58 protein-coding genes, 1 other RNA gene, 1 pseudogene and 2 riboswitches (1 of these 62 cut by a window edge) are annotated in these 56,871 nt (G+C 39.0%); of the genes and pseudogenes, 43 read left to right on the top strand and 17 right to left on the bottom strand.

The features are described from left to right. Positions 1-108 precede the first annotated feature (108 nt). The 6 genes from AC1DEF_RS09490 (at position 109) to AC1DEF_RS09465 (ending at position 5,584) form a co-directional block, all read left to right on the top strand. Positions 109-261 carry a Fur-regulated basic protein FbpA gene (locus AC1DEF_RS09490; protein WP_097823568.1) on the top strand — a complete coding sequence of 51 codons (153 nt, stop codon included), beginning with the start codon at positions 109-111 and terminating at the stop codon, positions 259-261. A gap of 252 nt (positions 262-513) precedes the next feature. Further along, positions 514-1,578 (top strand): sulfate ABC transporter substrate-binding protein, encoded by a 1,065-nt coding sequence (locus AC1DEF_RS09485; protein WP_097823567.1) that lies wholly within the window; start codon positions 514-516, stop codon positions 1,576-1,578. A 93-nt stretch (positions 1,579-1,671) separates the two neighbouring features. Further along, complete coding sequence (cysT, locus tag AC1DEF_RS09480) at positions 1,672-2,508, top strand: sulfate ABC transporter permease subunit CysT (protein WP_097823566.1); 837 nt, start codon at positions 1,672-1,674, stop codon at positions 2,506-2,508. Between the two features lie 12 nt (positions 2,509-2,520). After that, the gene (gene cysW / locus AC1DEF_RS09475) at positions 2,521-3,387 is read left to right on the top strand and encodes a sulfate ABC transporter permease subunit CysW (RefSeq protein ID WP_097823565.1); all 867 of its coding nucleotides are present in this window, start codon (positions 2,521-2,523) and stop codon (positions 3,385-3,387) included. Positions 3,388-3,406: 19 nt separating this feature from the next. After that, the gene (locus tag AC1DEF_RS09470) at positions 3,407-4,480 is read left to right on the top strand and encodes a sulfate/molybdate ABC transporter ATP-binding protein (protein WP_097823564.1); all 1,074 of its coding nucleotides are present in this window, start codon (positions 3,407-3,409) and stop codon (positions 4,478-4,480) included. A 108-nt stretch (positions 4,481-4,588) separates the two neighbouring features. After that, entirely contained in the window at positions 4,589-5,584 is a 996-nt protein-coding gene (locus tag AC1DEF_RS09465) for a ketoacyl-ACP synthase III (protein WP_097823563.1), read from the top strand. A gap of 149 nt (positions 5,585-5,733) precedes the next feature. On the opposite strand, the gene AC1DEF_RS09460 is transcribed toward AC1DEF_RS09465, so the two are convergent. Further along, positions 5,734-6,573, bottom strand: coding sequence for a YitT family protein (locus AC1DEF_RS09460; RefSeq protein WP_043982155.1), 840 nt, complete (start codon positions 6,571-6,573; stop codon positions 5,734-5,736). Positions 6,574-6,821: 248 nt separating this feature from the next. On the opposite strand from AC1DEF_RS09460, the gene AC1DEF_RS09455 reads away from it, so the two are divergent. The 9 genes from AC1DEF_RS09455 to AC1DEF_RS09415 all read left to right on the top strand — a co-directional run bounded on the left by AC1DEF_RS09455 (position 6,822) and on the right by AC1DEF_RS09415 (position 15,930). Further along, positions 6,822-7,175 (top strand): YolD-like family protein, encoded by a 354-nt coding sequence (locus AC1DEF_RS09455; protein ID WP_026106574.1) that lies wholly within the window; start codon positions 6,822-6,824, stop codon positions 7,173-7,175. A 122-nt stretch (positions 7,176-7,297) separates the two neighbouring features. After that, on the top strand, positions 7,298-7,438 hold the full coding sequence (locus tag AC1DEF_RS09450; RefSeq protein WP_013056833.1) for a hypothetical protein: 141 nt from the start codon (positions 7,298-7,300) through the stop codon (positions 7,436-7,438). Positions 7,439-7,819: 381 nt separating this feature from the next. Next, a complete protein-coding gene (locus AC1DEF_RS09445; protein ID WP_013056834.1) occupies positions 7,820-8,572 on the top strand; it encodes a DeoR/GlpR family DNA-binding transcription regulator in 753 nt (250 codons plus the stop codon). After that, a complete protein-coding gene (gene pfkB / locus AC1DEF_RS09440; RefSeq protein WP_097823562.1) occupies positions 8,569-9,483 on the top strand; it encodes a 1-phosphofructokinase in 915 nt (304 codons plus the stop codon). Before AC1DEF_RS09445 ends, pfkB begins: the two co-directional genes overlap by 4 nt. Before the next feature lie 12 nt (positions 9,484-9,495). Beyond that, complete coding sequence (locus AC1DEF_RS09435; RefSeq protein ID WP_477727353.1) at positions 9,496-11,367, top strand: PTS fructose transporter subunit IIABC; 1,872 nt, start codon at positions 9,496-9,498, stop codon at positions 11,365-11,367. A 195-nt stretch (positions 11,368-11,562) separates the two neighbouring features. Next, positions 11,563-12,945: an aspartate kinase gene (locus tag AC1DEF_RS09430; RefSeq protein WP_043982160.1), complete on the top strand. Its 1,383-nt coding sequence runs from the start codon at positions 11,563-11,565 to the stop codon at positions 12,943-12,945. Positions 12,946-13,061: 116 nt separating this feature from the next. Further along, a complete protein-coding gene (locus AC1DEF_RS09425) occupies positions 13,062-13,547 on the top strand; it encodes a YusW family protein (protein ID WP_477727352.1) in 486 nt (161 codons plus the stop codon). Between the two features lie 188 nt (positions 13,548-13,735). Continuing rightward, complete coding sequence (locus tag AC1DEF_RS09420) at positions 13,736-14,326, top strand: superoxide dismutase family protein (protein WP_025752148.1); 591 nt, start codon at positions 13,736-13,738, stop codon at positions 14,324-14,326. A gap of 116 nt (positions 14,327-14,442) precedes the next feature. Continuing rightward, positions 14,443-15,930, top strand: coding sequence for an FAD-dependent oxidoreductase (locus AC1DEF_RS09415; protein ID WP_318331288.1), 1,488 nt, complete (start codon positions 14,443-14,445; stop codon positions 15,928-15,930). Positions 15,931-16,004: 74 nt separating this feature from the next. Here the strand turns inward: AC1DEF_RS09415 and AC1DEF_RS09410 are convergent, their stop codons facing one another. Further along, positions 16,005-17,237, bottom strand: a complete 1,233-nt coding sequence (locus AC1DEF_RS09410; protein ID WP_097823559.1) for a helix-turn-helix domain-containing protein — start codon at positions 17,235-17,237, stop codon at positions 16,005-16,007. Between the two features lie 308 nt (positions 17,238-17,545). Here AC1DEF_RS09410 and AC1DEF_RS09405 point away from each other — a divergent pair, with 308 nt between their 5' ends. Genes AC1DEF_RS09405 through AC1DEF_RS09395 form a run of 3 tightly spaced genes read left to right on the top strand, consistent with a single transcriptional unit; the run spans position 17,546 to position 20,054 of the window. Continuing rightward, a complete protein-coding gene (locus AC1DEF_RS09405) occupies positions 17,546-18,325 on the top strand; it encodes an SDR family NAD(P)-dependent oxidoreductase (protein WP_097823558.1) in 780 nt (259 codons plus the stop codon). A gap of 12 nt (positions 18,326-18,337) precedes the next feature. Next, positions 18,338-18,640: an ArsR/SmtB family transcription factor gene (locus tag AC1DEF_RS09400; protein WP_025752152.1), complete on the top strand. Its 303-nt coding sequence runs from the start codon at positions 18,338-18,340 to the stop codon at positions 18,638-18,640. 13 nt (positions 18,641-18,653) lie between these two features. Then, positions 18,654-20,054 (top strand): aldehyde dehydrogenase, encoded by a 1,401-nt coding sequence (locus AC1DEF_RS09395; protein ID WP_097823557.1) that lies wholly within the window; start codon positions 18,654-18,656, stop codon positions 20,052-20,054. A gap of 28 nt (positions 20,055-20,082) precedes the next feature. On the opposite strand, the gene tenA is transcribed toward AC1DEF_RS09395, so the two are convergent. Further along, on the bottom strand, positions 20,083-20,772 hold the full coding sequence (tenA, locus tag AC1DEF_RS09390) for a thiaminase II (protein WP_013056845.1): 690 nt from the start codon (positions 20,770-20,772) through the stop codon (positions 20,083-20,085). A gap of 94 nt (positions 20,773-20,866) precedes the next feature. Then, positions 20,867-20,964: riboswitch (TPP riboswitch) on the bottom strand. Between the two features lie 226 nt (positions 20,965-21,190). Between tenA and AC1DEF_RS09385 the strand changes: the two genes are divergently transcribed. The 3 genes from AC1DEF_RS09385 (at position 21,191) to AC1DEF_RS09375 (ending at position 23,934) form a co-directional block, all read left to right on the top strand. After that, a complete protein-coding gene (locus AC1DEF_RS09385; protein WP_097823556.1) occupies positions 21,191-21,937 on the top strand; it encodes a TspO/MBR family protein in 747 nt (248 codons plus the stop codon). Between the two features lie 303 nt (positions 21,938-22,240). Beyond that, positions 22,241-22,423 carry a hypothetical protein gene (locus tag AC1DEF_RS09380; RefSeq protein ID WP_013056847.1) on the top strand — a complete coding sequence of 61 codons (183 nt, stop codon included), beginning with the start codon at positions 22,241-22,243 and terminating at the stop codon, positions 22,421-22,423. Between the two features lie 176 nt (positions 22,424-22,599). Beyond that, a complete protein-coding gene (locus AC1DEF_RS09375) occupies positions 22,600-23,934 on the top strand; it encodes a sodium-dependent transporter (RefSeq protein WP_071274965.1) in 1,335 nt (444 codons plus the stop codon). Between the two features lie 31 nt (positions 23,935-23,965). Here AC1DEF_RS09375 and AC1DEF_RS09370 read toward each other — a convergent pair whose 3' ends face one another. Continuing rightward, a complete protein-coding gene (locus AC1DEF_RS09370; RefSeq protein WP_097823555.1) occupies positions 23,966-24,541 on the bottom strand; it encodes a cell wall hydrolase in 576 nt (191 codons plus the stop codon). 250 nt (positions 24,542-24,791) lie between these two features. Between AC1DEF_RS09370 and AC1DEF_RS09365 the strand changes: the two genes are divergently transcribed. The 5 genes from AC1DEF_RS09365 (at position 24,792) to AC1DEF_RS09345 (ending at position 29,684) form a co-directional block, all read left to right on the top strand. Further along, positions 24,792-25,823: a LacI family DNA-binding transcriptional regulator gene (locus AC1DEF_RS09365; RefSeq protein ID WP_016763945.1), complete on the top strand. Its 1,032-nt coding sequence runs from the start codon at positions 24,792-24,794 to the stop codon at positions 25,821-25,823. Between the two features lie 90 nt (positions 25,824-25,913). Then, positions 25,914-26,639, top strand: a complete 726-nt coding sequence (locus AC1DEF_RS09360; RefSeq protein ID WP_013056851.1) for a ThuA domain-containing protein — start codon at positions 25,914-25,916, stop codon at positions 26,637-26,639. Between the two features lie 32 nt (positions 26,640-26,671). Continuing rightward, on the top strand, positions 26,672-27,697 hold the full coding sequence (locus tag AC1DEF_RS09355) for a Gfo/Idh/MocA family protein (RefSeq protein ID WP_043982175.1): 1,026 nt from the start codon (positions 26,672-26,674) through the stop codon (positions 27,695-27,697). Between the two features lie 12 nt (positions 27,698-27,709). Next, positions 27,710-28,714, top strand: a complete 1,005-nt coding sequence (locus AC1DEF_RS09350) for a Gfo/Idh/MocA family protein (RefSeq protein WP_097823554.1) — start codon at positions 27,710-27,712, stop codon at positions 28,712-28,714. Position 28,715: 1 nt separating this feature from the next. Then, on the top strand, positions 28,716-29,684 hold the full coding sequence (locus AC1DEF_RS09345; RefSeq protein WP_013082974.1) for a sugar phosphate isomerase/epimerase family protein: 969 nt from the start codon (positions 28,716-28,718) through the stop codon (positions 29,682-29,684). A gap of 68 nt (positions 29,685-29,752) precedes the next feature. Here AC1DEF_RS09345 and AC1DEF_RS09340 read toward each other — a convergent pair whose 3' ends face one another. After that, positions 29,753-30,361 (bottom strand): DNA-3-methyladenine glycosylase, encoded by a 609-nt coding sequence (locus tag AC1DEF_RS09340; RefSeq protein WP_477727351.1) that lies wholly within the window; start codon positions 30,359-30,361, stop codon positions 29,753-29,755. A 462-nt stretch (positions 30,362-30,823) separates the two neighbouring features. Between AC1DEF_RS09340 and AC1DEF_RS09335 the strand changes: the two genes are divergently transcribed. Further along, positions 30,824-32,323, top strand: a complete 1,500-nt coding sequence (locus AC1DEF_RS09335; RefSeq protein WP_097823551.1) for a UDP-N-acetylmuramoyl-L-alanyl-D-glutamate--2,6-diaminopimelate ligase — start codon at positions 30,824-30,826, stop codon at positions 32,321-32,323. A 97-nt stretch (positions 32,324-32,420) separates the two neighbouring features. Here AC1DEF_RS09335 and AC1DEF_RS09330 read toward each other — a convergent pair whose 3' ends face one another. Continuing rightward, on the bottom strand, positions 32,421-32,927 hold the full coding sequence (locus tag AC1DEF_RS09330; protein WP_013082979.1) for a hypothetical protein: 507 nt from the start codon (positions 32,925-32,927) through the stop codon (positions 32,421-32,423). Between the two features lie 170 nt (positions 32,928-33,097). On the opposite strand from AC1DEF_RS09330, the gene AC1DEF_RS09325 reads away from it, so the two are divergent. From AC1DEF_RS09325 to AC1DEF_RS09310, 4 genes are all read left to right on the top strand, one after another. Continuing rightward, positions 33,098-33,562 carry a GNAT family N-acetyltransferase gene (locus AC1DEF_RS09325; protein WP_477727350.1) on the top strand — a complete coding sequence of 155 codons (465 nt, stop codon included), beginning with the start codon at positions 33,098-33,100 and terminating at the stop codon, positions 33,560-33,562. Next, complete coding sequence (locus AC1DEF_RS09320; RefSeq protein ID WP_477727349.1) at positions 33,555-33,713, top strand: hypothetical protein; 159 nt, start codon at positions 33,555-33,557, stop codon at positions 33,711-33,713. Before AC1DEF_RS09325 ends, AC1DEF_RS09320 begins: the two co-directional genes overlap by 8 nt. A gap of 171 nt (positions 33,714-33,884) precedes the next feature. Continuing rightward, positions 33,885-34,484, top strand: a complete 600-nt coding sequence (locus AC1DEF_RS09315) for a TetR/AcrR family transcriptional regulator (protein ID WP_013056860.1) — start codon at positions 33,885-33,887, stop codon at positions 34,482-34,484. A gap of 96 nt (positions 34,485-34,580) precedes the next feature. Next, entirely contained in the window at positions 34,581-35,798 is a 1,218-nt protein-coding gene (locus AC1DEF_RS09310) for an MFS transporter (RefSeq protein ID WP_097823550.1), read from the top strand. 82 nt (positions 35,799-35,880) lie between these two features. On the opposite strand, the pseudogene AC1DEF_RS09305 reads toward AC1DEF_RS09310, so the two are convergent. Then, positions 35,881-36,774: pseudogene (locus AC1DEF_RS09305) on the bottom strand (exosporium glycoprotein BclB-related protein); the annotation flags it as partial. A gap of 199 nt (positions 36,775-36,973) precedes the next feature. Continuing rightward, a complete protein-coding gene (locus AC1DEF_RS09300) occupies positions 36,974-37,357 on the bottom strand; it encodes an S-Ena type endospore appendage (RefSeq protein WP_097823548.1) in 384 nt (127 codons plus the stop codon). A gap of 137 nt (positions 37,358-37,494) precedes the next feature. Here AC1DEF_RS09300 and AC1DEF_RS09295 point away from each other — a divergent pair, with 137 nt between their 5' ends. The 3 genes from AC1DEF_RS09295 (at position 37,495) to thiE (ending at position 40,076) form a co-directional block, all read left to right on the top strand. Next, positions 37,495-38,337 carry an S-Ena type endospore appendage gene (locus tag AC1DEF_RS09295; protein WP_097823547.1) on the top strand — a complete coding sequence of 281 codons (843 nt, stop codon included), beginning with the start codon at positions 37,495-37,497 and terminating at the stop codon, positions 38,335-38,337. 92 nt (positions 38,338-38,429) lie between these two features. Then, a riboswitch (TPP riboswitch) is annotated at positions 38,430-38,538 on the top strand. Positions 38,539-38,611: 73 nt separating this feature from the next. Continuing rightward, a complete protein-coding gene (gene thiM, locus AC1DEF_RS09290; protein ID WP_097823546.1) occupies positions 38,612-39,418 on the top strand; it encodes a hydroxyethylthiazole kinase in 807 nt (268 codons plus the stop codon). 13 nt (positions 39,419-39,431) lie between these two features. Then, entirely contained in the window at positions 39,432-40,076 is a 645-nt protein-coding gene (thiE, locus tag AC1DEF_RS09285; protein WP_050688722.1) for a thiamine phosphate synthase, read from the top strand. Positions 40,077-40,103: 27 nt separating this feature from the next. Here thiE and AC1DEF_RS09280 read toward each other — a convergent pair whose 3' ends face one another. The 3 genes from AC1DEF_RS09280 to AC1DEF_RS09270 all read right to left on the bottom strand — a co-directional run bounded on the left by AC1DEF_RS09280 (position 40,104) and on the right by AC1DEF_RS09270 (position 41,587). Further along, entirely contained in the window at positions 40,104-40,532 is a 429-nt protein-coding gene (locus AC1DEF_RS09280) for a pyridoxamine 5'-phosphate oxidase family protein (protein WP_013082985.1), read from the bottom strand. 147 nt (positions 40,533-40,679) lie between these two features. Continuing rightward, a non-coding RNA gene (ssrS, locus tag AC1DEF_RS09275) (6S RNA) lies at positions 40,680-40,857 on the bottom strand. Positions 40,858-40,966: 109 nt separating this feature from the next. Further along, the gene (locus AC1DEF_RS09270) at positions 40,967-41,587 is read right to left on the bottom strand and encodes a hypothetical protein (protein WP_097823544.1); all 621 of its coding nucleotides are present in this window, start codon (positions 41,585-41,587) and stop codon (positions 40,967-40,969) included. Positions 41,588-41,740: 153 nt separating this feature from the next. Here AC1DEF_RS09270 and AC1DEF_RS09265 point away from each other — a divergent pair, with 153 nt between their 5' ends. Beyond that, complete coding sequence (locus AC1DEF_RS09265; protein ID WP_176521229.1) at positions 41,741-42,193, top strand: helix-turn-helix transcriptional regulator; 453 nt, start codon at positions 41,741-41,743, stop codon at positions 42,191-42,193. 149 nt (positions 42,194-42,342) lie between these two features. On the opposite strand, the gene AC1DEF_RS09260 is transcribed toward AC1DEF_RS09265, so the two are convergent. Together AC1DEF_RS09260 and AC1DEF_RS09255 are read right to left on the bottom strand one after the other, a co-directional pair. Continuing rightward, complete coding sequence (locus AC1DEF_RS09260; protein ID WP_043982187.1) at positions 42,343-43,533, bottom strand: anti-sigma factor; 1,191 nt, start codon at positions 43,531-43,533, stop codon at positions 42,343-42,345. Further along, positions 43,530-44,024, bottom strand: a complete 495-nt coding sequence (locus AC1DEF_RS09255) for an RNA polymerase sigma factor (RefSeq protein ID WP_016763958.1) — start codon at positions 44,022-44,024, stop codon at positions 43,530-43,532. Before AC1DEF_RS09255 ends, AC1DEF_RS09260 begins: the two co-directional genes overlap by 4 nt. Before the next feature lie 421 nt (positions 44,025-44,445). On the opposite strand from AC1DEF_RS09255, the gene AC1DEF_RS09250 reads away from it, so the two are divergent. The 4 genes from AC1DEF_RS09250 to AC1DEF_RS09235 all read left to right on the top strand — a co-directional run bounded on the left by AC1DEF_RS09250 (position 44,446) and on the right by AC1DEF_RS09235 (position 48,660). After that, entirely contained in the window at positions 44,446-44,676 is a 231-nt protein-coding gene (locus tag AC1DEF_RS09250) for a YkvS family protein (protein ID WP_013056869.1), read from the top strand. A gap of 131 nt (positions 44,677-44,807) precedes the next feature. Further along, positions 44,808-45,722 carry an AAA family ATPase gene (locus tag AC1DEF_RS09245; protein WP_097823542.1) on the top strand — a complete coding sequence of 305 codons (915 nt, stop codon included), beginning with the start codon at positions 44,808-44,810 and terminating at the stop codon, positions 45,720-45,722. 11 nt (positions 45,723-45,733) lie between these two features. Beyond that, entirely contained in the window at positions 45,734-47,650 is a 1,917-nt protein-coding gene (locus AC1DEF_RS09240; RefSeq protein ID WP_043982191.1) for a vWA domain-containing protein, read from the top strand. Positions 47,651-47,748: 98 nt separating this feature from the next. Next, positions 47,749-48,660: an EamA family transporter gene (locus AC1DEF_RS09235; protein ID WP_097823541.1), complete on the top strand. Its 912-nt coding sequence runs from the start codon at positions 47,749-47,751 to the stop codon at positions 48,658-48,660. Positions 48,661-48,696: 36 nt separating this feature from the next. Here the strand turns inward: AC1DEF_RS09235 and lacZ are convergent, their stop codons facing one another. Beyond that, a complete protein-coding gene (lacZ, locus tag AC1DEF_RS09230) occupies positions 48,697-51,801 on the bottom strand; it encodes a beta-galactosidase, LacZ type (RefSeq protein ID WP_097823540.1) in 3,105 nt (1,034 codons plus the stop codon). A gap of 138 nt (positions 51,802-51,939) precedes the next feature. On the opposite strand from lacZ, the gene AC1DEF_RS09225 reads away from it, so the two are divergent. From AC1DEF_RS09225 to AC1DEF_RS09210, 4 genes are all read left to right on the top strand, one after another. Then, positions 51,940-52,758: an AraC family transcriptional regulator gene (locus AC1DEF_RS09225; RefSeq protein WP_255255755.1), complete on the top strand. Its 819-nt coding sequence runs from the start codon at positions 51,940-51,942 to the stop codon at positions 52,756-52,758. Between the two features lie 146 nt (positions 52,759-52,904). After that, the gene (locus AC1DEF_RS09220; protein WP_013082995.1) at positions 52,905-53,381 is read left to right on the top strand and encodes a site-2 protease family protein; all 477 of its coding nucleotides are present in this window, start codon (positions 52,905-52,907) and stop codon (positions 53,379-53,381) included. Positions 53,382-53,539: 158 nt separating this feature from the next. Continuing rightward, positions 53,540-54,022 carry a GNAT family N-acetyltransferase gene (locus tag AC1DEF_RS09215; protein WP_097823538.1) on the top strand — a complete coding sequence of 161 codons (483 nt, stop codon included), beginning with the start codon at positions 53,540-53,542 and terminating at the stop codon, positions 54,020-54,022. An 18-nt stretch (positions 54,023-54,040) separates the two neighbouring features. Beyond that, positions 54,041-54,832 carry an ABC transporter ATP-binding protein gene (locus AC1DEF_RS09210; RefSeq protein ID WP_097823537.1) on the top strand — a complete coding sequence of 264 codons (792 nt, stop codon included), beginning with the start codon at positions 54,041-54,043 and terminating at the stop codon, positions 54,830-54,832. A 1-nt stretch (position 54,833) separates the two neighbouring features. Here AC1DEF_RS09210 and AC1DEF_RS09205 read toward each other — a convergent pair whose 3' ends face one another. The 3 genes from AC1DEF_RS09205 to AC1DEF_RS09195 form a co-directional block, all read right to left on the bottom strand. Next, positions 54,834-55,028, bottom strand: a complete 195-nt coding sequence (locus AC1DEF_RS09205; RefSeq protein WP_034652505.1) for a hypothetical protein — start codon at positions 55,026-55,028, stop codon at positions 54,834-54,836. A gap of 101 nt (positions 55,029-55,129) precedes the next feature. Then, entirely contained in the window at positions 55,130-55,672 is a 543-nt protein-coding gene (locus AC1DEF_RS09200; protein ID WP_016763968.1) for a GNAT family N-acetyltransferase, read from the bottom strand. Positions 55,673-56,003: 331 nt separating this feature from the next. After that, on the bottom strand, positions 56,004-56,871 hold the final stretch of the coding sequence (locus tag AC1DEF_RS09195) for a terpene cyclase/mutase family protein (protein WP_097823536.1). Its footprint extends 1,010 nt past the window's final position; 868 of the gene's 1,878 nt are visible here — the last part of the coding sequence; the start codon falls outside the window, past its right edge — the gene reads right to left on this strand; the stop codon is at positions 56,004-56,006.

The raw sequence follows: 56,871 nt of genomic DNA, 5'->3' as shown, positions 1-56,871 counted from the left end.
TGAAAATCTGACAGTTTCATTCCTGTGCTGACCGGATTACCGAAGGCTTCTGACCTGTGTTAGGAGTCTTTTTTTTATTCTTAAATTAATATAATAGGAGGAGAAAAGATGGAAAATTTATTACGAGCAGCGGTGCGGCAAAGAAAACAATACCTCATTGAAAAGTTACTGAAAAAAGGGATTTACAAAAAAGAAAACCATCATCTTTTTGAACTTACACTCTCTGACTTAGAAAAAGAGTATCAGGCACGCAGTAAGTAAGGAAAGCACGTAAAAAGAACTAAAATAAGTGTAAAAAAGATTAAAAACCTAGTTGACTAATAGGTAAAGTGTGTTTATTATAAAAACAAGAATAAATTGTCTTTTCAGAAAGTATCTTCTTTTTATTCTTACGAATAAATTTAATAAGAATAATTTAAGAGCATATACGCTGATCAGACTAACTGAAGGCTGCTTCTCTTTTCAAAGAGATAGCGGCCTTTTTGTATTTTTTTATAAAAAGGGGAGTAAAACATGAAGAAAAAAGCAGTTCAGTTTTTAATGGTGCTAACAGCACTGCTCGTCGTGCTAGCAGGTTGCGGCAATGGGAAATCTACTGAAACAGCAGGGAAAGATAGTTCTGCGAGTAAAAACGATTCAAAAAAAACAGTAGAGCTTTTAAACGTTTCATATGATCCTACACGTGAGCTTTATCAGGAGTTCAATAAGAGCTTTGCATCTTATTGGAAAGATAAAACAGGGCAAGACGTTACTATCAAGCAATCACACGGTGGCTCTGGTAAGCAAGGCCGGGCAGTTATTGACGGTTTGGAAGCGGATGTAGTAACGCTGGCGCTTGCTTACGATATTGATGAAATCGCTCAAACTCGCCAATTATTAAACAAAGACTGGGAAAAAGAATTGGCTCATAATTCTACACCATACACATCAACAATTGTTTTTTTAGTTCGTAAAGGAAATCCAAAGGGAATTAAAGATTGGAATGATTTAACGAAAAAAGGTACATCCGTTATTACACCAAATCCAAAAACGTCTGGAGGCGCACGCTGGAATTATTTAGCAGCTTGGGCATACGCGAAGAATAAATATAACGGAGATAACAAAAAGATTGAAGACTTCATGAGTAAACTTTATGGAAATGTCGAAGTGTTAGACTCAGGCGCACGCGGAGCGACAACTACGTTTGTAGAACGGGGTATTGGAGACGTGTTAATTGCATGGGAAAATGAAGCTTACTTATCGTTAAATGAGCTAGGAAAAGATAAATTTGAAATTGTAACACCGTCATTAAGTATTTTAGCAGAACCGCCTGTTGCTGTAGTAGATAAAGTAGCTGAAAAGAAAGGCACAACAAAGGTAGCAAAAGCATACTTGAAATATCTATATACAGAAAAAGGTCAGGAAATCGCAGCGGAAAACTACTATCGTCCTCGAAATGAAAAAATATTAGAGAAACACAAAGATCAATTTCCTTCTCTTAACCTAGTCACCATTAAAGATTTTGGCGGCTGGAAAAAAGCTCAAGAAACTCATTTTAACGATGGAGGAACATTCGATCAGATTTATCAGCCAAAGTAATATGATGCATTAAAAAAGTAAATGAGGAAGATACGAATGGTAATTCGTATCTTCTGTGTACATGTATCTTGAAAGCAGAGAGAGGTGTAAGACGTGAGCGTGTTACAACGACAGAAGAAAAAGAAAAGCATCTTACCTGGATTTGGGCTTTCTTTAGGTTTTACGATGTTTTATGCAAGTATCCTTGTGCTTTTTCCGTTAGCTATGATTTTTCTAAATACGGCATCTATGGGATGGAGTGAGTTTATTAAAACTGTTACAGACTCTAGAGTAGTAGCATCATATAAATTAAGTTTTGGAGCAGCATTTGCAGCAGGGATTATTAATGTTATTTTTGGAACTATTATTGCATGGGTATTAGTGAGATATCATTTTCCAGGAAAGAGGTTTATTGATGGACTTGTAGATTTGCCGTTTGCTTTACCAACGGCTGTTGCCGGCATTGCCTTGACCACTCTTTACGTTCCGAAAGGATGGATTGGTCAATTATTTACGTTTAAAATCGCATTTACGCCTATCGGAATTATTATCGCTCTGACGTTTATTGGTCTGCCGTTTGTTGTCCGAATGGTGCAGCCAGTATTGCAAAACTTTAATGCAGAGATCGAAGAAGCATCGGCTAGTTTAGGAGCCAGTCGAATGCAAACGTTTAGAAAAGTTGTTTTTCCAGAGCTGGTGCCTGCTATTTTAACAGGCTTTTCTCTTTCATTCGCAAGAGCGCTTGGAGAATACGGGTCAGTTGTTTTTATTGCTGGAAATATGCCGATGAAAACTGAAATTACGCCGCTTATTATTATGACAAAACTCGAGCAGTACGATTATGCGGGCGCTACTGCTATTGCATCAGTCATGCTCGTTGTATCATTTTTTCTGTTATTACTTATTAATATTATTCAATGGTGGACAAATCGTAAATTTGTACATAGTTAAGGAGGGATGACATTGGCAGGACATGTTCCAATGCAGCATGCAAAAACGACTGTTAAACTTAATCATTCTAGTTTAAAAGAGCCCAAAGTCGTCCAATGGCTGCTTACATTTATTGCACTGGCTTTTTTAGCTCTATTCTTAGTGCTCCCACTCATCACCATTTTTATGACAGCTTTTCAAAAAGGGCTGGAAACGTATCTCGCTGCGATTACGAATCCGGATGCTTTGGCTGCTATTAAACTAACGCTAATTGTGGTGCTTATTACTGTTCCTTTAAATGCCGTTTTCGGCGTGGTAGCTGCATGGTTAATTACAAAGTTTGATTTTAAAGGAAAGAATATTTTAATTACGCTTATTGATTTGCCGTTTGCTGTTTCGCCTGTTATTGCTGGATTGGTTTTTATTTTATTATTTGGTGCACAAGGGTTATTCGGAGAATGGCTGTTTAATCAAGATATTAAAATTGTATTTGCTATTCCGGGTATTATATTAGCTACTCTTTTTGTAACGCTTCCGTTTGTTGCCAAAGAATTGATTCCACTCATGCAAGCTCAAGGGTCAGCCGAAGAAGAAGCGTCGTTAACGTTAGGAGCTAGCGGTTTCAAAACTTTTTTTCTAGTGACGTTACCTAATATTAAATGGGGCTTATTATATGGCATTATCTTATGTAATGCGCGCGCAATTGGAGAGTTTGGAGCTGTATCCGTTGTGTCTGGGCACATTCGAGGAATGACAAATACGATGCCTCTTCATATTGAAATTCTCTACAATGAATATCAATTTGCAGCAGCGTTTGCGGTAGCATCTTTAATGTCAGTTTTGGCTATTTTTACATTAATTATAAAAAATATTATTGAGTGGAAGGCCAAACATATTTAAAAAGGAAGGAGCTTATGAGATGAGTATCCATATTAAGCACGTATCAAAGAACTTTGGTGATTTTAAAGCGCTGGATTCTATTAACATTGATATTCAAACGGGTGAATTAGTAGCTTTACTCGGTCCGTCCGGTTCTGGAAAAACATCTTTGCTTCGTATCATTGCCGGTCTTGAACATCTTGATCAAGGAGCTATTTTATTTGATGGAAAGGAAATTACGCACATAAATCCAAAAGAGCGAAATGTAGGGTTTGTTTTTCAACACTATGCTTTGTTCAGGCATATGACTGTGTTTGATAACATTGCGTATGGTTTAAAAGTACGACCTAAAAAAACAAGGCCTTCTAAAACAGACATTACCAAGAAAGTAACCGAGCTGCTGCAGCTTGTTAAACTAGAGCCGCTTGCAAATCGCTATCCCTCTCAATTATCGGGCGGACAGCGCCAGCGAGTAGCGCTTGCTCGAGCGTTAGCAGTAGAACCGAAAGTACTGCTACTAGATGAACCTTTTGGCGCTCTGGATGCAAAAGTTCGCAAAGATTTGCGCAGATGGCTACGTAAATTGCACAATGATTTTCATATTACGAGTATTTTCGTTACGCATGATCAAGAAGAAGCTTTAGATGTGGCCGATCGTATTGTTGTGATGAACAACGGGAAAATTGAGCAGGTTGGAAGTCCTGAAGAAGTATATGATCATCCTAATAGTCCATTTGTGTACGATTTTTTAGGGAACGTCAATTTATTCAAGGGCCGCATTCATAAAGGCAGACTAAAACAAGGAAGCTTTGAAATGGATGTTCCAGAATTTAACGGAAGAAATGAAGAAGCAGCTGTTGGGTATGTACGACCTCATGATATTCACCTTGAAAAGGTAAGAACAAGCGCAGATGCTGTTTCTGCAACCGTTAGCCATATTCATGTGATAGGGCCTATCGTGCAAGTTGAATTAAAAAGAGAAGATGCAGAAGAATTTTTAGAAGCTGAATTGAGCAAAGAGCACTATAAAGTCCTCAGTCTTCAAGTGGGAGAGAACGTGTATGTAAAGCCTAAGCAGCTAAAAGTATTTATTCCAGAAGATTATTCTATTTAATAAAAAGCGTAAAGGGTATGCCTTTGCGCTTTTTATCTAACAATAAATTAGTACCAGATATTAAAAGTAGGTGTTATAATTAAGTATCAACTGATTTGAGGTGGAGAAATGATGCAATCAAAAGCTAGAATCACAGGAATGGGGATATATACACCAAAGCAAAAATTAACGAACGACCATTTAAAAGAAATGGTTGATACAAGTGACGAATGGATTGTACAGCGTACCGGAATGAAAGAACGACGAATTGCTGGTGAAGGCGAATACACGTCTACGCTTGCCATTCGAGCCGTTGAAAATTTGCTTAACCGATATGCTGTAGAAATAGAAGATGTAGATGCAATTATTGTTTCGACAACAACGCCAGATCACTTTTTTCCTAGCGTAGCATGTCAGATTCAAGATTACTTTCATATTGATCAAGCTGCTGCATTTGATCTAAGTGCCGCATGCGCCGGTTTTACATATGGCCTTCATGTGGCGAACGGCTTAGTGACGTCGGGATTGCATAAAAAGATTTTAGTTATTGGTGCTGAAGTCATGTCGAAAATTACAGATTATACGGACCGGGCCACATGCGTGCTGTTTGGTGACGGAGCGGGAGCTATGCTTATAGAGTACGATGAACATAATCCGAGTTTCTTAGGATGTCACTACGGAACGGACGGAAGCGGAGGGGTGAATTTATATCGTTCTAACTTATCTAATACTCTTTCAGGAAAAGAAATTAATTCGAGCGGGAATTTAGTTCAAAACGGGCGTGAAGTATACCGCTTTGCTGTCCGAACGATTCCAAAAGGAGTAGAAGCATTATTAAAGAATACTTCCATTTCTCTTTCTGATGTAAATTGGTTTATTCCGCACAGTGCAAACCTTCGAATGATTGAAGCTATTTGTGCTAAAACAGGTGTTACAATGGATAAAACGTTAACGAGTGTGCAATACTGCGGAAATACATCTTCAGCTTCTATTCCGCTTGCTTTAAACGAAGGAATAATGACAGGAAAAGTACAGGGTAATGACCTCCTTATTCTTTATGGGTTTGGAGGAGGATTAACGCACTGCGGCTTGTTAATTAAATGGACGTGTAAAGAAAAAAGCTAAAAGGCGTCGCCTTTTAGCTTTTTTCTTTTTCATTACAGAGCTTTTTATTGTCGTTCCAAGAAAGTTTATTCTTTTTATAACAGCAGGTTTGCAGTATTTTCAGCGCAAACATATATAATAGAAAAAACCCGCTTTTTTACAGCGGGTTTTCAACTGGCTTTTGGAATGGTAAAACCTAATCCAAAGACGTCGCGTACATCGTGTACGACCACAAAAGCTTGTTCGTCGACTTTATGAATAATGCGCTTTAATTCTAGCAGTTCTTGTTTGTTCACAACTACGTACAATACGTCTTTTGCTTCTTTTGTATAGCTTCCATGAGCAGAAAAGACAGTGACGCCGCGCTGCATCTTTTTATTGACTTGTTCGGCTACTTCAACTGAACGGTGTGAAATAATAGTGATTGCTTTGCGAGGGTTGAGTCCTTCAATAATATAATCAAGCACCTTCGTTCCGATGTAAAGAGAAATAACCGTATACATTGTCTTTTCTCCACCGATGACAAAATAAGCGCTTGCTACAACTAATAAATCAATTGCCAGCATCGTTTTGCTAATATTCCAGTCTAGATATTGATTAGCTAAGCGGGCAATAACTGCAGAGCCTCCGGAAGTTCCGCCGCCTCTAAACACAAGTCCGAGTCCTACACCAGCTAAAATACCAGCAAAAATAGCCCCCAGTAGCGTATCGTCAAGAGGATTTCCCAGTCCTTCAGTTATATGTAGGAATAGAGAAGTGAAAATAATACATATAATTGTGTAAACAATCACACGTTTATGAAGCAATTTGTATCCGATCAGTACCAGCAAACCGTTTAATATAAAGTTTGTGATACCCGGAGACCAGCCTAGTACATAATAGGTAATCATTGTTACACCGGTTACGCCGCCTTCTGCTAATTCATTTGGAATAGCAAAGTAATTAATGGCCAGTGCGAAAATGAGGCTCCCTAGAATAATGAGGATAATTTCTTTTATTTTATTAATCATGAACGTTACCTCCAATCATCAAAAGCTCCGAAAACACAGTCATGACAATGTATTATACCAACTCTAGAGACCGAATTAAAGATGGGATATTATTATTTTTTTAAAAATCAGTTTCTGCTATTAACATAAAATCTTTTGACAGTTTTTATGGAGTATGAAAAAATGAATTGTTTGCTTTTATTTTGATTAAAAAGTTTTGCAATGAGAATGTTCGTTCGGTAAAATAGAAGCAAGAGTCAAGGGGGAGAATGAACGTGTATCAAGATGAATTAAAACAGTACGCGAAGTTAGTAATGCCCGAGCATTTAGAGAAAATGAAGAAAATGTACAGTCCCGATGCGCATAAGCAGCCTTTAGGGTTAAAAAAAGAAAAGATTGAGCATATTGAAAATGTCATTATGAACAGTTACTCGGAGCATCATCCAGTAACGCTTCACGTCTATGAAGCAGGACATATTCAAAGGTATGAACGAGTGACGATTGATAAAGTCTCGCTGCAGTCGAATACGCTGATGGTTACAGGCCCTTGCTATACATATTCGATTCGAGCGGATGCAGTAATTGAAGCAGATGTATGGAAAGATGAAAGCTACTCTAGCTAAGAGTAGCTTTTTTGTTCGTTTTGTATCTTTTTTTTAACGCATGCATACAATACATAAAAGCATATTCTGCGAGTAGCAACTTCTAGCTACTAGGAAATTTTAATTAAAGAAGGGATTATTGTATGCAAAATGAAAAAACTCAAGTAAGAGAAATCGAATTAACGCAGTTCATTAAAAAAAGACTCGTTCGTTTTATCTCAAGTTTAGCTATTTCTTCTGCCCTTGCTTCCATATTATATATGCTTCTGTTTTTATTTAAATGATGGGTCACTTTGAGTTGTCCAAAAAGGTGGACAACTTTTTTGGTGTGTAGGCTTTTATGAAATCAGGACAAGCTATTGCTGATTCAGTCAGAAAAATTCAATCGGTCAAGAAATAGTCAAAAACAGTCATAACTAATTGAGTGGAAGAAAACCTTTACATATAATGAGAAAAGTAGACAAATTCTTGAATTACCAGCATATTTCCTTTTGTATGAACTATTATTAAACCAAATGCAAATCTAATTGTTCATTCAAAAAACTTCATTTTGTAATTAAAAAAATGAATGTTTTTGATTTTTTATGATTGATTTTGAATGTAAACCGTGATAAAGTAAGTACATGAAATAAATGAAAACGCTTTTTTGAAAAAGGAGCTAGAACATGTTAACGCCGGAAAGACATCAACTAATCTTAAAACTTTTAAAAGAGAAAGAACTTGTAAAAGTGCAAGAGTTTATCGAAGTTACAGGCGCTTCGGAATCAACCATTAGAAGAGACTTAAGTCAACTAGAAGAAGAGCAAATGCTCAAACGTGTTCATGGTGGCGCTTCGCTTATTCGCAGTAAACGAATCGAACTGAGCGTTATCGAAAAATCTGCTAAAAATGTTCAAGATAAACGAAACATTGCAGAGTATGCGGCTTCCATTATAAATGAAGGTGACTGTATTTTTTTAGATGCAGGAACTACAACGTATGAAATGATTCCTTTTTTAAAGCAAAAAGATGTAGTTGTCGTGACAAATGGTTTAATGCATTTAAACCCGATGCTAGAACAAGGTATCACCCTCTATTTAATTGGAGGATCTGTTAAACATAAAACGGGCGCTTTAATTGGCAATGGAGCTCTTTTAAGTCTTGAGCAATATCGTTTTGACAAGTGCTTTATGGGAGCGAATGGGATTCATCATCAATATGGATATACAACTCCTGATCCAGAAGAAGCATTGATCAAGCAAACGGCAATGAAGCTGTCTAGAGAATCTTATATTTTATCAGATTCCACTAAGTTTTTTGAAACAAGCTTTGCGAAAATAGCCGATTTACATGAAGCAAAAATTATAACAAATGACGTACCTAGCGATGTACTTATACAGTATGCAAACAAAACAGACATAAAGGTTGTGAAATCATGATTTATACATGTACGTTGAACCCATCCGTTGATTACGTAGTACATGTTTCAGCATTCGAAGAAGGCGGGCTTAACCGCACAACGAATGAAGCCAAGTTTCCAGGAGGAAAAGGCATTAACGTCTCTCGCGTTTTAAAACGATTAGGTGTTGATAATAAAGCCCTCGGTTTTGTAGCCGGCTTTACAGGAACCTATATCGAAGACTACTTAAAAGCGGAGAATATCGAAACAGCTTTTACAAGAGTTGAGGGAGATACCCGTATTAACGTAAAGTTAAAAACAGAAAAAGAAACAGAAATTAACGGTCAAGGACCTGCTATTACAGACGAAGCGCTTCAGTCTTTATTGACTCAAGTAAAGCAAATGACTGAAGGCGATATCTTCGTATTAGCAGGGAGTATACCGAAAACGCTTCCAAGTTCTGTGTATGAAACGTTAACTGAACTAGCAGCAGCGAACGGAGTAAAAGTTGTAGTAGATGCAAGTGGAAAAACTTTGCTAGACGTCGTGTCCCACAAGCCGTTTTTTATCAAACCGAATCATCATGAACTTGCAGAATTGTTTGATGTAGAAGTAAACAGTGCAGAAGATGCGCTAGTATACGGTAAGAAGCTCGTGGAACAAGGAGCGCAAAACGTCGTTGTGTCTATGGCAGGTGATGGAGCACTGCTTATTAACGAAAGCGGTGTCTACAGTGCCACAGTCCCTAAAGGAACGGTAAAAAATTCTGTTGGAGCTGGCGATTCACTTGTAGCTGGATTTATTGCTTCTTATGTAAAACAAGGGGATTTATTAGAAGCTTTTCAAACAGGAGTAGCTTCAGGAAGTGCCACAGCATTCTCACTTGAATTATGTACAGCAGAAGATGTAGAGACGCTTCGTGAACAAGTGTCAATCACAAAGGTAGAGTAGGGGGAAACGAGAATGAGAATTACTGAATTATTAAAAAAAGATACAATCATTCTTGATTTAAAAAGCACGTCAAAAGCTGATGTTATTGATGAATTAGTTGGAAAATTAGACGAAGCTGGTCGCTTAAGCGACCGAGCTGGCTATAAAGAAGCAATTTTAAATCGTGAATCTCAAAGTACAACGGGAATTGGAGAAGGCATTGCCATTCCGCATGCGAAAACAAGCTCGGTAAAAACACCGGCCATTGCATTTGGACGCTCAACAGAAGGTATCGATTATGAATCATTAGACGGACAGCCTGCACACTTATTCTTTATGATTGCAGCCAGTGAAGGAGCGAATAATGCTCACTTAGAAACATTATCTCGTTTGTCTACGTTGTTAATGGACGAATCGTTCCGAAAAACGTTGCTAACAGCATCATCAATTGATGAAGTCATTAAAGCAATTGATGATAAGGAAACTGAAAATGAAGCGCCGGAAGAGGAAATAGATACAGCTTCAGATCAATTAGTGCTTGCTGTAACGGCTTGTCCAACGGGAATTGCCCACACATATATGGCAGCGGACAGCTTAAAAGCAAAAGCGAAAGACATGAATGTCACGCTAAAAGTTGAAACAAACGGTTCCAGCGGGGTTAAAAACGCGTTGACGAAGGAAGAAATTGAAAACGCTACCGCTATTATCGTTGCAGCGGACAAGCAAGTAGAAATGGAACGTTTTGCAGGTAAAAAAGTCATTCAAGTTCCAGTAGCTGAAGGAATTCGCAAGCCTGAAGAATTAATTAACCGCGCGTTAAAAGGAGACGCTCCTGTATACAGCGGCGGCGGTGGCAGCAAAGAAGGCGGAGAAAGTAAAGGATCAGAGCGTACAGGGTTTTACAAGCACCTAATGAGCGGTGTATCCGCAATGCTTCCGTTTGTTGTAGGGGGCGGGATCTTAATTGCTATTTCATTTATGTTTGGCATTCACTCAGCAGAACCGAAAGATCCGACGTACAATGCATTTGCAGCAGCATTAAAAACAATTGGCGGAGATAATGCATTCTTCTTACTAGTACCAGTACTAGCAGGGTTTATTGCAATGAGTATTGCTGATCGTCCTGGTTTAGCTCCCGGTATGGTTGCAGGTCTTTTAGCAGCTTCTGGCGGAGGCGGTTTCTTAGGTGGTTTAATCGCTGGTTTCTTAGCAGGTTATGTAGTAGTGGGGTTAAAGAAATTATTCAGCGGTTTACCGCAAGCGCTTGATGGGATTAAGCCAGTTCTTCTTTATCCGCTATTTGGGATCTTTATCTCAGGATTGATTATGCTTTATGTTGTAAATGAGCCAGTTAGTGCGATTAACAAAGGATTAACGCACTGGTTAAGTGGATTTGGTACAGGTAACTTAGTATTATTAGGTATTATCTTAGGCGGTATGATGGCGATTGATATGGGTGGTCCTATTAATAAAGCAGCCTTTACATTTGGTATTGCAATGATTGATGCTGGAAACTATGCACCACACGCAGCGATTATGGCAGGCGGTATGGTTCCACCATTAGGTATGGCCATTGCGACAACTTTGTTCAAAAATAAATTTACTCGCCAAGAGCGTGAAACAGGTAAAACGTGTTATGTAATGGGTCTTTCATTTATCACAGAAGGTGCGATTCCATTCGCAGCAGCTGACCCAGGCCGTGTGATTCCCGCATCGGTTATCGGTGCTGCAGTAGCAGGTGCTTTAACAATGATGTTCCACATCGGTTTACCAGCACCACACGGCGGCGTATTCGTTATCGGAATTGTACAAGGAAATCCTCTTTTATATGCACTAGCAATTTTAATTGGTGCAATTGTAACAGCGGTCCTTGTAGGTGTATTAAAAAAGCCAAAAGCAGAATAACAAATAAAGACTGATTTTACATGATGTAAAATCAGTCTTTTTGTGTTTTTCTGGTAGACATTTGTTCTTTATGAGAGTACAATTACGGTAGTATTCCTTTAATTTTTAGAAAAGTTAGATAGATAAGCTTTTCTACTTGATAAAATATGGTACAATAATCGAATATTAAAAACAAAGTAAGGAAGTGTCTCAAACATGAAGGTTGCGAAGTTTGGCGGGAGTTCAGTTGCAAGCGCAGAGAAATTTAAACAGGTTGCGCATATTGTAACGTCTGATAAAGAGAGAAAGCTGGTGGTTGTATCAGCTCCGGGCAAGCGATACGGAGAAGATACAAAAATGACAGATTTGCTAATCGCACTTTCTGCCAAAATACAGCTTGGAGAAGATTACGTCGATGAGTTTGGGCAAGTAATTGATCGCTATCGTGAAATCGTTGTGGACTTGTCTATGCCAGAAACGATTATTACTGACATTATTACGAATTTACAATCACTTATTGATTTACATAAAAACGATCCATTTCGCTTATTAGACTGCCTAAAAGCAAGTGGAGAAGATAATAACGCAAAGGTAATGGCTGCTTATTTAAACCATTTAGGTTTTGAAGCTCATTATGTAAATCCAAAAGAAGCAGGTATTTTTGTTTCTGATGAACCCGGAAGAGCAAGAGTGCTTCCACTGTCTTATGAAAAATTACCGCAGCTAAGAGAGCGTTCGGGCATTTTGGTGATTCCAGGATTCTTTGGCTACTCTGAAGAAGGAAACATGGTTACGTTCTCGCGCGGTGGGTCCGATATCACAGGCTCAATTGTAGCAGCGGGAGTAAAAGCTGATTTGTATGAGAACTTTACCGACGTAGATGCTATTTATAGCGTAGATCCAAGACTTGTGGAAAAGCCTCATGAAATGAAAGAAGTAACATACAGAGAAATGCGTGAACTATCCTATGCAGGTTTTTCTGTCTTCCATGATGAAGCGCTAGAGCCGGTTTATAAACTAGGCATTCCTGTATGTGTAAAGAATACAAATAATCCTGAAGCAAAGGGTACATTCATTGTAGCTGAGCGTCCTCACGGCGATACGCCGGTAGTTGGAATCGCTGGGGATAAAGGTTTTTGCAACATCCACGTGAGCAAATACTTATTAAACCGTGAAATTGGTTTTGGCAGAAGATTGCTTGAAATTTTAGAGGATGAAGGTATTTCATACGAGCATACCCCTTCAGGAATTGATAATATCTCTGTCATCATGCGCGAGCATCAGCTTACGCCAGATGTGGAAAAGCGTGTATTTACTCGAATTGAAAAAGAACTTGAAGTGGATGAAATCTTTATTGAACGTGATCTTGCTATGGTTATGGTAGTAGGAGAAGGAATGAATAGCACAGTAGGAATTGCTGCAAAAGCTACAGAAGCTTTTGCTCGTGCTGAAGTGAATCTTGAAATGATCAACCAAGGTTCTTCTGAGGTGAGCATGATGTTTGGTGTGAAAGCAGATGCTTTAGACCGTGCTGTTCAAGCTCTTTACAATACGTATTTTAACAGCATGTACAGTATTTCTTATTCGAATGTAAAATAAACAAGACGAAAAACCCCGCTTTCTTTTTAGAGAGCGGGGTTTTCTAGTGAAGGCGTATAAAAATCAGATTTGTGGACATAAAGGGAAGGAAGAGTGAAGTCAAAGGAGGAAATACAGTGAAGAAACGACCCTTTTTCATATTCTTTTCCCTTATAGGTATTAGCGTACTTTCAGCATGCCACAATGATGATGCAGCACCGGCAAAAGAAGCTCAAAATAAACAAGGCGTGACGAATGGCGGAACGCCGATGAGCTATGATAATCAAAGCGAAAACACATCTTTCAACTTTTCAAAATTTGATTTAGAAGTAGACTATAAGGGGCTCAACAATGATTATGAAGCCGACTACGAAAATGAAAATGATGAGATAGAAGCCAAAGTGGATAATAATATTAACGATGAGCACTTGAACGGAGACAAAGCTTTTAATAAATTATCTTCAAAATTTAAAAAGTTAAATTTTGATCAGCACACGCCCGATGAAGATGTAAAAAAGGAAGTAATCGATGCGTTTGGTCTAAAAAAAGATTTTCAGTCGTTTGAATTAGAAGTTCGTTTTTCAAACGGAACGGAAAAAGAATACAACTTTAAACAGAAGTAAGACGTTAAAACAAAGTATTTTAGTTGAAGAAAAATCCGAACGATGAATTGAGGTTCTTCATTAAGAATCCAACTCGTTCGGATTTTTTCATTGGTAAGGTGAACGTATGTCTCAATCTTATTTTTGATGTCTAAAAAAAGGAAAATAGTGAAAGGATGGTGATAAATAAGAAAAAGGAGGAATCACGGATGCAAAAGTTGATAATGAACGGATGCGTAGTCTTTGTTCTGTTATTGTTAGGAGCATGCAGCATGGTAAAAGAGCAAAATAACGCTCATGAAAACCACCTGAAAACAGAGGAAGCGAAAGAAACAAGCGAAGTATCGGTAGAACCTGTTAAAGTGGATTTAACAAATACATCGGGCAAAAAAGTAGGAGAGGCTACCCTGTCAGAAGCAAAGAACGGCGTGCACATTAAATTAACTGCTCAAGGTCTTTCACCGGGAAGACATGGATTTCATATTCATGAAATAGGAAAATGTGAGGTGCCAGATTTTAAAACAGCGGGTGCCCATTTTAATCCTTTTAAACGTGAACACGGCTTTAAAAATACAAAAGGCCCGCATGCAGGTGATTTGCCCAATCTAGAAGTTGCTCCAAATGGCAAAGTAGATACAGAAATTTTTGCTTCTCTTGTCACGCTGCAAGAAGGAAAGCCGAATTCTCTTTTGGATATGGATGGATCGGCATTAGTGATACATGATAAAGTCGACGATTACACAACGGATCCTTCAGGAAACTCAGGAGATCGGATTGTTTGTGGAGTGATTACAAAATAAGCCAAAAAGCTGTGAGATCATTCACGGCTTTTTTATTTCAGTAACGAGCCGCTTCTAAATTGCGGTAAGCTTCTTTTTTTTGCACAATAAAAGAAAGAACGAAAGAAGGTGAAAACATGCATAAGCAAGTTGTTGTAATAGGCGGAGGAATAGGTGGGTTAACAGCGGGAGCGCTTTTAGCTAAACATGATTATGAAGTGACGGTTTTAGAAGCTTCTCGAGAATGGGGAGGCTGTGCAGGGAAATTTCAGCGCCATTTGTATACGTTTCCTGTTGGGGCGACGCTTGGAATGGGATTTGAGCACGGAGGGATACATGAGCGAATCGGCACGTACCTTAGCCTAGAAATTGAAAAGGTTTCTCTTGAAAAAATCATGAAAGTTCATCTTCCTCATCGTACACTGATTTATTATCAAGACCGGTATCAGCATATTTCCTATCTTCAAAAACAATTTCCTCATAAAGCAAAAAATATTAGGAGCTTTTATGAAAATGTTTTTAGAATTGCAAAAGAAATTCGCAAGCTCATGCAGCCTCTGCCGGTTCTTCCTCCTCTGACAGTCGGTGAGTGGAGCAGGCTAGTAAGTTCGTTGAATGTTGGTTCTGTGAAGCTGTTGCCTTATTTTCATCAATCGTTTAGTTATTTACTAAAAAAACACAGCTTGCTAGACGAAGCGGACTTTCTTCATTTTGTTGATGGTCAATTAATAGACAGCATGCAGACAACGAGCGAGAACTGTTCAATGCTTATTGGGTGTTTGGCGTTAGATATTTATCACGAAGGAGCTTTTTATGTGAATGGCGGCTTATACAAAGTCGCAGAAGCGCTGCAAAAATCGATTAAAGCCAGCGGAGGAAAAACGACTCTAGGAAGGAAAGTAGTAAAGATAGAGCGTGATAATGACGGGTGGATCGTGCATGATCATAGAGGTAACCGTTACCGTGCATCAGACGTTGTATGCAACGCGCCGGTTCAAAGCTTAAAGTCTTTGCTGCATGATGAAGATTACCAACATATTCATAAGCGGGCAAAAGAAAAAAGCGAGCTTCCGCAGTGGGGAACGTTTTCGATGTATTTTGCGATTGATGAAAGAGATCTGCCGCAAAATGTAGAGTTGTTTCAGCAAGTACTTCAATCCGAACAAGGGGAAATGACAGAAGGAAATCATTTATTTATCTCAGTCTCTCATCCTGATGATCGTTTTCGAGCCCCTGAAGGCAAGCGTACAATTACAGTGTCTACTCACATTGATCTTAGCAAGTGGAGCAACAAAGAAGCCTATGACCTTCAAAAACAAGTTCTTGAGAAAAAAATGGTAGCAGGCATTAAAACCATTATCCCTGGCATTGGAAAAGCAGAGCATCAAATTTCGGGAGCTCCTAAAGCATGGGAAAGGTTCACTTCTCGCCCAAACGGGGGAGTGGGAGGCTTTCCGCAAACGTTAGATCATGCCTTGTTCAAGAGCATTTCGCATCGATCTGGCTTACAAGGACTATGGTTATGCGGAGATACAGTGTTTCCGGGATCGGGAACTATAGGCGTATCGGTAAGCGGCTATCATGTTTTTCAAAGTATAACGTCTCATCGCCATACGTTACCTTAACATTTTTTACATACAAACTACTATTGTTCATACCATTAAAAAACACCGGCCCTATTACCATAGGGCCGGTGTTTTCAGGAGAGGAACAGCTTCCACCACTTCCGTTTTCGCTTCATATCAGCAGCGGCGGTTTGTCTAAAGGTTTGGACAAAATCACTAAACATCTCTTCGCGTTCAGCTACGCTTTGACGATGAAGCTTACGTTCTTTCTCCATTTCTTTTAAATAATAGACTCGTTCCTCATTCATTGAATCAATTAAATCACGAAGCTCTTCTGTGGTATTAGTTGAAGAATTGTTTAATTTTTCAACCATAAATTTTACTTGATTCATCGCAACGGTGGAATTACTGGAGAATCGGTCTAATAAATACTGCATTTCTTTAGAGGATTCATCCGCATTCTCCATGACATCTTTCATGAACAGGCGCATATCCTCGGTTTTCTCTTCAGCAATTGTTGAATAATCTTCAATCAAAGAAGTGACTTCATCAAATGATTTTTCGTTAGAACGGATAATTTTTTTAGACATATTTTCTACATCTCTTGCACTGCGTTCTGAAGATTCAGAGATGTATGCCCCGACCGACTCCACCATTTCTACAGTTTGGGTAGCACTTTTTTCAAGCTCTCTTTTTACTTCTCCGACAATTTCTTCGCGAACTTCATTTCGCATACCTTCTCGCATTTCTTTTAACAAATCAGCTTTAAATGTATCAAGTACCTCAAACACATCTTCATAGCGGCGAACAGCTTCTACTAATTCCCCTTGAAGCAGTTCTTTTTCATTCACAACAAGGTCGTTTGGTTTTGGCTCTTCAATAGAAGCAGAAATAGCCTGCTTTTCTTCTTCAGTAGCTAATCGTGCTTCAGGTATAGGAGGGGTCTTCTCCTGCTTATTTTCTGAAATGCTTTCCTGCTTTTCAGCAGCTTTTTTCTTTTCTTGCTTCATTTGTTTATTGGAATGTTCTTGAAAATCAATGACGTTTTCTTTTTTAGCAGTTTTCAACTGTGCCGGTTCTTCTTCTTTTGAAACCGCTGCCTCTGATTCCATCACTAAATGCTCCTGTGCTTCTTGTTCTTTTATCAGCAGCTGAACGTATTCTTTGACTTCATCTAACGTACATTGTTCATCAAACAGCTGTTTAATATCATTAAATAATTCAATTTGTTCCTCTGTATAGACACGGGCTCCATCTACTCGTTCAATTGTTAAATAGCTGCCCAATAATTTTTCCCATTGTTTTAGCGTTTTCTTTTCTACCTCTAATTGATCACTTACTTTTTTAATTGTATATGTCTCCATCATTTTTCATTTCCTCCCTTATCTATTTTCATCCAACTATGTAATGGATTATTTGTTGTATGTTGTATTCACCATATCTTCACTTGTTTTCCTGCTAGGTGACAAAGGTTGTCAAAACTAGACGACATTAGCCTTCTATGTAAAGAAAACGCATATTTTGTAAAAAAATGTACAGAAACGCGTAAATGGAAAAAATGGAAAACACAAAAGAAAAGAAGAGTATAGAAAACAGTTGACGGGAAAAAATGAATCCTATAAGATAAGTTTAAGTGTTTAAGTTCTTGAACATATAAACGTAAGGAGTGAACACTATGTCACAGCATTATGCGCTCATCACCGGTGCGTCGGGAGGAATAGGTAAAGAGTTAGCTTATCAATTCGCAAAGGATGGGCATCCTGTAATTTTAGTTGCCAGAAGCGCTGATAAACTAGCAGCTATTGGAGAGAATTTAAAATCTACTTATAATATTGAAGTCATAACGGTTGTTAAGGATTTATCAAGAGAAGAAGAGATACAGTCATTATATGAAGAACTTAAAAATAAAAAAATGCACGTTGACTATTTAGTGAACAATGCTGGTTTTGGACTATACGGCAAATTTATTGAAACAGCTTTAGATGAAGAGTTAAACATGATTGATTTAAATATTCGAGCATTAACTCATTTAACAAAATTATTTTTACCGGATATGGTCAAAAGAAATCGCGGAAAAATTTTAAACATTGCATCTGTTGCTGCATTTATGCCAGGTCCACTTATGACGGTATATTACGCAACGAAAGCGTACGTATTATCTTTCACAGAGGCCCTTGAAAATGAATTAAAAGGTACCAATGTAACGGTAAGTGCTCTATGCCCGGGTCCAACTAAAACGGGTTTTAGCGACCGAGCCCTGCTAAGCAACTCCAAGCTTTTTCAAAGCGGTGCAATGGATGTAGAAACAGTAACGAAAGTTGGCTATAAAAAATTTATGAAAGGGCAGACGGTTATCGTACCAGGAGTACAGTTTCGTCTCGCTACGTTCATCCCGCGCTTCGTGCCAAGAAAGTGGCTTACATCCGTTGTCCGCAGAACACAAGAAATTAAATAAAGGAGAATCTATATGAGTCAAAAAGCAGTCGAGTTATTTCGTGCCAGCATTCCTATTTTTCAGGCGCTAAGTGATTCAGCAAGACAAGATATTATTTTGCTGCTCGCGGAAAAAGAGCCTTTAACCGTAAATGAAATTGCAAATGAGTCTACGCTATCACGACCGGCAATTTCTCATCATTTAAAAATTCTACGCGATCAAAAGCTTGTGCAAATTGAGCAAAAAGGAACGCAGAGATATTATTCATTAGCTTTAAATGAGGCAGTCGAGCTATTAAAAAACTTGCTTGCTACAGTTGAAAGCGAATGTTTATAAGGAGATGAAAGAGATGAACCACGAGCGATTTTATATCACAGATGAAACGGTCATTGAACATATTGTTTCTACACAAAAGCAGTATTTCTATGCGCAAAAGACAAAGAGTATCAGCAGCCGTATTCAAGCGCTGAATAAGCTAAGAGACGCAGTCAAACAAAACGAGCAGAGAATTATGGATGCTTTAAAACAAGATTTAAATAAATCTGAAGTAGAGGCGTACACGTCGGAAATTGGGATTTTACTAGAGGAGATTCGGTTTACGCTTAAGCATTTAGCAAAATGGATGAAGCCTAAAAAAGTAAAAACCGCTTTAACACATGTGGGCTCTAAAGGGGAAATTGTTCCTGAACCGTATGGAGTCGCGTTAATTATTGCTCCGTGGAACTATCCGTTTCAATTAGCATTGTCTCCTTTAGTAGGAGCGATTGCCGCTGGAAACACGGCGATTATAAAACCTTCTGAATTAACGCCTAGCGTATCTCGCGTTATACAAGAATTACTGGCTGAAGCTTTTGACCCAGCATTTGTGACGGTGATTGAAGGCGCTGTAGACACGACGAGCCTGCTTTTAAAACAGCCGCTTGATTATATTTTCTTTACGGGAAGTGTAAATGTAGGGAAAATTATTATGCAAGAAGCAGGGAAGCAGCTTATTCCAGTCACGCTTGAGCTAGGCGGAAAAAGTCCGTGCATTGTACATGAAGACGCAAACCTAGATCTTGCAGCGAAGCGAATTATGTTTGGTAAAGGGATGAATGCAGGCCAAACGTGCGTTGCTCCTGATTATTTGCTCGTGCATAAAAAAGTGAAAGCGCAGCTTGTAGAGAAACTTCGCGAAGCAATTTCTCAATTTTACGGTAGTAATCCACTTGAAAGCGACCGCTACGGCCGTATTGTCAGTGAGCGTCATTTTACTCGGCTAGTTGAGTTTTTAAAAGACGGAAATGCTATAGTTGGAGGCGGGTACAATAAAAACACGCTAACAATAGAACCTACGGTGTTAAGTGAAGTAAGCTGGACATCAGATGTTATGCAAGAAGAAATCTTTGGGCCTATTCTTCCTATGATTGAATATGAAACACTAGACGAAGTCATTCATAAAGTTCAAGAAAAAGCTAAGCCGTTAGCTCTTTACTTATTTACAGAAAGTGAAGATGTGCAAAACGTGATAACGGAGCGCCTTTCATTTGGAGGAGGCTGTATAAACGATACGCTTATGCATATCGCTACGCCATATTTGCCGTTTGGCGGAGTGGGAGAAAGCGGCACGGGTCAATATCATGGAAAAGACAGCTTTCAGACATTCACTCATTTTAAAAGCATGCTGTCTCAAACAACCAAGTTTGATTTGTCATTCCGCTATCCTTCGGAAAAACAAAGCTTGAAAATGATCAAAAAACTATTGAAATAAAAGAGCCTCCTGATAGGAGGCTTTTTCGTTATTTTGAAAGTGAAAGCTGAGAAAGCGGCCATTTTTCTTGGGTATATGCCATTTCCCAAAATAAATACTCCAGTTCACAGCTTTTGATGAAGTGATCTTTCATACGGTTACGTTCTTCTTCAGTAGCTTGTTCGGCGAGTTCATCAAGCTTGTTACAAAACCATTGTGTTGTGCCATTCATTTCTTCATTATTATAAAACTGAATCCATTCATAAAAAGGATGAGAAGGAGATGGATTTACTTGTTCTGTAATGCGCTGGCCAATTTCAACGTACGTCCATGGACATGGAAGAAGCACTGCAATGATTTCTGCTAAGCTGCCTGTATGCGCAACACTTGTCATATGGTTAATGTAGTGGCTGGCCGTCGGTGAAAGCGTCTCAGTGTGAAGGTCTTCATAACGTACGCCTGCTACTTCACAAAAATTATTGTGAGGGTGTACTTCACTATGTAATACCGTAGAAATGCCGGCATTAAAGGCTTCCATTTCGGTACGCGTGCGGCATTTTGTTAAAGCAGCGCCGTAAATGCGAACAAATGCTGTTAAGTATTCGTAATCTTGAGAAACGTAGTGAATAAGCGCTTCTTTTGGCACGTTTCCTTCAGCAATTCCTTTAATAAAAGGATGGTTAAAAATGGCTTCGTAAATATAGTTTGCTTCTTGTCTTAATTGAGATGAAAATGACATCAAAATCCTCCTTTAATATGAGGAAGTCACAAACAAGCACATAAAGGAAATAAAAAACACTCCGTTTATAAACGGAGTGGCAAAGGACAGTAAAAACTGAACATTGCCACTTTCCTACGCTGGTATGAGCCAGATCAGGTTCAAAGGGATCAAGAAAACTTGTCTCAGCCGGTGGCACCCCTAGTGGACTTCCTATTAATCTAAGTTTAACTTACCATATATTCTGAAAAATAGAAAGCGTTATGGGAAATTGTGTGCTAACCGCTTTTCTTTCTTAAAGAGGAAATTTCTTAAAGCTATTTTTAATCATTTTTGTTTAAAAATGCATATTTTTAGGGAAGAAGAGGTATTAATGAAGGGAAGAGCCGTTTTCGTCTCCGAAACACTCCCATATAAATAGAAGAAAGGAGAGAACAAAATGGCGAAATTTCGTTTGTATGCTGTATTAAATACAGTAGGCTTGGCTATTACACTGCTTGTGAATTATTTAGCAAATGCCATTCCAATAGGAGGCAAAACAACGGGAGAAGCTTCTGCGCAAGTTCCTACGTTGTTTACACCAGCGGGTTATGCTTTTGCTATCTGGGGCGTTATTTATTTATTATTAACCATTTGGGTTATACGCCAATTTTTTGCAAGAGAAGATCAAAAGGAAATATATGCACGTATCGGCATTTGGTTTTTTCTAAACTGTTTGTTAAATAGTGCGTGGATCTTTATTTTCCAAAACGATTACTATAAGTTATCTCTTTTAGTTATGCTCTTTATTCTAGGCACATTAATGATTGTGTATTCCATTATTCAGCATTCTCGAATGACAACATGGTTTATGCGTCTGCCGATTTCGCTTTATCTTGGATGGATTTCTGTTGCGACTATTGTCAATGTGTTTGTCGTATTTCAAGCAAATGGAATACAGCACTTGCTTGGCTTAAACGAGTTAGCATGGACGATTATTATGCTGCTGGTAGGAGCTGTGCTGGGCATCATGTTTACATTAAAAAACCGAGACGCTGTTTATCCGCTTGTTTTTATTTGGGCTTATATTGCCATTGCAGTGAAGCAAAGTGGAAATCAGCCAATTGTCATTACTGTCATCATTTCAGTTGTTTTATTAGCAATTACCATTATTGTGGGATTGATTAAACGCTATAGACGTTTTTAAAAAGAAGCTCTAGCTTTTGTAAGCTAGAGCTTTTTATGATGCTCTTTTGATTGTAAAAAAGCAGCTGTAAAAGCAATTAAGCTAATTAAAATACCAAAAGGAACAACAATTGGTACGAATGATAAAATAAATGTCATAAGTGTAACCTCCATGTTGCATCGGTGCATAATGAAAAATTCAACTTTTTTAAATTGAAGTTCCGCTATTATAGTATGCTAGGCTTTATGTTTGGAGCCTATATGTTTAGAAATAAACGAAAAAGGCAACATACGTTACATACAGGTTATATTAGGAGGAGTTAAAATGGAAACATATTTAGTCGCTTACACGGATAAAGATGATATGGAATATAAACAAGTGACGTGCGAGAGTTATGAAGATGCAGAGCGTACGGTCCTTCGTTTAGAGAGAGAAGGGCATATGCATATTGAAGAAATTTCAAATCAAGAAGCCTACCGTGGAGATGAATCCTCGTACAGAGAATAAATTTTGAATAGAAACACCAACCTTAAAATGAAGAAGCAGCTGCTTCTTCATTTTTTCTATTCTATATAGATATCGTTTTATAGAAAAAAGTAAAACGGGAATGATTTTCTTCTGCATTTATGGTACAGTACTAATCAGGTGAGTTTTGAGTTTAGAAGAGGAGAGAGTAACATTATATGAGTAAAGGAAATCAGTGGTCTTCACGCCTCGGTTTTATTTTAGCATCTGCTGGGGCAGCAATTGGTCTAGGAGCGATATGGAAGTTTCCATACGTAACGGGAACCAGTGGCGGTGGAGCGTTTTTTGCGTTGTTTATTTTATTTACGATTTTTATTGGATTGCCGCTTCTGTTGGCAGAATTTATCATTGGAAGACATACGGGGAAAGAAGCGATTAGTGCTTATAAGGCAATTGCTCCAAAATCCGCTTGGGTATGGATTGGCAGGCTGGGAGTACTAAGCTGTGTCGTTTTGCTTTCCTTTTACAGCGTCGTTGGCGGCTGGGTGATTTTATATACGATTATGAGCGTAACCGGTATGCTAAGCGGAAAAGAGTACGGTCCGTTGTTCAATGCCGTCATTAGCCAACCTTATGTAGTATTAGGTGCACAGGCGCTGTTTTTATTAATTACAGTGTTTGTTATTTCAAAAGGTGTACAAAAAGGAATAGAGCGTGCTAATAAATACATGATGCCGCTGTTATTTATTTGTTTTATCATTATCGTGGTGCGTTCTTTAACATTAGACGGAGCAATGGACGGAGTAAAGTTCTTTTTGAAACCGGATTTTTCAGCCATTACAGGGTCATCTGTTCTCTATGCGCTCGGTCAGTCGTTTTTCTCGCTTTGCGTGGGATTATCCTGCATGGTGACATATAGCTCTTATTTAGGGAAAAAAGTAAGCTTGACGCGTTCAGCTGGGACTATTGCTATTTTGAACTTGTTTGTTTCGCTGCTGGCGGGCTTGGCTATTTTCCCAGCCGTTTTTTCATTTGGATTAAAGCCAACTGAAGGACCTGGACTTTTGTTTGTGGTCTTGCCAACAGTATTTGAGAAAATGCCGTTTGGTACCGTCTTTTTAGCACTGTTTTTAATTTTATTTCTATTTGCTACGCTTACGTCTGCTTTCTCACTGCTGGAAATTATCGTAGCTGCTTTAACCAAAGACGATCAGACAAAACGAACTCGCTACGCTTCTTTATCAGGGATTCTTGTGTTTGTGGTAGGTATCCCATCAGCGCTTTCGTTTGGTGTACTAAAACATGTCTCACTTTTTGGCAGAAGTATATTTGACGTAGCTGACTTTTTTGTGAGCAACTTAATGCTGCCTCTGGGAAGTTTAGCCATTGCGATTTTTGTGACATTTAAAATGAAAAAAGAAGCCGTGTATGAAGAGTTTATTTCAGGAAGTACAAAAGGCGCTAAATTATTCAACGCATGGTTCTTTCTAGTTAAATACGTATTGCCTATTATTATTATAGCTGTTTTATTAAGCTTACTTGTTGCATATTAAAAAAAAGCACTCATCTGAGTGCTTTTTTTGTTTATTTTGCAAAAACGTGATTTCCGATTGTGATCGTAACCTGTTTTTGACGAAGCCATTGGTCGCTTGTTTTATCTGGATTAAAGAAGAATAATGAACCTTTTCCTTGACCTCTAAAAGCTAGTGCTTCATTTACAGCTTTTTTTGCTTCAGCATCAGCTGCTTTATTAATTTCACCGTTTTGTACAGGTGTAAACTGTGTACCTTGATAAATGACATCATGAATAGAGTTTGGGAAAGAATCGCTATCCACGCGATTTAAGACAACTGTTGCTACAGCCACTTTGCCAGCGTAAGGTTCGCCTTTTGCTTCAGCTTGTACAAGGCGAGCTAACAATTCTTTATCACTTTCGCTAATAGAGTTAGGGATTGTTAGTGTTTCATTTGCATTAATAGAGTCCGTAGATTTGTGATTCGCTTCTTTTAACTGTTTAACCGTAACGCCGTATTCAGTGCCAATCTTGTAAAGAGTCTCTCCGGTTTTTACGCGATGAGTTGTTTCAGCGGCATTTGCCCCGTGACTCATGCCGAACATAGGAACTGCCAGTGCTCCAATAATTGCTAGTTTCTTAAACATAAAGTAAGTACCTCCTGAAATCCTTTTGAACGCCCCTTTTATCACGGATCGGTGCGTGCTGTGCACCGAACTTTATATGTACGTTTCAAAGATTAACAGGTGTCAATACATCTTGTCACTGCTTAAAACATACCAATCTAGGAAGATATTATAATAGTTAACAGATAATTTGAAAAATACGTTGACTGATAATAAAGGAGTGAATTATAATGAACGAGTAAATAGTTAACCGTTTAACTGGAGAGATTTTATGGGAGAAAAGATAACGATTCGTGATGTAGCGAAGCATGCAGGGGTATCTGCAGCTTCAGTATCTTACGTCTTAAACGGAATTAACAAAGTATCCGATGAAACAAAAGAGCGAATTTTAACAGCGGTAAAAGAATTAAACTACGAACCAAATTTAACCGCCGTTAGTCTTTCAAAACAAAAGTCAAATATGATTGGCGTTATGTTCCCGCTTACAGATGATTCACTTTCTACTATATTTAAAGATAACCATTATTACAGTGAAATGATTAGTGGAATTGAATATGTAATCCGTAAGCATGGTTATGATCTAGTCATATCTGGAGCGAGTAGCCCAGCTGATTGTCTAAAATGGATTCGAACGAGAAATATTGATGGTCTTCTGTTTTTAGGAGCCTTCCCGCATCGATTGTATGAGAAAATGAAAGCGTTATCGAATCCGATTGTGCTAGTAGATACATATGAAAGGTACGAACGTGATTATCATCATATTTCTGTAGACGATGAGTATGGAGGATATCTAGCTACAACACATTTAGTGAATTTGGGGCACAAAGAAATTGCCTTTGTTGCTCATCACCTCGTCAATAGTCCAGTGGATAAAAAGAGGTATATAGGCTATGAGAAAGCATTAAAAGAAGCAGGCATTACGCCATCAAAGACGTTTGTTTTTGAAGTGAACGAAAGTTCGTTTGATAACGGTTATAATTTAGGGAACAAGCTGCTGAAAGATCATAAGGATATTCGGGCGGTTTTTGCTTCCTCTGATACGCTGGCGCTTGGAATTATGAAAGCACTGCAAGAAAAGGGGAAAAAAATTCCGCAGGACTACTCAATCGTAGGGTTTGATGACATAACGTTTAGTAGCTATGCATCTCCCAGTTTAACAACCATTCGTCAAGATGTATTTAACAAAGGAGTCGTAGCTGCGACGTCGGTTATTCAAGCAATTGAACACCGTTTCAGCACGCTGCAGCATGTGAAATTATCGGTTGAACTTATTATTCGGGATTCGACTGCTAAGCGCGGGTGAACCGCAGTAAGTTAACCGGTTAACCAAAGTTTAGCATTTATGAAAAAAGGGGATATAAGTTAGCATTCACAAAAAAAAGGGGATATGAAAATGATTAATGTTACAGTATGGAATGAAAATCGTCATGAACAGAAAAATCCGGTTGTAAGAGAAATTTACCCTGAAGGCATTCACGGTGCCATCGCTTCTTTTTTAGAAGAAGGAGGGTTTCGTACACACACCGCAACATTAGACGAAGTAGAACACGGGTTGACTGAAGAAGTATTAAATCAAACGGATGTTTTAGTATGGTGGGGTCATTTAGCACATGACGAAGTGAAAGATGACATCGTTGAGAAAGTAAAGCAGCGCGTGCTAGACGGTATGGGGCTTATTGTCTTGCACTCAGGTCACTTTTCTAAAATTTTTAAAACGTTAATGGGCACAAGCTGCGACTTAAAATGGCGTGAAGCAGATGAAAAAGAGCGCTTGTGGGTAGTAGAACCGAGCCATCCGATTGTGGAAGGTATTGGTGAATTTATCGAGCTTGAGCGCGAAGAAATGTATGGAGAGCACTTTGATATTCCAGCACCTGATGAACTGATTTTCACGAGCTGGTTTGAAGGCGGAGAAATTTTCAGAAGCGGCTGCACGTACAAACGCGGAAACGGAAAAGTATTTTATTTCAGACCTGGACATGAAACATATCCAACATACCATAACAAAGACATTCAGCGTGTCATTATGAATGCTATTAAATGGGCGAAGCCAGCAGAGAGAAAACGTCCTGTTTACGGCAATGCGCAACCGCTTGAATCAATCGCTGTTAAAAACTAATTAATAATGCTTAAGCAAAGGGGATAGGAAAGATGGCAAAAGTAAAAATTGGCGTTATTGGGTGCGGAAGCATTGCGCAACACCGTCACTTACCAGAATATAAGATGAATGAACAAGTAGAATTAGTAGCCGTTTGCGATATAAACACAGAACGTGCAAACAGCGTAGCGCAGCAGTACGGTGTAAAAGCTTACACAAACTACGAAGAACTTTTAGCAAGCGGTACAGTGGAAGCAGTGAGCGTATGTACGCCCAACTATCTTCATGCGCCTATTTCGGTTGCAGCGTTAAACAGCGGAGTTCATGTCCTGTGTGAAAAGCCGATGGCAACATCAGAAGAAGAAGCGAAAGCAATGATTGAAGCAGCAAAAACAAACGGTAAAAAACTAATGATCGGACATAATCAGCGTTTTGTAGCTTCTCATCAAAAAGCTCGTGAACTTATTGAAAAAGGGGAAATCGGTAAAATTTACAGTTTCCGTACGGCATTTGGCCACGGCGGTCCTGAAGGTTGGAGCGTGGACGGAAAAGACAGCTGGTTCTTCAAAAAAGACGAAGCGTTTATTGGGGCTATGGGGGATTTAGGCGTTCACAAAACCGATATGCTCCGCTACATATTGAATGAAGAAATTGTAGAAGTCGGTGCATTTGTAGAAAGCAATGCAAAAGACTTTGCAAATGTAGACGACAATGCTGTATGCGTATTAAAAACGCAAAGCGGGATTATCGGGACGCTTGCGGCAAGCTGGGCTTACAATGGAAAAGAAGATAACTCCACGATTGTTTACGGAGAGAAAGGGATTCTTCGTTTAGAGGACGATCCGACGTATTCATTAGTTGCACAATATGCAACGGGTGAAGTGGTGAACTATGAATTAGGAAAAATCCAGTCGAACGATGAAGGCGGACAAAGTAATTCTCACGTCATTGAACAATTTGTAGATGCAGTTGCAGAAGATAAAGAATCTCCTGTTCCTGGTGAAGAAGGATTAAAATCACTTGCTGTTATTTTAGCAGCTTTAAAATCAAGTCAAACGAAACAAATTACACGCGTGTAAGAGGTGAAAAACGTGAGAATTGGCATAATCGGAGCAGGAGGGATTGCTGTAAGCAGGCATATCCCAGCATTCAAACAACTGGGTGATGAATGTGTGATTTGGGGGCTTAGCGATATTAATAGTGAAAGAGCCACAGAGGTAGCCAATGAGCATAATATCCCTCACGTATTTGTTGATTACAAAGATATGTTTAAAGAAGTGGATGCTGTATGTATTTGTACACCGAATAAATTTCACGCCGAGTTTGCAGTAGAAGCGCTAAAAGCAGGCGTTCACGTCATATGTGAAAAGCCAATGGCGATGTCTAAAGAGCAAGGTGAAGAAATGCTTGCTGCTGCTAGAGAATCAGGTAAGCAGTTAGCGATTGCGTATCATTACCGATTCATGAAAGAAGCGCAGGCAGCGAAAAAAATGATGACAGAGGTAGGGCGCCCATTAGTTGCACGTGTCAGAGCAATGCGTCGCCGAAAGGTTCCCGGTTGGGGGGTATTTACGAACAAAGATCTTCAAGGAGGAGGCAGCTTAATTGATTACGGCTGCCATTTGCTTGATTTAACGCTTTGGCTGATGGGAAACCCAAAGCATACTGAAGTGCTGGGAAGTACATATAATGACCTGAGTAAAACGCCTAACCAATTAAATCAATGGGGAGCATTTGATCATGAAACATTCAGCGTGGATGATCATGTAACGGCCTATATTAAATTTGAAAATGGAGCGTCGCTTCTTTTAGAAACTTCTTGGGCTGCTAATATCGAAGATGATGAAGAGCACGTAAGCATATCAGGGGTAGATGGCGGTTTAAGCGTGTTTCCGTTTGAACTATACACGTCTAAAAACGGTATGCTCATGAACAGTACGTCACCTTGGATAGATGGAGAAGATGATTACAGCCTGAGTCAGGCTAAAAATTTCGTTGAAGCGTGTAAAGGAAATACTGAATTAGTGGTAAAGCCACAAGAAGCGCTTCAAGTCTCAGCTATTATTGACGAAATATATCGCACAGGGGGAAATTAAAATGAAACTTGGAGTATTTACGGTCTTATTTGCGGATCTTTCTTTTGAAGAGATGTTAGATAAAGTAAAAGCAGCAGGTCTTCATGCTGTTGAAATCGGAACGGGCGGCTATCCGGGAAACAGCCATTGTCCGCTAGATGAGCTGCTTGAAGATGAAGAAAAAAGAGAAGCCTATATGAAGCAGATAAAAGACCGCGGACTTACAATCAGCGCATTTAGCTGCCACGGCAATCCTATTTCACCTGAGGCAAGTTTTGCAAAAGAATCTGACGAAACGCTTCGCAAGACCATCCAACTAGCATCATTAGTAGATGTTCCAGTGGTTAACTGCTTTTCTGGAACAGCAGGAGATCACGAAGAAGCGAAGTACCCAAACTGGCCTGTTACTCCCTGGCCTAACGAATATGGAGACGTATTGAATTGGCAATGGGAAAATAAGCTTGTTCCTTATTGGAAAGAAATTGGAGAACTAGCGGAGGAGCATAATGTGAAAATTGGTTTAGAACTTCACGGCGGATTTTTAGTTCATACTCCGTATACGCTCCTAAAGCTTCGCGAAAAAACAAGTCCAGCGATTGGCGCTAACCTTGATCCAAGTCATTTATGGTGGCAAGGAATTGATCCGGTAGGAGCTATTAAAATTTTAGCAAAAGAAAATGCGATTCATCATTTCCATGCAAAGGATACGTACTTGGACCAGGATAATATTAATATGTATGGCCTGACGGATATGCAGCCATACGGAGAAGTCCAAACGCGTGCATGGACGTTTAGATCCGTAGGGTGCGGACATGATGTAAAAGAGTGGTCTGATATGATGAGTGCACTTCGCACATACGGATACGATTATGTAGTCAGCATTGAGCATGAAGATCCAATCATGTCGATTGAAGAAGGATTTAAACGCGCGGTTACAAACTTACAAAGTGTATTAATTGAAGAAACTCCCTCACAAATGTGGTGGGCGTAAGCAAAAAGAAGCACCTCTAAAAAGAGGTGCTTCTTTTATTTTCGTTAATAAATCAATTCGCCTTTTGTTCACCTGAATTTCGATACAAACGGGTGATTGGCAATCCAAAAGCGCCAAGGGTAATCCTTCGCTTCACCAGAATTATCAATGCCAACGCGAGGTCCGGCGGAAATCTCTGAAGGAGTGAAGCCACGAGCAATATAAAGAGGAGGGCTGGTTAAATCATGACCGTACAAATCCATTGAAACCCCTAGTGCTTTTGTTAGTTTCCCAGGACCGTTTGTCCAATTTGTTTCGTTTTCCATCCCTCGACGTCTATTTTTCATCAAATTTTTTCCGCTAAATGGCTCAATAGCTCGAATGAGGACGCCTTCTGGACAATTGATGTCGCTGCTTACAACATTGAGTAAACAATGTGTATGCATTGTATGCGTATAGGCATGACCAGGAGGACCGAACATTACCTCCGTTCTTTTTGTGCGCAGGTTATTAAAGCTATGAGCTGCTCGGTCGAAAGGCCCTTTATAAGCCTCAGTTTCTACAATAAAACCAGATGCAGTTCCTTCTGCCGTTTCGTGAACAAGAAGACATCCTAACAGCGACTGAGCTAATTCAAGTGTAGGCTGTTGATAAAATAGAAGAGGAAGTGGTTCAATCGCTAAAAGAGAACGCGTCATTTGCTGTAGTCCATCCTTTCAAAACAGAGTCATTCACGCTGTTATGCGCATGTTTTATTATGATCTTTTCTTTGTTATTTTGCAAAGGAAGGCACTGATTAATACAGTAATCTTTCTTACTCCACGTTCAAGTATTTATCATGATTCAACTTACTCTATGAAATTATTTTATTTTAAAGAATGGTTTCGTTTTGCACGTATAGGGGGAATATTTTACTACAATACTTCGCATTTGTTGCTGGTATGATATACACAGTTCATCCATATTTTACATGCTTTTAGTTTTAAAAATTAGTGATCCGTCTTTTCTTTATTTTCGTTCTACACATGAAAGCAAAATAAAAAGATTGAATTGTAGAAAGTTCTTTATAAATGGAAATAAAGAAAAAATATCCTTCAAAGAGTATTTAAGGGATTTTAGAACATATTAAAAATAAAATTTATACACTGTGAGGAATAGCTATGAACATCCACTTTGATACATTAATGAACTTATCAATTAAACATATTTTTGGGCCTGCATCTCAAACGATCAACCATCTGACATATCATTCAAAGCAGGTTCACGACGGATCAGTATTTTTTAGTATAAAAGGTGAAAATGAAGATGGACATCAATATATTAAAGAAGCTATAGCTAGAGGAGCCGTAGCAGTCTTTGGGACAAGCATTGAGGAGCTGCATCTTTTAAGCACTCAGTATTCTCACTGTACGTTTTTAGCTGTTGACGACGTTCGCAAAGTAATGGCGTCTTTTTCTAAAATGTATTTTGATTATACGGATGAAAAGATTGAGACAATTGGCGTTACAGGTACAAATGGTAAAACAACCGTAGCAGCTTACGTAAGGTCGCTTTTAACTCTTTTAAAATTGCCGACAGGATCGATTGGCACGACCGGCATTTGGTCATCAAAGAAGAAGTTAGTTTATAAAAAAAGTACCCCTACAACACCTGAATCGATAGACTTGCATAAAATTTTTTATGATTTGTATACAAGAGGCGATGAAGCGGCAGTGATGGAAGTATCTTCAATTGCGATTGATCAGCAGCGAGTAGAAAATATTTATTTTGATGTAGCCATTCACACAAATCTTTCAGAAGAGCATTTAGAGTATCATAAAACGTTTGAACACTATAAAAAGTGCAAGATGAAATTATTTCAGCAGGCAAAACATGCCGTTATTAATATAGATGATCAGGACATGGGTAAAGACTTAAGCAGGCTATTTAAAGGACCTAAAGTCACGTATAGCTTATTAAATAATGCGGAGGCCACTCTGCAAGCAAAAAATATTAGTGTCAAAGAAGGGGGCTCTTTCTTTGATTTACTGTATAAAGGACAGTCATACAAAGTAGCAGTGCCTGTATATGGCGATTACAACATTGCTAACGTGCTAGCAGCCATTGGTACAGCTCTTCACTTTGAATACCACATTGAGGATATTATTAGCGTGCTTCCTCAATTGGAAAGTCCAGAAGGGCGCTTTCAAGTGATAGAAGGTCCTAATAACCAAAAAGTGATTTTAGACTATGCCCATACGCCTGTTGCCCTTACGCGTCTAGTAGAAGCAGTAAAAAAGATGGAGTATAACCAGCTAATTGTCATGATTGCAGGCATTGGCATTCGAGATTTTAATAAAATGCCTAAAATGGCGCGTGTCATTGAAGGAAAAGCTGATGAAATTGTCGTAACTGTTGATCATCCAGGTCATCATGATCCGAACGTAATTGTAGATCAAGTAATGACAGGCTTTTCAAATCCAAGCGCAAGTAATATTCACCGTGCCCCTACTCGAACAGAAGGAGTATTAAAGTCGCTTTCTTTAGGAAAGCCGAATGACATTATTTTACTTACAAGCGGCTGTATTAACGGCGCTCAGCTTGTAAAAGGCAACGAAATTCCGCATTCAGATGAAGAGATTATTGCCTCTTATTATGCATCGTTAAGCAATATTTCTTAATACTCTTCTTCATTTATCGCACGAACGTGGAGAAATTGAAACAGCATACGAAAGAAGGTCTCTTACTATTTTTAGAGACCTTCTTTTTGCATTAAAACTATAGGCTGTTTTCTCGCTGTGTTTTTGGTTCTTCAATTTTTACATCATGTTCTTTAGCCAGCTTTTTAATAGCTGCATTGTAATCGCGTATGCCTTTTCGTGCCTCATCAAGCATAGCATTTGCCTCAGCAATAAGGTTGCGGTCCTGCTTTTCTAAAGCGCTGACAATTTTAATGAAAGCGTTATACTGGGTATTGGCAGCCTTTATATAGCCTTCATGAACCTTTCGAAGATCGTCGGTTTCTACATCGATGTTTTCCAGTTCGTCAACAAATTTACGATAAGTAGGAATGACTTCACTCGTCATCGTATCATACATCACTGCGTCACTTGTGTAGTTAGCGCCTGTAACAGAATCGTATGCGTCAATCGCTTCTTTTTCAAGCTGAGCGGCTTTTTTTAAATCTTGGTTGTTATAGTCGATTAAATCATCTTGAACAGGATCACTAAAGCAGGCGGATAATAAAAACAAAAGAGGGACAAGACAAAATAAAACCTTCTTCAACGAATTTCACCTCCGTTTAACAATGTATGAAAAATCTGCTTGGCAAAGTCGGTTTTAATAACTGGAGAAAAAGAAGGGAGTGTATAAAAGGATTTTTAAAGGTCGGCAGTGAATTTATTCATAAGTCGGCTTGCAGTTGACCACCCCTTAGTAGCAGGAAGGAAGAGAAAATGATTAAAATAAAAAGAGACCACTTAACGAACAATGAAGTTATTGAACTAGTAAGTTCTCACCTTCAAGGAATGAACTTACATTCACCCCCTGAAAGTATTCATGCTCTAAACGTTGAAAGCTTAAAACACCGTGATATTACGTTTTGGAGCGTGTGGGAAGACAGCCAGCTAGCAGGATGCGGGGCTATAAAAGAGTTAGATGAGCACCACGGAGAAATTAAATCGATGCGAACAGCCGCAGCTCATTTGCGAAAAGGAATTGCTAGAGAGCTGCTGCAGTACATAATAAATGAAGCGCAAAAACGAGGGTACCGACGCTTAAGCTTAGAAACAGGATCCGCGTCTGCTTTTGAACCGGCTAGAAAGCTGTACGCTAGTTTTGGATTTTACGAGGGCGAACCGTTTTCTACTTACAAAGAAGATCCATACAGTGTATTTATGACAAAGAAATTGAATGATTAAAAGAGGATGGGACAAACGTATTTTAGTTAAAGAAGATCCGAACGATGAATCAAGATTCTTGATGAAGAATCTTGATTCATCGTTCGGATTTTTTATGGTGATGGTGAACGTGAACGTAGGTTTCATATATGTAGTGGCTTCTAGCGGTTGATTTAGTTATGTCTCAACCTCTTTGTTTTTTGTTTTGTCATAATTCATATAAAAAGGTATAAACTAGGTTTTTTCACTAGACAAAAAGGATTTTCCTATGTAGTATAGGTGTCAGATAATACAAAACGAATGTTCAGTATAAATAATAAATGTGCGGGGCGGTGGAAATAGCTTGAATAAAAAAAAGCTTCAAAGTGAACAAACCAAAAGAAAAGTGGCAGATGCCGCTAAAGCATTGTTTTCTCAAAAAGGCTATAAAGCTACATCTATTGAGGAAATTGTAGAAGCTACGGGAAGCAGTAAAGGGAATATTTATTATCACTTTAAAAGTAAAGAAGGGCTTTTTCTCTATTTAATAGACGAATGGGATCTCGAGTGGGAACGAAACTGGAAAGAAAGAGAGTCTCTTTACAAAACAACAAGAGATAAGCTTTTTGGAATTGCGGAGCAAATCATTTTAGATGATTTAAATCATCCTCTTACGAAAGCCGCCGATGAGTTTTTTAACAACGAGGAAAAGGGCAGCGACATCGAAGAGCGAATTGATGAGATGGTGAAACGACACGTGGAGTTTAACCGGGAGCTTTTGCAAAAAGGGATTGATGAAGGAGAGTTTTCTCCTAAAAATGCAGAACAGCTTGCAGTGATTTTAGAAGGGCTGTTTGTTGGAATGAGCCGCATGTCTCGAAAAACGAACACGGAAAATGCCCTGCAGCTTTACCATTCAGCAATCGATGTATTTTTAAACGGAATTATAGCAAGGTCTTCTTAAATAATCGGGGATGCTTATTGCGGTAATGAGTAATCCCTCATTATTTTGTATTTTTATAGACCGAACGTTCAGTATTTTTGTAATCAGGAGGTTTATATGTCATTATTGTTAAGAAATCGAGCGGCGATTTTGCTGCTCATGCTAAACATTTTTATTATTTTTACAGGAATCGGTCTCGTTATTCCAATTATGCCAACATATATGACGGAGCTTCATATCAACGGCAGCGTGATGGGGCTTTTAGTAGCGGTGTTTTCACTGACTCAATTTCTGTTTTCACCTTTAGCGGGACGGTTATCAGATTCGTTAGGGAGAAAGAAAATTATTGTAGCGGGAATGATTGTTTTTGCCTTGTCTGAATGGTTCTTCGGTTCAGTAAGTACACCTCTTTTATTATTTGTATCGAGAATGTTAGGCGGGGTCGGGGCCGCGCTTATTATGCCTGCTGTTATGGCCTATACAGCGGACGTGACGTCTGCTAAAGAACGTGCTAAAGGAATGGGCTATGTGACGGCGGCGATTACAACAGGATTTATTATTGGACCTGGTATTGGCGGCTTTTTAGCTGAATACGGCATGCGTGTACCATTTTATATGGCCGCAGTAGCAGGCGGCTTGGCTGCAGTGATTACGCTTTTTGTTTTGCCAGAGTCTCGTCCTGTACAAAATCATGCTGTTTCAAACAATGAGAATCCAAAAGAAGATCGGCTGCTACTCCAGCTTATGAATTCCTATAAAGAACCTTATTTTTTAAGTTTAATTATTGTTTTTGTGACATCGTTTGGATTATCCAATTATGAAACGATTTTTTCGCTATTTGTTGATCATAAATTTAGCTTTACGCCCAAAGATATTGCGTTTGTTATTACGTTTGGCTCTATTGCGGGGGCCGTAGTGCAGGTTACGATTTTTGGCTGGATTTTAAATAAGTTTGGTGAAAAAAGAGTGATTTCGTTTTGCTTGATGATGACGGGACTTTTTATTTTACTTACGCTGTTTGTGCACACGTACTGGCTTATTATTGTTGTGACATTCATCGTCTTTTTAGCAACAGATATTTTACGTCCGGCAATCAGCACGCAAATGTCGATGATGGCACAAGACGACCAAGGGTATGTAGCCGGACTAAATTCTGCTTATACAAGTCTTGGGAATATTATTGGACCCGTTGTAGCAGGCTTTCTTTTTGATATAAACATTAATTATCCGTACGTATCGGCTGCACTTGTTCTGCTGCTTTGTTTTCTTTTATCTTTAGGGGCAGGGAAAGATCGAAAAACAGCTGTGAGAAATCAAACCGTTCAAGAGAAATAATAGGTAACGAAAAGCTAGTAACATATAAAAAACGAAAACCCACTGTTAATTTCAGCAGTGGGTTTTCGTGGTTTTCTTATGATCAGGCAATCGTTATCCCCGCACTGGCATAACCTGTAATAGTGTTAACTAAGGAAAGACCTGTAGCAGTTGCTGAATACACCATTAATAATCGATTTTGGGATGTAACAGGTATATTTAAATTTTGAGTGATTCCGTTTATAGTAGTTCCGATGGCAATTGTTCCTGAAAGCGTTAAGTTTACTGATGCTCCGGGAACAGGTGAAAAGATATTATTCGGAGTTGTTGAACGGTATAGCTGGGCAGTAATCGTTACTGTAGTACCCAATAAGCTTAAACCTAATGTTGTACTAAAATAAGCTGCGATGGCTGTAAGAGTGCCATCTCTAGGAACTGAAAATGCAAAGTTAAGAAGTGTCCCGCTTGCCCCGGTAAGATCAATTGTTCCTCCAACGATAGAAACTCCTGAAACAGAGTTTCCAAATCCTATAAGTCCATTGGTCCCAACTAGCCCCCCTACAATAGTAGTAACGGTTATAGTTGTACCTGATGCATAGGGAATCATCGCACCTCCAATGGCAATTCCCGTAGCTCCAGTGACGCCGGTAGCCCCAGTAACACCGGTAGCCCCAGTGACGCCGGTAGCCCCAGTAACACCGGTAGCCCCAGTGACACCGGTAGCTCCGGTAACACCGGTAGCCCCAGTGACACCGGTAGCCCCAGTGACACCGGTAGCCCCAGTAACGCCGGTAGCTCCGGTAACGCCGGTAGCCCCAGTAACACCGGTAGCTCCGGTAACGCCGGTAGCCCCGGTAGCCCCAGTAACACCGGTAGCCCCAGTGACACCGGTAGCCCCAGTAACACCGGTAGCCCCAGTGACACCGGTAGCCCCAGTGACACCGGTAGCTCCGGTAACGCCGGTAGCTCCGGTTATTCCGTTGCAAAAACAGCTACCGATTGGTCTAGAATTGCAGCATTTGTCGTCCATTTTGATTACCTCTTTTAATTTATATTGAAAGAAAGGTTATTTATTATAACGTATTCAGTAAGTTTATTTATATTAAGAGCATAGGTTTATTTAAATGGGCTTTATGTAATTGCAGATAAGGTGGTAGTCACTGCAAAATTAATATTCTGCAGTGATTTTAAACAACTTAATTTAATGTATATCTTACTACAATATCTAGGTTAGCTTTTGCTGATGCGGTTTCAGGTGGGATTGGACCTGTAATAGAAATAGATCCTAAATTATCAACAGTTCTTAGTAAAGATTCACCTGGAGCAATTTCAAGATCAGGACCTATAATGTCTGTTCCTGCTGCATTTGTAACAGTTACTGTAAAAGCGACTGTTCCAGTGTTGCGTAGAACAAAAGAAGCGACCACTGACTCGTTTATGGCTTGGTAAACAACAACTGTATTATCAGGAGCAGCGGCAGGAGCAATTGTAAACTGAGTACATAATTGATCCTTCACGTATTCCGTTTGGTTAAAACAATTTCCCAAAATCGCTGAGTTACTATCTGAGTTACATCCCATTTATTTCACACCTTCTTTTATTTTTTATAGTTTATAAAATGAGAAAACTATTTTTTGGTGCATGTTCACGGGACTTTATTCATATTTAAATTAAAATAAACATAATGTAAATATAAAAATATAAATGAGGTGGGAGTATGGCTGAATCCCCACTTAATCATAGGCATATTGCGATTTCAACACCTGTCGTACAAGATTGGATCCAAACATCATCGGAGATCAAATTTCAAGAAGAATTTCAAGAAGGGGTTCCTGCAGAAGATATAATTTGTAGTGATTTTTACGTTAATCGATTCCAAAATTCTAACTATATACTTTGGAGAGCAGACAACATATCTGGAATTAGTTGTACACTTAATCTTACCATAGATAAGTTAAATACAAACAAGCTGCTATTGGATATTAATGAAGGAGAAAGATTTATTATTCTTCGCAAAGGAGCTCATACTTTAACGCTTAGTAACGTCTTTAGTATTTCAATTCAAAAGCAAAAAGGAGATATGTACAAAGGTAAATGTAGTATTCAATTAAATTATCTTCTTCCCGCTAGTGAAATTGATTTTTCACATAAACCAGTATGCCACCTAGTAAAAGACAAAATAAAGTATACAGAAGTTTCGGCTGTTAACAACCGTAAAAGTCGCATGGTACAAATTGATGATAAAACTGTCACGTTAAAAAATGTTCATATTCTTATTGAAGGCTTTATAGAAGTAAAACTAAAAAAACAAAACGGTACTTTTTTTTCAACACATGTATATTTTGACGAGATTCTTTCAGTATGGTTGTGTTTGTCTGAAAATAGTAAAGTTGAGTGTGAATTGGCAAGTTCTCATTGCGAATGTTTTGTGTTTAAAAAGCAACAAAAAAGAAACTACAGTTTTTTTGCTATTGTATCGCTTTGTTTGAATGTTATCGCAACAGAGGATGCCGTGATCTGTATTAACAGTAAAGATCTTCAAAGTAGAGATGAAATTTAATCCATATGTAAGATGTTGAATAGTCTCATTAACGCTCAAAAACAGTAAAACGGTTGCAAATAAAAAAGGTTAATAGTAAACTTTAAACGTAACAAGAATAGTATGGGAGCTTGCGCGGGGCAGGCTGAGAGTACAGGGACGCCTGTTGACCATTTGAACCTGTTGGATAATGCCAGCGCAGGGAATGTGAGTACATACCAAAGCACTTTGCGCATGCAAGGTGCTTTTTTGTCTTTTTTGCAGTGTTAAAACTAAATGAAAAGAGTGAAAAAACATGGATATTAGTAAAATTTCAGCTCAATTAGAGAAAGTAAGAGACATAAGTCCGCTTGTTCATAATATTACGAATGTTGTGGTAACCAACTTTACAGCAAATGGACTGCTTGCACTAGGAGCTTCACCTGTTATGGCTTATGCGAAAGAAGAAGTGGCTGACATGGCACGAATCGCCGGAGCGCTTGTCTTAAATATGGGTACACTGACGGCTCAGGAAGTAGAAGCGATGAGAATAGCAGGAAAATCAGCAAATGAAAATGGCGTGCCGGTTATTTTCGATCCTGTAGGAGCCGGAGCGACACCGTTTCGTACAGAAGTAGCACGTCAGCTTGTAGAAGAATTAAATATGGCAGTTATTCGTGGTAACGCTGCTGAAGTTGCGAATGTAGTAGGCGAGTCATGGCTCATTAAAGGCGTTGATTCATTAGAAGGGCAAGGAGACGTCATTGAACTTGCTGAGAAAGCAGCGAACAAATTAGATACGGTGATTGTTATCACGGGTAAACAAGATGTAATCACAGATGGAAACAAAACGTATACAGTAGACAACGGTCACCCGTTATTTACGAAAGTGACGGGGACTGGATGTCTGCTGACATCAATTATAGGAGCTTTCGCTGCTGTAGAAAAAGAATATGTCGAGGCAAGCGTTGCTGCTTTAAGTTTTTACGGAGTGGCGGGTGAAATCGCCGCAGAGAAAAAAGGTGAAGAAGGGCCGGGAAGCTTTCAAATTGAGCTGTTAAATCAGCTTCATCTTTTATCTGGGCAGGATATTGAATCATATGCAAGAGTACATCAACGTTAAAAGGAGCCGGAAAATGACAAATGAAGAAATCAAAAAGTTGCTGCAAGTTTATTTTATAATGGGCAGCAATAACTGTACAAAAGATCCGAGAGAAGTGTTGAAAGAAGCAATTGAAGGCGGAGTTACTGTGTTTCAATTCCGTGAAAAAGGCGAAGGTGCCCTAACAGGAGAAGCGAAATATCAGCTGGCGAAGGAACTTCAGCAAATTTGTCAGCAGCACAGCGTTCCTTTTGTTGTGAATGATGATCTTGACTTAGCGATCCGCTTACAAGCAGATGGCGTTCATATTGGACAAGAAGATGAAAAAGCTCATATTGTTCGAGAGAAAATAGGAAAAGGAATTGTAGGCGTCTCTGTTCATAATGTACAAGAGCTGCAGCAAGCGATAAAAGACGGGGCAGATTATGTAGGAATGGGACCTGTTTTTCCTACTTCTACAAAAAAAGACGCAAAAGCAGTGCAAGGTACAAAGTTAATTGAAGAAGTGCGAAACCAGAATATTGACTTTCCAATTGTAGGAATCGGCGGGATCACGCCTGAAAATGCCAAACAAGTAGTAGAAGCAGGTGCAGATGGCGTTTCTATTATTACCGCGATTAGCTTAGCAGCGTCTCCAAAAGAAAAAGCAGCTCAATTGAAAGAAGCGGTAGGAAAATAAAAAAAGCGCACAGTGTGCGCTTTTTTATTATAGCTGAACAGTTTGAGGAGTTTCTTCGCCTTCATTCATAAAGCGAATTTCGTTCGGCGTAATTTCAAGAACAACATACTCAGGGTCATTTGGACCGTCAAACCATTCTTTCATGTGATCATTCCATATACGCCCTTTTAATTGATCACCAGTACGAAGAACAGCTGTACCAGATAATTCTAAGTATTGATCGCCATATCCTTCGCCGCTGTAGCCCAATAGTACGTGCACGTTCGGATTGGCTTCGATTTCCTCTGCCTTATGTGTATTGATATTTGTTGGTGTGTAAAGAGCGATACCATCTTCATCGCTAAAGAATGTCATATAGCGAGAGTGGGGTTTGTTGTTTACAACTGTGGCTAATGTTCCTACACGATTTCCTTCTAATACTTCGTTTACTTTTTTAGCAATTTTTTGTTCATTCATTTTATCCATCTCCTTTATTACTTTTTATGTTCCTCAATCGAAGATAAATAAAACATACATGTCTAAAAAAAATATAAGTTAACAATAAAATAATTATGTAAACTATTAAAATGAAAAATAAAAAAAGCTAGCTACAGCTAACTAAAAAATAAGCCCGCACTGCCGTAACCCTAAGTGTCTTAAATACCCAGATCTACTAGGTGGGTGCCCTCATAGCCGGGTTTAGCGTCCCAAGAAGGGCGTGCTATCTGCAGCTAAATTTTGAGCTCCCTTTTAACACTCAAAGGTTTAAGACAACATGAGTATACGCACAGCGCAGGTATGTATAACAAATGTAAATAAAATGCCGATATATAAATGTTTTCTAATTAATCAACTTTCATCGTACAAGAAATGATTATAACGGAATAATGAATGGAACGCAAGACTTTTATTTAAAGTTTTTCTTCTCTAACATCTTGGCGGGGAAACAGCAACAAAATAAGAAAAGGGCCCGCAACTGGAATGAAACATAAAAGAAGGTAAGGGCGGGATGCTATCCTTTCTTTTGTCATAACGGAGTAAGAAAGCCACGTTAAAACAAAAAAATCAGCGGTCATCACGCTAACAAGCTGTGACTGCATAAAAGCATCTCCATAAGCTTTTATTGAACCTAAGGATAGTCCGTATGCGTAACCTGCAATCGTGAGCGCTAAGCATAATCCAATCCATAGACGAGAAGAAATGATAGCAATGAAACGTGAAGGAATACGCGAACATGTTCGAACTTTTTGTCCTTTCCAATGATAATAGAACAAAAGAGAAAAAGCTCCAAGCGCAAATGATAGAAGAGAAAATGGCCATCCAGGCAGTTTGTATGTATCTTTTTTACAGATCATTACCATAAACAATACTGGGAAAAGTCCTAAAAAAGAGAATACCATAACCACGAGCGGATCTACCTGTTGAAAATTTCCTGTGATAAGATTTTTAAACAGCAAATCATTACCGGCGCTTGCTCCTGGAGCTAGCAGCAAGGCGTATAGTACAAGCATAGCCCATACAATGATATACATATTCTCAACTCCTTTTACTTGTTTTAGTGTACAAAAACCATTTCAGTATATTTCCCCGTCTTGTGACGAAGGGAAACGCTTGAAACTCTTCTTTAATTAGGTGTAATATTACACTAAAGAAATGTACGTGTATAGAAAGAAAGGGCTGTGAAAATGAATAAACAAGAAGTAATTAAATCAGTATCGGATAAAATACGATTAATTCGTTTAGAAAGAAACTATTCACAAGACAGAATGGCTGAAGTCATTGGTATTTCTAAAAAAACATTGGTTCAAATTGAAAAAGGGCGCACAGAAGCAGGGTGGACGACCACTGTTGCAGTATGCGGTTTGTTTGGTGACAGTGAAATCCTTCAATCGGTTTTAGGAGACGTTCCTTTAGAAGTAGTAGAAATCATTGCTCATAACGGCGTATCTTCTCCAAAAGATAAAACGCTCGGAGGAAGAGTATGGTGGAAAGAAATTCAAAAAGAAGGCTTTTTTCGTCTGCAGCAAAATATGATTAGTCAGCACTATCGCATTTTAGATGACCAAGACTATCGATGGTTTAGTTCATTTGATAAAAGCGAAGCGGTAAAAAGGTTTGAACAATTAACGAATGAATAAAAAGAGGCCGGGACATAACAAAATCACTGCATATATGAAACCTACGTTCACTCTATCCATAAAAAAATCCGAACGAATTTGATTCTCCATCAAGAGTCTTGATTTATCGTTCGGATTTTTCTTCCACTGCTATACTTTTGTCTCAGCCACTACTGATTCATTAACGTACCTGATGAGGGACGACTGAACCAATTCCATAGCTCTACATCTCCAAGTGACGCATATGTGATTGACGGATCATTCTTTAATTTCAGAAGCTTTTTTGTAGGCCCTGTAATCACAACGCCGTACACACCGACGCCGTGTTTTTTTACATAAGAATATCGCTGCTTTAGCAACAGATCGGAATGGTCTAGCTGACGAACTTTTTGGACCGTTTCTTCATTATCGGCTAATAATTTCATCATATTTAAAACATTCGACTTGCTAGTAGAGTGGGTTTGATTTCCTTTGTGATCGTAAGGTAAGTCTAAAAACTCTGGAAAGCCAAATGTTGATGTTAAGTCAATTAATGGCTCATCTTTTGTGCTTGTTTTTTGTTCGTGCCCTGTATTAAGCGCGTACCAAGAGGTAGAAAAATCACGGCTGTCGATGGCGTTCATTTTTTGCTGAACTTCTTTTAGCGAATACGTATCATCAAAAGAAATAGCCACTTCGCTTACCGTTCCTTTTGGTAGATTTTCTAACGCTTTCCATGTTTCGTTTGTCCATTCCTTATACTCTTTTGCATGCAGCTTTAGTTTTTTGGGATCAGGATAGACAAAAGAAAGGTTAAGGTCGTATTTGCCGCCGGAAAATTCTTTTTCTACACCGCTTGTTTTATCAAACAGCTGATGAAATGTAAACGTCCCAATGGCCTGCTCCTCACGTCCAATTTGCTTATAAGCTTCCATTTGCGACTGCATGCGGAAAAAGGACTGTGTATCAGAAGTGGTTTCACGTATATGAACGTTCGGAAAAGCAGATTCGATAGCCGCTTGATTCACGCTGTTTATGTATTCGGTTTTTGATTGATGATAATATACAATAGATAAAAAGCTGCCGATTATCCATAGCAGAACGACAGAGCCAATGACAGTTGTCACATTTGAAAGGCGCTGCTTCCATTTGGCGATATAAATGGACTTTTTAACTTTTTTATTATCCAACATCGTATCGTCACTTAGTGAAGTAGCTGATGAAGTTGGCGATAACAGTTCATCTTCAGTTAGCAAGTGCTCCAAATGAGCCGAGCATGCTTCACAATTTTCCGTATGTTCTTCAAGTGCTTCTGCTTCTTTGTCTGTCAAAGTGCCGTTTTTATATTTTTCCCATTGATGCTTCATATCTTGACAGCTCATCCGTCCTCTTCCTTTCTTTTTTTCAATTGTTGACGACCACGATACAAGTCCATTTTCACTTTTGACAGAGTATAGCCAGTCATTTCTGCAATCTCTTCATATGTGAAGCCGTGATAATCTCGTAACAGTACAATATTCTGCTTAGCCGGAGGCAAAGCAGATACATCAGAAAGCCAGCCGTCGATTTCACTTTGAATCATCACTTGTTCTTCAGCACTTGGCTGAGGAGTAAAGTGCCATTCTTCTATTTCGACAGTAGGGCGTTTTTTTTCTTTTCGATACCAGTCAATAAAGGCGTGATAAGCAATTTTGAACAGCCAAGGCTTCACTTCTTCGCCTTTATATGTTTCTAAGTGTAAAAGTGCCCGGTAAAAGGTCTCCTGCATTAAATCTTCCGCTGATTCTTTTCTGCGAGTAAGAGAGAGAAGATAGCGCAGCAAATCATGCATGTGCTGTTTATAAATGTGTTCAAAGTTATGCTGTTGTGCCATTTTCTCCCCCTTTCATTTAATCAACGCAATTTGTGGATAAAAGTTTCGGTTTTTTTATCAAAAATCGTATGTAATAGATAAAAGATGCTTAAAATACGATATATAGCTTATCATACTAAAAAGAAAACCATATGAAATTCGACATAATTCCATGTAATTTGTCATTTTTTTAAAAAACTAAAGGGTAATTGGTGTTCGAAGGAAACAGAAAATGTTATGATAGAACAAGGATGTGCTCTTACAAAAAACAGCTACATACATAATAAAAAATACAGCGTTTGTTTGCAAAATAAAAATGGACAAACACATGGTGTTTAACCATGGATGTTTGTGGGAAAATAAACTAAGTATTTTCAACAAAAAGTAAATTAAATTGTGTTTTCACTTATAAAAAACACGGTAAATTGGAAAAGGTGGGGTCATGATGGACGTAGAAAATACACAAGGTACAGAAGAACAAGCACCTAAAGTCAAAGCAGCTAAAGTTGGCGATACCATTCAGCCAAAAAAAGGCGACTATAAAGGATTTAAAGGAATTGTTATGGTAGTGCGAGACAATTCGGTTATCGTAGATTTTGGGAAAGATGCTGAAACGGGCGAATCCATGAAAACAGTCGTTAATCATAAAAACTATAAAATCGTAAAAAAGTAGGTGAATAACCTACTTTTTTTTACTGAATATATGTTTAAAGACTGCGGTTTTTCTATCGGAAACCTTAGAGAAAAGCGTAGGTAAAGCAATTCTTTGAGAAGAAGAATGTTTTTTAGTAAACTATAGAAAGTATGCAGAAAGAAAGGATTTTTGTTATGTCAATTCAACTATCACAATTATCATTACCACAAGAGGTTCTTTCGCTTTTAGCGAATCGTAAATATGAAAACTTGTCCGATGCTGATCAGCTATTAATTGGAAAAGGCGGCTATACAGCAGAAGAAGCAGATATTTTAGAAGATGCTATTATTGCCTTGTCACTAGGGAAAAACGTACTTTTAAAAGGACCAACAGGTTCAGGTAAAACAAAGCTTGCTGAAACGCTGTCGTATTTATTTTCTCAGCCGATGCATAGCGTTAACTGCTCGGTTGACTTAGATGCAGAAGCGCTGCTTGGTTTTAAAACAATTGCTGAACAAGAAGGGAAAACAGGTATTGAGTTTGTGGAAGGACCTGTTATTCAGGCAATGAAAAAAGGGCATTTATTATATATTGATGAAATTAATATGGCTAAACCTGAAACACTTCCTATTTTAAATGGGGTTCTTGATTACCGAAAAATGATTACGAACCCATTCACTGGAGATGTAGTACGCGGTCAGCAAACGTTCGGCGTAGTAGCGGCTATTAATGAGGGGTATGTTGGTACCGTTCCATTAAACGAAGCGTTAAAAAATCGTTTTGTTGTTATTGAAGTGCCGTATATTCAAGGAGGCAGCTTAAAGCAAGTTCTGATGTCTCAGTCTCAGTTAAAAGACGAAAAATTAATTGATAAATTTGTTACGCTCTCTGCGGATTTAATTACTCAAGTTCAAAGCGGCCATGTATCAGAAGAAGCTGCGTCTATTCGTGCGCTTATCGATACGTGTGATTTAGCTCTTTATATGCCGCCTCTTCGCGCGATTAGACGCGGTATTATTGAAAAGCTAGAAGATGAAAGGGAAAAAGCCGCCATTCAAAATATTGCTGAAACATTATTTGAGTAAGGAGTGGCGCTATGCGATTTATTAAATTTAACGACAAAAATGTAGATTCCTTTCTCTATATGGAGCTGGCAGATTTAACGAAAACATTAACAAAAAATGATGAAATTGAAGTAGAGTATCGCGTTTCTTCTTATTATGATCCTGTACACGGCATTATTTATCTCAGTCACTTTTGGGATAACCGTCCAGAAGAAGACAAAGTGTACGGCTTAAAAAGTGATGTATTTTTAAGAAGTATTGGAAGCTATAAGCATTCAAACTTCAAAGAAATTAATGCATATTTAAAGAAAATAAATAAAACCTCGGTACCTGGCTTAGCTAAGCAGCTGTTTATGCTGTTTGAAGATATTCGTTTAGAAGAAGTATGCAAACGCGAACGCCCTGGAACGAAAAAAGCCTTCGCCGTCAGAAGACAGCTCTATAGAAAATATTTTGCTACACAAATGAGCGCAAATCTAACAAAAAGCGTGTATACGGATGCACTTTTTAACGGCATCTACTTGCTATTGACGGCTGAAAATCCATTTGAAGAAATTCCTTCAATGAGTGAATCGATTAATTTAGCGATGCCTTTTATCCGCAGACAGCTAACAAATGTATATGAAGCTAAAACAACAAAAGATGTATCGCGCATCTGTCTTGAACTTGTAGATGTCTTTGATGATATTGTTGAAAAAGATATGCTTAATACTTATTTCTTCTTGGCTGAACTTCAGTATGATCAGTTAGAAGAAGGGTTAACATTTGAAGATCTAAAACGCAAAGATTCATTAGTGAACGATGATATTTTAGAGCATGAAAAAGACGGAGATGAAGACATTCACGAAGAGAAAATGGAAATGTGGCATCGAGAGACAAGCGAAGCGACGCAAAGTTTTCTACAGTTTGATATGGATCAAGGCTCAAAAACAGACATGCTAGGCGATGGTGTTCGTGAAGGCGACGATGGAGATCAAGCAATGGGCATGGTGCAAGGGTCTTCTCAAAAAACATCGCGGAACGATTATTCTCAAATCGAAGCCATGGAGCAAACGCATCCGGAAAAAGACGGGGAAGCGGATTATGAGTATGGGAAAGAAAATAAGCATGCCTATGCTGTTTTTATAGATTCTAAACTTCCGAACGACGATCACGTTGTTCAGTATGATGAGAATAAAAAAATTATTGCATCGTATCAAAAGAAATTAAAGCAAATGATTGAAAAAACGCTTGAACATAAAAAAACGCTTCCTAGAAGCGAGCTGCACTTTGGCCGATTAAATAAAAAGCTTCTAAAACTATGGACAGACGACAATCCTCGTTTGTTTTATAAAAAAGATGAAGATTCTGCGCAAATTGATGCCGTCTTTTCTCTTTTAGTTGACTGTTCCGCATCAATGTACGACAAAATGGATGAAACGAAGCTTGGGATTACGCTATTTCATGAAGCGTTAAAATCTGTTATGGTGCCTCATCAAATTGTAGGGTTTTGGGAAGATACAAATGATGCCACCGAAACGAGCCAGCCTAACTACCTGCAGACAGTTATGGACTTTCAAGCATCGTTAAAGCGTAAAAGCGGTCCTGAAATTATGCAGCTTGAGCCTGAAGAAGACAACCGTGATGGATTTGCCATTCGCCATATGACACGCCGCTTGCTTCAGCGTTCTGAACAGCAGAAGTTTTTACTTGTGTTTTCAGACGGTGAACCAGCCGCTATGGGATATGAACAAAATGGTATTGTAGATACGCACGAAGCGGTATTGGAAGCACGCAAGCACGGAATTGAAGTCATCAACGTCTTTTTATCCAACGGGGAAATTGATGAAGGACAAAAGAAAACCATTCAAAATATGTACGGGAAATATAGTATTCTAGTACCAAACATCGAAGAACTTCCCGATGTGCTATTTCCTTTACTCAAGAAATTACTTCATAAAAGCATTTAAAAAAGTCGAAGCAATATGCTTCGACTTTTTTTGCTATTGACCGTTAAAGAAGAGCGAGGTAAGTTAAATATATATGAAAAAGAGAGAAGGAATGGCAAGTGGAAGGAGTTCAAACGTCATCTAGAAGAGCATGGGGGCTGCTGCTTGTAATCATTGGCGCCACAATGTGGGGAGTATCTGGCACGGTGGCTCAATATTTATTTCAGCATAAAAGTTTTAACGCAGAATGGCTGGTCGTCGTTCGTATGTTAGTATCCGGATTATTACTTTTGGCAATAGCCTCTAAGCAGCGTAATATTTTTGCAATTTGGAAAACAAAAGAAGAGAGGACTTCGCTGCTTTTGTTTGGTGTAATCGGTATGCTCGGCGTGCAGTATACATATTTTGCAGCTATTGAAGCAGGAAACGCTGCTACAGCTACAGTGCTTCAATATACGTCGCCAATATTTATTATTGGCTATTTAGCTGTGCAAGCAAGAAAGTGGCCGGTGAAAGTAGAAATGATTTCTGTTGCGCTCGTCATAACGGGGACCTTTTTTCTTGCAACAAGCGGGAATTTTAACGAGCTGTCTATTACAGGATGGGCGTTGTTTTGGGGAATTGGGGCAGCTGTGACGTCTGCTTTTTATACGCTTCAGCCTAAGCGTCTTCTTACGAAATGGAGCTCAATTGAAGTAGTAGGCTGGGGAATGGTGATAGGCGGCGTAAGTTTTTCATTTATTCACCCGCCGTGGCATATAGCAGGTGAATGGTCGCTATTGTCGCTGTGTGCGGTGTTATTTGTAATCATCTTCGGAACGCTCATTGCATTTTATTGCTATTTGGAAAGCTTGAAGCATATTAGCGCTTCTGAAGCCATTGTTCTTGCGTCAGCAGAGCCTTTATCAGCAGCGGCGCTCTCTGTTCTATGGCTTCATGTGACCTTTGGATGGACGGAGTGGTTAGGTACGATTCTTATTATCGCTACGGTATTTTTACTTTCTCAGCGAAAGCCAGAGGTGACGTCATAAGTAAAAAGGACTTTCAAATGAAAGTCCTTCTTGTTTTTATAGAGGTTTTAGCGTAAACGTGTTTGTATACGAGCGGTTAGCATATAGTGTGTAATCAGGATGTGTTTTAGCTTGCCAGCTATCGTCTCCGCCAACGCCCATTTGCTTGTAGTTAACCCGCACGGTTACTGAATCGCTTGCCGGCAATTTGTAAAAATGATCGTAAGCCTCCAGTTCAAAAGGTGAGTAAGGTAAAGCATTCAGCTCGACTGTTGGCAAACCTTTTATCAAAAAGCCGCGTCCTTGAGCGTTTGTAATAGTGGCCCATCGAACGTCCGTTTTATTTCCGCATTCTTGAGGGCGTAAATACGGTGTGACTTGCTCTTTTACACTGCCTTTATGAAGGGCCAGCTTAGCGCCAGTTTTACGATCCCAATAATTTTCATGAGGTCCTCTTCCGTACCATGTTAAAGAATCAAAAGTCGCATTCATCGTAAACAGCGTGCCGATTTCTGGAATTTCAGGCATTGTCTCAGAAGGTGCTAAAGATTGTTCAATTTTCATTTCACCATCGTTATATAGCGTATACGTTACATAGCAAGAAGCAAGAGAGTTGTCTAAAGCTAGTTCAACCGAAATGATAACAAAGTCAATTTGCGGCTGAACACTTATTTTTTGCACATGCTGCTCTAAGCTTGCTTGACGCCACGTTTGACATCTTTCATGCAGTTTATTCCCGAGGTCATTATCGGTTACTGCACGCCAAAAATTTGGACGGAAACCCGACGCAAGCAGCTCGGTGTGCTCGTAGTTGTAAGAAATAAACTGTCCTTTTCGCTTATCAAAAATAGCCGTGAAGTTAGTTCCTGTAACCGTAAGCGTTTGTTCATTTTGGTTAACGGTTAAAGCAGGATGAGCAGCTTTTACTGAAGGCACAGCGGTTTTGGCAGGCAGCAAAAACTGTTCGTACGCCACTTCATATCCAGCTGAAGCCCAGGCTGTATCTTTAGACAATCTGAGAGAAAGAGTTAAAACAAATTCGTCAGCTTCATTTTCTTGCTCACAAAGAGGATAAGAAAGCGTCAGTTCGTCTGTACCATCAGGAGCTACATTTAAAAGAGACGCATGCTTTTCAACGAGTTCACCGTTTTTTTCAACAGTCCAAACAAAATCATAGGCGTTCAAGTTTGTAAACAAGTGTTTGTTTTGAACGGCAAACTTTCCTTTTGCAGTGTCGACTGCTGTCCACTTTACGGGCTGATAGCATTTTTTTACTTCTGCAATTTTGGGGCTAGCTGTCCCATCAGCAAAGATTAAGCCGTTTCCGCAGAAGTTACCATCGTTAGGAGTATCACCAAAATCTCCCCCGTAAGCTAAGTAAGAAGTACCGTCTTCTGCTGTTGCTTGAAGAGCTTGATCTTTCCAATCCCATATAAAACCGCCTTGCAAGATCGGATATTGATCAAACAGCTCCCAGTATTTGTACAGATTTCCGCATGAATTACCCATTGCATGGCTGTATTCGCACAAAATGTAAGGTTTTTTCGGATTCATTAGTGCATAGCGCTCTACATCTGCTGGCTTAACGTACATCGTGCTTTCTATATCTGAAGCATCATAGTCGCGATGATGGAAAATTCCTTCGTAATGAACAAGTCTCGTGGAATCTTTTTCTTTAAAAAAGGTATACATATGCTGAAAGTTTTCTCCGCCAAATGATTCGTTTCCAAGCGACCAAATAATGATAGAAGGGTGGTTTTTGTCACGTTCGTACATGGAACGACAGCGATCCAATACGTTTTCTTTCCATTCTGGCTTGCTTCCTGGAACGGCTTTTTGCTCACCTTCTTGTAAATAAGTCCACGTTCCGTGCGTTTCTAAATTGGTTTCATCAATAACGTACAGCCCGTATTCATCACATAGTTCATACCATACTGAATCGTTAGGATAATGGGATGTACGCACCGCGTTAATATTATGCTGTTTCATCAGCAAAATGTCGTGAAGCATGTCTTCACGCGTGATGCCTGCCCGACCTTTTACTGAATCAAATTCGTGGCGATTCACTCCTCGAAGTACAATACGTTTGCCGTTGATTGTCATAAGACCGTTCTTTAGTTCAAACGTACGGAAGCCGACTTTACAGCTTTCTGTTTCGATAATAGAACCAGCAGAATTCTTTAAGCTGATTACAAGCGTATACAAATTAGGACTTTCTGCGCTCCATTTTGCAGGGCTTTTAATGTGTGTACGCAAGGAAACTGTACGTTGATCGCTCACACTTAAATTTGTTTGCAGCGGAGCTTGTAGTACTTCTTGGCCATTGGCGTCATACAGCATGGCTTCAAATGTTAGACCTTGAGTATCGTGCTCAAAGTAATTTAAAATATCAGCTGAAACGATAAGTTCACCATCTTCGTAGTTGTTATCAAGCGACGAACGAACGCTAAAGTCATAGATGTGAACCGGTGGAGTAGAATAGAGATACACATCTCGGAAGATGCCGCTCATTCGCCAAAAATCTTGGTCTTCAAGCCAGCTTGCATCACTCCAGCGATATACTTCTACTGCTATCGTATTTTCACCTTCTTGAAGGTAAGAAGTTATATCAAATTCAGCTGGAGTAAAGCTGTCTTCGCTGTAACCAACAAACTCACCGTTAATCCATACGTAAAAAGCAGATTCGACGCCTTGGAAGCTGACGTACACCGGCTGATCTTTCCATTCTGATTTAGGTGTAAAAGTACGGATGTACTGACCGACAGGGTTATATTTAGTCGGTGCAAAAGGAGGTTCGAGCTCTTCATTTTCAACCCAAGGGTATGTCACGTTTGTATATTGAGGATAGTCATATCCTTGCAGCTGCCAGTGTGAAGGAACTGAAATAGAGTCCCATTTCTCATATGAAAACTCAGGTGCGAAGAAGTTTTTGACGCGGCCATCTGCATTTTCAGCAAAATGAAAATACCAGCTGCCATTTAAGCTTTGATAGTAAACAGAAGATTTTCTATCATTTTTCAAGGCCTCTTCGACCGTTTGATAAGGCATAAGTAAAGCGTGTGCTTTTGAACGGTTCAATTGAAAAATTTCAGGGTTGTTATTCCATTCAGGGTATCCGTTTGCAGGTGCTGTATAATGAAATTTCTTGCCGGTTTTTAACACGTCGATCCCTCATTTCTAAAGTACTAGGTTATTAGTTTATATGAAAATGATAACGTTTTCTGAAAACCTTATCAATCTAATTATTTTCATGATAATATAACTATATTCACATAAAAAGGGGGAAGTAATGTGGACCGTATGTACTTTCCGGCTCTTTCAGATGAAGATATGAAACTGCCATTCTATGTTACAAGCGCTGGAAGCTGGAGACACCAAACGCATATTAAGCGTCAGGGAGAGTTTCCTGATTATCAATGGATTCAATGCCTAAAAGGAAGAGGCGAGCTTCGTGTAAACGACGAGGTTTATATTATAAAAGAAAATGAAGGGATGTTTCTGACGCCGCACGTTCCGCACGAATACTATCCCGTTACGAGCGAATGGCAAGTATGCTGGGTTTCTTTTAACGGAAGTGTGATTGATGATATCATGCTTTCTCTTCAATTTATTAATTCGGGAAAAATCGTCCTTACAAATGCTGAAAGTCTTTACAGGATGCTTCAAGAACTAATGGATCGGTTAGAAGAAAATCATACCTCTAGCACCATGCAGTGCTCTGAACTACTATACAGCGTCATTTTAAAACTTCGCCAAGACAGCGTATATATAGAAAGCAAAAGTCGCCTGCAGCAAATTACTCAGCTAAACCCAGTCCTTCGTTATATCGAGGAATATTATCATCAGCCGTTAACGCTAGAAGTACTGGCGCAGCAGCTCAACGTAACGGAGCAGTATACGTGTTTGCTTTTTCAACAATCTCTTGGCACCCGGCCATTTGAATACGTAACGCGCGTGCGGATTCAAAAAGCAAAGAAACTGCTGCTTAAAAACAACCAAATCTCTGTACAAGATATAGCAAGACAAGTAGGGTATGAACATCCAAGCTACTTTATCAAGCGTTTCAAAGAACAGGAAAACGTTACGCCAACTATTTTTCGGAAAATGTATTTTTCATAAGCTACATATATCGGGTTTTGTCTAGGTCATAAGGCACGGTGTGTATGCTGGTTATTTCGTACGAGTTTTAAAAAAGAAATTAAATGTAGTTTTAAGTGAAAACGGGGAGGAAAAGTAGAGAGAAGAAACAAAAAGGAGGGATAAACGTGTTTGGGTTAAATGATCTTCCAAAGTTTGTGTGGTCATTCTGTCTTGTATTGCCACTTGTATCATTTGTTCATCAGCTGGGGCATTCCGTCATGGCAATTATTTTCGGAGGGAAGGTCGATTTTACTATTGGGCGAGGGAAAACGATTCTTAAAATGGGGAAGTTTAAAATTAAGTCAGTCTACTTTTTAGACTCGTTTTGTAAATATGAAAATCTTAAGAATGACAGTCGCATTTCTCATGCAGTGGTGTATGCTGGTGGTGTACTGTTTAATTTGCTTACTATTTTTATAATAAATGGATTAATTATGGCTAATATTCTGCCTGAAGATATATTTTGCTATCAATTTGTTTATTTTTCAGTCTATTATGTTATTTTCTCACTGCTGCCAATTCAATATACAGAGACAACTGCAAGTGATGGACGTGCTATATATAACGTATTACGGTACGGGAAAACGTGTGATCCAGATTAAAGGGCTGTGTGCAGCAGCCTTTTTTGGTGCGTTTTTTCTCGTTCATTTAAATAAAAAAAGGAAAACTTTACGAAAAGAAAATAGTAGCGGATAATAAAGATAGAAGATGTTGGAATGTAAGAAAGGAGAGGATTCATACGATTATTGAGACAGAACGAATGACGCTGCGAGCCATGGCCGAAAGCGATGCAGGAAATTTACTGAAAATCTTTGAGGATGCTGAAGCAATGAAGTATTATTCTTCTACTAAAAGCGAACAAGACACACGCCGCTGGATTCAATGGATGAAGCAGCATTATCAAACGTACGGCATTAGCATGTGGATCGCTGAGGATAAAAGGAAAGGAGAGTTTCTAGGGCAGTGCGGCATGGTTCTTCAAAAAGTAGACGGAAAGGTAGATCCAGAACTTGGTTATTTATTTTTACGCAGCCGCTGGGGGGAAGGCTATGCGAGGGAAGCAGCAAAAGCTTGCTTAGATTATGGACTTCATACGCTGAAATTTCAGAAGATTATATCATTAATAGATCCTGACAATTTCCCATCGATTAAAGTGGCTGAAAGAATTGGCATGAAAAAAGAAAAGCAAGTTAACAAATGGGATAAATCGTTATTCTTTTATAGTATATATAATGAAAAATGAGAGTATAGGAGTGGTAGCATGATCAAAATTAAGAACGTTTCGGTAAAACGAGCAGAAAAAGAAATTTTAAAAAACGTGTCGTGGTTAGTGGGAAAAGGGGAACATTGGTGTTTGCTTGGGTTAAATGGTTCCGGAAAAACGACGCTTTTAAATATAATCAACGGATATATCTGGCCTACAAAAGGTCAAGTAGAAGTTCTTTCAAGGAAATTTGGAGAAACAAATCTGTCTGAGCTCAGAAAAGAAATCGGGTGGGTAAGTTCTTCGCTTCAGCAGCGGTTTCGAGATGACGATACGGTTTTAGAATTGATTTTAAGCGGCAAATTTGCATCTATTGGTTTATATGAACAAGTGGAGCAAAAAGATATGAACCAAGCCATAGAATTAATGCAGCTGCTAAATTGCGCAGATTTACAAAATCAGGCGTACGGAACACTTTCTCAAGGAGAGCGCCAGCGGGTGCTAATTGCCCGAGCTCTTATGGCTTCACCAAAGCTTTTAATACTTGATGAGCCATGTACAGGTCTAGATATAATGGCCCGAGAACAGCTTCTTCAGCTGATTGCAAAAATGGCAGAGCAGCCAAAAGCGCCTACGCTTATTTATGTTACTCACCATGTAGAAGAAATTTTGCCTTGCTTTACCCATACGCTTTGTATGCGCCAAGGAGAAGTGTTTTCTTCTGGGAAAACGAAAGACCAGCTCACTGAGCCGCATCTTTCTAAATTTTTTAATCACGCCGTAGAGATTAAGCAGCAGAAGGAACGCACTTGGCTGTCATTAAAAGAACCGGTACCGGTAAAAAGCTGATCTAACGTCGAGAAACCTTCTTACATACCATGGGAAAAAGAGCGCTGCTTGCAATGGAAACAAGCTCATTGTGAAGATAATGTTTACATGCTACATAAATAGTGGTGCCGCAAATAATATCAATTAGTAAAAAAGCAGCAATGTCATGTTTATCAATGGTTACAAATACAAAAGAAGAGGAATCATAAGCTGTCATCGTTGGCTCCTTTGATTATATCGTTATGTTACTTTATTCACAAAAGGCTTGGGCTATACGAACTTTTAAAGAAGTAAGATAATGACAGCTGATTCTCTTTTCTACAGCTGATAATATTCTTGTTCGAGTATACTCATGATAAGATCTGTCTGAAATGCTTCTTCAATAAAAGCACCTTCACGCTCTATTCCTTCTTTTACAAAACCACATTTTTCATAACAAGCAATGGCTCTATGGTTGTATTCGAGCACTCGTAAATCGACTCTGTGCAAGTGAAGGTGTTCAAATGCATACGCAAGTACCAATTTTGTAACTTCAGTGCCTAGCCCTTGATTCCAAACGGAGGAATCAAATAAACCAATTGCATACCGTGCGCGCCGGTCGTACTCGTTAACGGTCAGCCGGGCCTCTCCAACAAAACGCTGCTGATATTCAATACACCAATTCAGCTTTTGAGACTTTATGTACTCGACGTGCCGCTTGGCATCTTGTAATGTAAGAGGTTTTAAGTTTCGGGTATCGCCTCCGTACATGCGAATAAGTTCTTTTGTTTGTTTGCATGCTAGATAGTCATTTACATCGCTGTCCTTTGGTTTTCTTAGTATCACGTTTTTTCCTTTTAAAAGTGGTGAAACATTATTCATTTGATGCATCCTTTCTTTTCTAACATTTAAAAAGGTATTCCACTTGTTTCTTAAAAAACCTGCTTTTACGTATAAAAAGAAATTGAGACACAACTATGTCCATCGAATCTCAAGACAAACAAATGGGATCAATGTGCTAGTATGGAGTGCTTGTTACACCGCGGTTGATTTCCGTGCAAGACTTGGCTTCCCATTAACTGCTCTACATATATGAAGCAAGCCTACGTTCATCCTACAAATAAAAAAATCCGAACGAGTTGGATTCTCAAGCAAGAATCTCGATTCATCGTTCGGATCTTCCTTCAGCTAAACTCCTTTTGTCCCACCCTTTTTACGAAGAATGTTTTTTTGCGTAGTGGGCAAGGGCAAGAAGAGGAAAAATATCATTGTAGCTGTGGTACTGAATATAAAATTGTCCAGGAAGACCAATTCCCGTGGGGTAATGAGTTTGCTGTTCTGTAAGATTTGGATTCAGTAAAAATTTAATTCCTTTTTCAACGGATCGATCTTTTAACGGACATATTGTCATTAAAGCATCGAGAGCCCAAGCCGTTTGAGAAGGGGTGCTAAACGATAGTGGCACATATTTTTTTAAAGAAGCGCTATAGCATGATTCTCCGAATCCACCGTCTTCTTGTTGAATGCTTTTGAGCCAGTTGATAGCTTTGATGATACGCGGATCAGAAGCAGAAACCCCTACAGCACGGAGTCCTGTAATAGCGGCCCACGTTCCGTAAATATAGCAAACTCCCCACCGGCCGTACCAGCTCCCGTTATCCAATTGATGATCAAACAGCCATTTTACTGCAGCTTTAATCGAAGGGTGGGATTTATTCATACCAGCAAAGTTTCCGAGACACTCAAGCACTCGACCGGTTAAATCGGCAGTAGCCGGATCCGTCGCTGCATCTTTTGCATTTTCAAGCGGCAGATAAGTAAATAAAATAGAGTCGGTATTTTTTTCAAATGCAGGAAAACCCCCGTCTTTGTTTTGCATGGACAGCAGCCAGTTAATGCCTCTTTGCCAAGACTCCAAATAATCTGTGTCGGTTTGCGCTCTTCTAGAAAGAGCTCTGATAGCAGCAGACGTATCGTCTAAGTCAGGGTTATTCGTATTAATATCGGAAAACCCCCAGCCTCCAGGCGCTGTATTTGGGTTATGAAACTGCCAATCTCCAAGCTTTGTATGCTGTCTTTTC

It is taken from the genome of Priestia sp. 10L35 (assembly GCF_056395685.1).
Note: the sequence above shows the minus strand (reverse complement) of the source record. Positions and strands in the feature narration are given on the sequence as shown.

Bases quoted from the DNA above. Each gene is read 5' to 3' on its own strand.
- AC1DEF_RS09370 (WP_097823555.1), bottom strand. From the start codon at position 24,541: ATGTTTAAGAAACTAGCAATTATTGGAGCACTGGCAGTTCCTATGTTC.
- AC1DEF_RS09245 (WP_097823542.1), top strand. From the start codon at position 44,808: ATGCAGAAAGAAAGGATTTTTGTTATGTCAATTCAACTATCACAATTA.
- AC1DEF_RS09340 (WP_477727351.1), bottom strand. From the start codon at position 30,361: ATGACGCGTTCTCTTTTAGCGATTGAACCACTTCCTCTTCTATTTTAT.
- AC1DEF_RS09465 (WP_097823563.1), top strand. From the start codon at position 4,589: ATGATGCAATCAAAAGCTAGAATCACAGGAATGGGGATATATACACCA.
- AC1DEF_RS09240 (WP_043982191.1), top strand. From the start codon at position 45,734: ATGCGATTTATTAAATTTAACGACAAAAATGTAGATTCCTTTCTCTAT.
- AC1DEF_RS09270 (WP_097823544.1), bottom strand. From the start codon at position 41,587: ATGTATATCATTGTATGGGCTATGCTTGTACTATACGCCTTGCTGCTA.
- AC1DEF_RS09280 (WP_013082985.1), bottom strand. From the start codon at position 40,532: ATGAATGAACAAAAAATTGCTAAAAAAGTAAACGAAGTATTAGAAGGA.
- AC1DEF_RS09260 (WP_043982187.1), bottom strand. From the start codon at position 43,533: ATGAGCTGTCAAGATATGAAGCATCAATGGGAAAAATATAAAAACGGC.
- AC1DEF_RS09415 (WP_318331288.1), top strand. From the start codon at position 14,443: ATGCATAAGCAAGTTGTTGTAATAGGCGGAGGAATAGGTGGGTTAACA.
- AC1DEF_RS09485 (WP_097823567.1), top strand. From the start codon at position 514: ATGAAGAAAAAAGCAGTTCAGTTTTTAATGGTGCTAACAGCACTGCTC.
- AC1DEF_RS09380 (WP_013056847.1), top strand. From the start codon at position 22,241: ATGGAAACATATTTAGTCGCTTACACGGATAAAGATGATATGGAATAT.
- AC1DEF_RS09490 (WP_097823568.1), top strand. From the start codon at position 109: ATGGAAAATTTATTACGAGCAGCGGTGCGGCAAAGAAAACAATACCTC.
- AC1DEF_RS09325 (WP_477727350.1), top strand. From the start codon at position 33,098: ATGATTAAAATAAAAAGAGACCACTTAACGAACAATGAAGTTATTGAA.
- tenA (WP_013056845.1), bottom strand. From the start codon at position 20,772: ATGTCATTTTCATCTCAATTAAGACAAGAAGCAAACTATATTTACGAA.
- AC1DEF_RS09430 (WP_043982160.1), top strand. From the start codon at position 11,563: ATGAAGGTTGCGAAGTTTGGCGGGAGTTCAGTTGCAAGCGCAGAGAAA.
- AC1DEF_RS09345 (WP_013082974.1), top strand. From the start codon at position 28,716: ATGAAACTTGGAGTATTTACGGTCTTATTTGCGGATCTTTCTTTTGAA.
- AC1DEF_RS09385 (WP_097823556.1), top strand. From the start codon at position 21,191: ATGGCGAAATTTCGTTTGTATGCTGTATTAAATACAGTAGGCTTGGCT.
- AC1DEF_RS09295 (WP_097823547.1), top strand. From the start codon at position 37,495: ATGGCTGAATCCCCACTTAATCATAGGCATATTGCGATTTCAACACCT.
- AC1DEF_RS09200 (WP_016763968.1), bottom strand. From the start codon at position 55,672: ATGAATAATGTTTCACCACTTTTAAAAGGAAAAAACGTGATACTAAGA.
- AC1DEF_RS09250 (WP_013056869.1), top strand. From the start codon at position 44,446: ATGATGGACGTAGAAAATACACAAGGTACAGAAGAACAAGCACCTAAA.
- AC1DEF_RS09205 (WP_034652505.1), bottom strand. From the start codon at position 55,028: ATGACAGCTTATGATTCCTCTTCTTTTGTATTTGTAACCATTGATAAA.
- AC1DEF_RS09450 (WP_013056833.1), top strand. From the start codon at position 7,298: ATGCAAAATGAAAAAACTCAAGTAAGAGAAATCGAATTAACGCAGTTC.
- AC1DEF_RS09355 (WP_043982175.1), top strand. From the start codon at position 26,672: ATGGCAAAAGTAAAAATTGGCGTTATTGGGTGCGGAAGCATTGCGCAA.
- AC1DEF_RS09460 (WP_043982155.1), bottom strand. From the start codon at position 6,573: ATGATTAATAAAATAAAAGAAATTATCCTCATTATTCTAGGGAGCCTC.
- AC1DEF_RS09400 (WP_025752152.1), top strand. From the start codon at position 18,338: ATGAGTCAAAAAGCAGTCGAGTTATTTCGTGCCAGCATTCCTATTTTT.
- AC1DEF_RS09435 (WP_477727353.1), top strand. From the start codon at position 9,496: ATGAGAATTACTGAATTATTAAAAAAAGATACAATCATTCTTGATTTA.
- pfkB (WP_097823562.1), top strand. From the start codon at position 8,569: ATGATTTATACATGTACGTTGAACCCATCCGTTGATTACGTAGTACAT.
- AC1DEF_RS09420 (WP_025752148.1), top strand. From the start codon at position 13,736: ATGCAAAAGTTGATAATGAACGGATGCGTAGTCTTTGTTCTGTTATTG.
- AC1DEF_RS09455 (WP_026106574.1), top strand. From the start codon at position 6,822: ATGAACGTGTATCAAGATGAATTAAAACAGTACGCGAAGTTAGTAATG.
- AC1DEF_RS09365 (WP_016763945.1), top strand. From the start codon at position 24,792: ATGGGAGAAAAGATAACGATTCGTGATGTAGCGAAGCATGCAGGGGTA.
- thiM (WP_097823546.1), top strand. From the start codon at position 38,612: ATGGATATTAGTAAAATTTCAGCTCAATTAGAGAAAGTAAGAGACATA.
- AC1DEF_RS09395 (WP_097823557.1), top strand. From the start codon at position 18,654: ATGAACCACGAGCGATTTTATATCACAGATGAAACGGTCATTGAACAT.
- AC1DEF_RS09210 (WP_097823537.1), top strand. From the start codon at position 54,041: ATGATCAAAATTAAGAACGTTTCGGTAAAACGAGCAGAAAAAGAAATT.
- thiE (WP_050688722.1), top strand. From the start codon at position 39,432: ATGACAAATGAAGAAATCAAAAAGTTGCTGCAAGTTTATTTTATAATG.
- AC1DEF_RS09470 (WP_097823564.1), top strand. From the start codon at position 3,407: ATGAGTATCCATATTAAGCACGTATCAAAGAACTTTGGTGATTTTAAA.
- AC1DEF_RS09375 (WP_071274965.1), top strand. From the start codon at position 22,600: ATGAGTAAAGGAAATCAGTGGTCTTCACGCCTCGGTTTTATTTTAGCA.
- AC1DEF_RS09360 (WP_013056851.1), top strand. From the start codon at position 25,914: ATGATTAATGTTACAGTATGGAATGAAAATCGTCATGAACAGAAAAAT.
- AC1DEF_RS09405 (WP_097823558.1), top strand. From the start codon at position 17,546: ATGTCACAGCATTATGCGCTCATCACCGGTGCGTCGGGAGGAATAGGT.
- AC1DEF_RS09255 (WP_016763958.1), bottom strand. From the start codon at position 44,024: ATGGCACAACAGCATAACTTTGAACACATTTATAAACAGCACATGCAT.
- AC1DEF_RS09310 (WP_097823550.1), top strand. From the start codon at position 34,581: ATGTCATTATTGTTAAGAAATCGAGCGGCGATTTTGCTGCTCATGCTA.
- AC1DEF_RS09265 (WP_176521229.1), top strand. From the start codon at position 41,741: ATGAATAAACAAGAAGTAATTAAATCAGTATCGGATAAAATACGATTA.
- AC1DEF_RS09335 (WP_097823551.1), top strand. From the start codon at position 30,824: ATGAACATCCACTTTGATACATTAATGAACTTATCAATTAAACATATT.
- AC1DEF_RS09300 (WP_097823548.1), bottom strand. From the start codon at position 37,357: ATGGGATGTAACTCAGATAGTAACTCAGCGATTTTGGGAAATTGTTTT.
- AC1DEF_RS09215 (WP_097823538.1), top strand. From the start codon at position 53,540: ATGACGCTGCGAGCCATGGCCGAAAGCGATGCAGGAAATTTACTGAAA.
- AC1DEF_RS09410 (WP_097823559.1), bottom strand. From the start codon at position 17,237: ATGATGGAGACATATACAATTAAAAAAGTAAGTGATCAATTAGAGGTA.
- AC1DEF_RS09445 (WP_013056834.1), top strand. From the start codon at position 7,820: ATGTTAACGCCGGAAAGACATCAACTAATCTTAAAACTTTTAAAAGAG.
- AC1DEF_RS09225 (WP_255255755.1), top strand. From the start codon at position 51,940: ATGTACTTTCCGGCTCTTTCAGATGAAGATATGAAACTGCCATTCTAT.
- AC1DEF_RS09320 (WP_477727349.1), top strand. From the start codon at position 33,555: ATGATTAAAAGAGGATGGGACAAACGTATTTTAGTTAAAGAAGATCCG.